Origin of the sequence: Pseudomonas sp. R28(2017) (assembly GCF_002112505.1) — a bacterium.
GTDB lineage: Bacteria > Pseudomonadota > Gammaproteobacteria > Pseudomonadales > Pseudomonadaceae > Aquipseudomonas.
This window is the reverse complement of the sequence record NZ_NEHW01000003.1, coordinates 509121-556492: the sequence shown is the minus strand read 5'-3', so window position 1 is coordinate 556492 and position 47372 is coordinate 509121. Positions and strand designations below refer to the sequence as shown.

Below are 47372 nucleotides of genomic sequence, written 5' to 3'. Positions count from 1 at the left end.
CCAGTTTGAAGGTGTATCGGGAAGGCAGACTTAGCGCCTGCCCACCCTGATATGTGCGTTGGTCGGGTGGAAGCGAAAGACAGTTGGCTCCTACGTTTGTTTCGGGCCAATCATTCCTAGGGGATTGGCGCGCGAACGCCTTGGCGACTTACTCGATATCGCGTCGTACAAACAAGGCGGTCGCGCGCACATGTCACAGGCGTTACTGGCCGAAAACAAACGTAGGAGCGAGCGCAGCTCGCGATGCGCCGCGCGGGCGGCGCTCGATCTCACAGGCGCCACAGTCATAAAGGCATGTGTCTGGTAGCCCCGGCCCCCTTTATTCTGCCAGGCACTTCACGAGCTTTACTCAACACGCTACGGAGACTCGGACCATCGAGGCCGCGCAGCGACCCGAATAGCACAAAAGGATTTAGGAGAATTCTGACAGCGCGCTCAGACGTTATGAACTGATATCCAGCGCGAAAGGAGAAGAACATCGGGAAGCTAATCCAGGAGACTTGCCATGCCTCAATTTGACCCTCCCTATCCAGGAGAATCACTGCGCGAAGATGTGATGCCCGAATTCGCCATGACAACTGCGCAGTTGGCGAAAATGCTCGATTATCCACAAGACCAACTGGCCGCCGTGCTCAGCGGCCATGCGCCAATCTCACTCGAACTGGCACAAAAACTCGAGGCTGCCGGCTTGGGCGCTGCCCGCCAATACCTGGCCGAGCAGGCCGCCCACGATAAGTGGAAAGCGCGTTAATCCGCATCCGAGTCAAACAACCGGGCCAACTCCACCCGCGCCTCTTTGGCCGTCTGCATCACCTTGGCCCGGTCATCGCGCACAAGCCCCTGGGCCTCCAGCACTTCCTCGTCGTGCTGGGCAAACCGCTCGATCCGGTCCGCTGCCTGCTCGTCGCTCAGGCCCAGCCCGACCAGCGCACGGCGGGTCATCTCCAGGCTGGAGTAGAACGTCTCGCGGATCGGTTCGGCGCCCACATCCGCCAGCTTGTGCACATGCTGGCGGTTACGCGCGCGGGCCAGCACCTTCAGGTGCGGGTACTGGCGTTTCACCCGTTCAGCGGTATGGATCGCGGCTTCAGGGTCGTCGATGGTGATGATGAAGTACTCCGCTTCACCCACTTTGGCCGCATGCAGCACCTCGGGGCGCAGCGGGTCGCCGTAGAACACCGGCACCTGTTCGAACATGCGCGTCATCTCGATGGTGTCCACCGAGGTCTCCAGGGCAATGAACGGGATTTTCTGCGCCCGCAGTATGCGCGCGACGATCTGGCCCATGCGGCCCATGCCGACGATCACCGCCCGCGGCGTGCCGGCATCGATGGTCTTGTACTGCTCGGGCACTTCCCGCGCCGGTTGCGGGCGCTTGAGGGCGCGGGCGCAGCCAAGCATCAGCAGCGGGGTAATGGCCATCGACAGGGTGATGGTCATCAGCAGCAGGTCATAGGTCTGGGTGTCGAACAGGCCCTGGTCCTTGCCCAACTTGAACACCACGAAGGCGAACTCGCCACCGGCTGCCAGCACCATGCCCAGGCGCAGTGCGCTGGCGTTGTTCAGGCCACCGGCCAGGCGGCCGACGCCGATCAGCAACGCCAGCTTCACCGCCACCAGCAGCAGGGTCAGGCCCAGCAGCACCAGTGGCATTTGCAGCAGCAGGCTCAGGTTGGCGCCCATGCCGACGCTGATGAAGAACAGCCCCAGCAGCAGGCCCTTGAACGGTTCGATCTGCGACTCAAGCTCGTGGCGGTATTCCGAGTCGGCCAGCAGCAGGCCGGCGAGGAAGGCGCCCAGGGCCATGGAAATGCCGGCTTCTTCCATCAGCCAGGCAGTGCCGATCACCACCAGCAGCGCGGTGGCGGTGGACACTTCCGGCAGGCCGGTGCGGGCCACGGTGCGGAACACCGGGCGTAGCAGGTAGCGGCCACCGATGATGACCACGGCGATGCTGGCGAACACCTTGAGGCCGTGTTGCAGGCTGTCGCCGTGGCTGGTGTCCGGGCCGCTGGCGGCCAGCAGCGGGACCAGGGCGATCAGCGGGATCGCGGCGATGTCCTGGAACAGCAGGATGGCGAACGCCAGGCGGCCATGGGGCGCGTTGAGCTGCTTGCTTTCGGCCAGGCTCTGCAGGCCGAGGGCGGTGGACGACAGCGCCAGGCCGAGGCCGAGCACGACGGCTGCCGGCAGCGACTGGCCGAAGCCGAACAGGGCGATGGCGCCGATCACCGCGCCGGTCAGCAGCACCTGGGCGGTGCCGACGCCGAACACCGATTTGCGCATCAGCCACAGGCGCTTGGGCGACAGCTCAAGGCCAATGATGAACAGCAGCAGGACCACGCCCAGTTCGGAGATGTGCGCGACGCTTTCGGTGTCGCGGATCAGGCCCAGGGCCTGCGGGCCGATGGCCACGCCCGCGAGCAGGTAACCGATCACAGCCCCCAGTTGCAGGCGCTTGGCCAGGGGGACGGCGACGACTGCGGCGAGCAGAAAGATCACCGCGGTTTGCAGAAGGCTGCCTTCGTGTGGCATTGGCTCGTACTCCATGAGCTGCCGGGGCAGCGTTTGAACAGTTTGGCGGACCATTCTGGAGGTTGGTCATGACACAGACAATCTGCTCCCGGGAAGAAACATTGTCCCGAATTGGTTGACAGGCTCACCCTCCGCCAAACTGCGCCCGATACTGCGCCGGTGTCATGCCGATCCGCTCGCAGAACACCTTCCTCATGTGCCGGTCACTGCCAAATCCGCAGCGGGCAGCGACCACCTTCAACGGCAGGTCGCCGCATTCAAGCAGCTTGCGCGCCTGGTCGATCCGCGCATTCTGCAGGTACTGCAACGGCGTGATGCCGACCTCGCGCTGAAAGGTCCGGGCAAAGTTGCGCCCGCTCATGGCCACCAGGTCGGCCATCTTCTGCACGGTAAACGCCTGGTCGATATGGTCGACGATATACGCCTGCACCCGGGCAATCGGCGAGCCGTCCCGCGGCACCGCCGCCAGCAATGGCCCGTAGGGCGTCTGCCCGCCCTGGCGGTGGCGCGCCACCAGCAGCACCTTGGCGACTTCCAGGGCCAGCGCCTTGCCGTGGTCTTCGGCGACGATGGCCAGCGCCAGGTCGATGCCCGCCGTGATGCCGCCGGAGGTGATCAGGTCGCGGTCCATCACGTAGATCTGCTCGGTCTCGACCTTGGCTTCGGGAAACGCCTGTGCCAGCCGCTCCACGTAGTTCCAGTGGGTGGTGCAGCGATAGCCACCGAGCAACCCGGCGCGCCCGAGCAGGAACACCCCGGTGCAGATTGCGCCGAAGCGCCTGGCGCCGCGTACGGCCTCGGGCAACCAGCGCTCCACTTGCGGCAAGGCGACGTCATAGGCACCTGGCCCGCCTGGCACCAGCAACAGGTCGACACTGCCCGGCAGTTCCACCAGGCTCAGGTCGGCCACGACCCGCAGGCCGCACGAGCCGCGAATCGGGCTCTGGTCTTCGGCCACCGTGAGCAGCCGGTAGTGTTCATCTTCAGGCAAGAAGCGGTTGGCAATGGCAAAGGCGTCCATCGGCCCAGTCACATCCAGCAACAGCACATCGTTGAACAGCACCATGGCCACGGTGCGTCGAGCGTGTTTTTCCTGCATACCTCTATCGCCTTGAATGCCGGCCGCCAGCAGCGGCCTGAAGCTGAATACGAAACGCATCTTAGGGTATCGGCCAAAAGGCCAGGGCCAGCAACGCACAATTAACAACAATTCAGGTTTGGCTCAGGACTTTGTCACGTGCCGACGGCGAGACTTTCTGCATTGAACAGGAGAGTCGCCATGCACCCTGGGACGCCCCATGAGGCACTGCCAACGCCCGGCGCACTGACGCCTGCGCGGCTGCGCCAAGCCAAGGAACTGATGCTGCGCAGCTCGCTGTCGATCATCGAGGTCTCTGCGCTGTGCAACCTCACCCGCAGCCATTTCTCCCGCGCCTTCAAGGTCAACACCGGCCTCTCGCCCCAGGCCTGGCGCCTGCTGGCACGCATGGAAAAGGCCAAGCGCCTGCTCGCCACCGAGGTACCGATCACCCACGTGAGCCTGGAGTGCGGCTTCTGCGACCAGGCCCATTTCACCCGTGCCTTCAGCCGCCTGGTCGGCCAGCCGCCCAAGGCCTGGCGCCAGGCGCAGGCCCATCCTTAAGCCGATTCTATCCGCCGGTATAACCCCTCGGGATAAGCCCTTGAATGAGCCCCGGCCCGTTTTCCCAACCCAAGGAGTCACCCCCATGAGCCAACCTGATTACAAGCGCCTGAACAAAGACGACGCCGTGGTGCTGCTGGTCGACCACCAGACCGGCCTGATCTCGCTGGTGCAGGACTTCTCGCCCAACGAGTTCAAGAACAACGTCCTTGCCCTGGGCGACCTGGCCAAGTTCTTCGGCCTGCCGACCATTCTCACCACCAGCTTCGAACAAGGCCCCAACGGCCCGCTGGTGCCAGAGCTCAAAGAGATGTTCCCGGACGCGCCGTACATCGCTCGCCCAGGCCAGATCAACGCCTGGGACAACGAAGACTTCGTCAAGGCGATCAAGGCCACCGGCCGCAAGCAGCTGATCATCGCCGGCGTGGTGACCGATGTGTGCGTGGCGTTCCCGACCCTGTCGGCGCTGGCTGAAGGCTTTGAAGTGTTCGTGGTGACCGATGCTTCGGGCACCTTCAACGAAACCGTGCAGCAGGCGGCGTGGGTGCGCATGACCCAGGCGGGAGCACAGATGATGAACTGGTTCTCGGTGGCCTGTGAGTTGCACCGTGACTGGCGCAACGACATCGAAGGGCTGGGTAACCTGCTGTCGCAGCGGATTCCCAACTACCGCAACCTGATGAACAGCTATGCGGCGCTAAGCGCTCGCTGAGGTAAACCCGTATTGGCCTCTTCGGCGCCCCGACTTGCCCGCGAAGAGGCCGGTACCGGCTATGAATTGCTCAAAGGCAGAGTGAAACGAATCCGGCACCCGCCATACTCCGACGCCAACGCCTGCAACCGCCCGCCATGGGCCTGGACCACCGAGCTGCATATTGCCAGCCCCATCCCCAGACCAGCGTCCTTGGTGGTATGGAACGCGTCAAACACCCGCTCCCGCTCATCCGCCGCAATGCCGGGCCCGTTGTCGTCCACGCAGATCTCGACCACATTCCCGGCAACGACAGACGCAATCCGCAACACGCCATCACTGCGATACCCCGTCAGCGCCTCCAGCGCATTGGTGATCAGGTTGAATACCAGTTGCTGCAGCTGCACCGGATCGGCCATCACGCACACCCCTGGCTGCAACTGCGTCTGCACATCGACCACGTACTTGGCGGCATCGGCCGAGGTCAGGCGCAGCACCTCGCGAATCAGCTCGTCGACCTTGACCGGCTTGAGCTGCATAGGCGACTGCTTGGCCAACGAGCGAAGTGCGCGGACGATGTTGGCAGCACGTTCGCTGTCATTGCGTATGTCTTCCAGCCCGGCAATCGCCTCTTTCAGGTTGGGTTCCGCGCGCTTGAGCCAACGCAGGCTGGCCGCGGCATTGGAGGCGATACCCAGCAGTGGCTGGCTGATCTCGTGGGCGATGGACGCCGACAACTCGTTCATCACCTGCAGGTGCGCACTGCGTGCAAGTTCGGCGCGCGATCGGCGCAGTTCCGCTTCCATCTGGGCACGGGCCTGGTTGTCTTCGGCCAGGCGCGTATAGAACTTGGCCGTCTGCAACGACACGGCGGCCTGGGAGGCGAGGATCTCCAGCATGGCCAGGCGCTGGCTGCCGAACAGGTTCGGCACCAGGCGGTTTTCCAGATACACCAGGCCGATCAGCACGCCCTGGATCACCAGCGGCAGGCACAGCACCGAGCGTGCGTTGCGCGCGTGCAGCTCCTGGCGGAAGGCCTCGGGGCAATCGCCCAGGGCGTCATTGAGCACCAACGGTTTCTTGGTGCGCATGGTGGCGTTGATGATCGACAGCGGCGCCTGGGTCATGAACTTCTGGCAGTTGTCCATGCTTACGTGCAGCCCGGCATCGTCGATGTAGGCGAGCGCAGCCATCTGGAACTCGGCACCACTGACGATCAGCAACGCACCGTGGTCGGCGCCGGAATGCTGGGTGAGGTGTCCCATCAGTGTCTCGATCAAGCCTTCGAGCAGCACTTCCTCGGACAACGCCCGGGCCGCCTCGATGCCGGCTTCCAGGTCCAGCCTGGCCTGTTGGGTGGAGCGCGAGGTCTCCTGGACGGATTGCGTGCGCAAGAACGGGTGCAAGGCCTCCAGCTGGTGCACCTTGCCGGTCGCCCCCCAGATATGAAAGCAGTCGCGGGCAATGCGCAGGTGCAGGTTGGCACCGGAGATCAGGCCGCTGGGGATGCACACCTCGGCCAGCTGTTCGTGGGCCAGGGCCTGCTCGTGGATGAAGCCGGCGGCGGTGGCGGCGATCTGCGCCTGGTCGAAGCAACGGATGGCCGCCAGGCCGTCGCCTTCGAGCTTGGCGATCACACCTTCGATCAGCAGCAGCTTGTTGCGGAACGTCACCGGATTGAAGCCGGCCCAGTGGCCGAAACGCTCGCGCAGGGCCTGCAGCTCGGCCAGTTTGTCAGCAAGGCTGCCGGGGGCTTCCGGGCTGCCGAGGGCAAGGCCGTGGAACAGGTGATAGTCCGCCAGGTTGATGTGCGCCGGTGCCGCCCAGGCGTTGTCGCCGGCGGCGCCAAGGCTGTGCATGGCTTGCGGGATATTGCCCAGGTAGAAGGCTGACATGCCGCTGAACAGGTGCCGGAAGAACAGCGTGGTGGGCGAGTTCACCGGCGCGGGCGAGGCCGTGCAGGGTACACCACTCAGGTTGGCCACGAATGCCTGCTGGGCCTGCAGTATCTGCTCGATATCGCTGTAGCCGTAATGGCGAACGGTAGCCAGGCCTTGTTCCACCTCTTCGGCCACTTCCGGCAGATAACGGCCCATGAACAGCGAGTCGGAAACCAGATGGTTGCAGGCATAGCAGGCCATGGCCTGGTCGCCGCTCAAGCGCGTCGACTCTACCGCCTCCAGCGCGGTGTGGCGGGCGAATTCGATGGGCGAGGTCCAGGCGCTGACCTGGTCAAGGGCCAGCAGGGCGCTGGTGAGGTCGGTCTCGAAGCCGTACCGCTCGATCAGCTTGAGCGCAGCCAGGCAGCAGGCATGGCCGTCGTGGTAGCTACCGAAGCGCTCGGCGATCATCACCCCGTACCACGCAAGGCCATAGGTGCTGCCAGGGGCCACGCCGTGCAGCAGCGACAGTTCCATGAGCTTGCCCAGGTGCAGGAAGCCGATATCGTCCTGCACGAAGAATGATGAGGACAGGGTGGCCAGCAGGCTGATCGCGACCGTCACTTGCTCCGAATCGGCACGAGGCAGCGACGCCAGGCAATGGCGGCCTTTCGCCTCGATCAGGGTCTGAATCTTGGCATGGCAGGCGTGAACCTGTTGCGGGTCGACACCGCGGGCCAGGTTGATACCCAGCAGTTCGAGGCCGGCGGCGGCGCTGCTGATGGCGGCCTGGTATTCGCCGCGCAATGTGTGCAAGCGCGCCTGCAGCCGGCAAACCCGCGCCTGGTCCAGCGCCGAGCCCGCGCGCTGGCGGCATGCCGTCAGCCACCCTTGGGCTTCGGCCATGCGCGACAGTTGCATGTCGCACTCGGCAGCCAGGCAGGCGTTGGCAAAGGCATGTGTGGCGTGGCTTTGTGCAGTGGCACCCAGGTGCAACAGCTGCTCGGACGTATGCAGGTAGTCCGCAGCCTGTTCGTAGGCGCCGCTGTCGCGCGAGCGCAACGCTGCGTCATGCAGAAGCTGCAGGAAAACTTCCTGCTCATCCGTTGCAAACCCGCGTGGGTTGGCGCGTTGCAGCTGGTTGGCGATCTCGAACACGGCCTCCTGCAAGTCGCTGCGCCAAGCCTGGAACATGGCTTTGGCAATGCTGGTATGCAGTTGGGCGCGATCACGCGCAGGGGTGAGTTCGTAGGCGGCTTCCATCACCCGGTCATGGGCGAAGCCCAGGCCTTTCTGGCCAGGTAGCAGGAAACCCGCTTCAACCATGGCCTTCAGTTGCTCGCCCGACAAAGGCGCAAGCAGGCGCCGCAGCAGGCGCTCATCGCACCGGCTGCCTGCCGCGCTGGCGATGCGCAGCACTTCGCGCTGGGGCATTGGCAGGCGGGCCAGGCGGTGGATCATCAGGTCGGCGACATTATCGGAATAGCGGTGCCGGGCCACGGCCTTCAGGCACCACGACCAGCGCATGGCCTGGGTATCGAAGGTAAACAGCCGGTCCTCGACCATGGCCCTGAGTATCTGGTTGATGAAGAACGGGTTGCCAGCGGTCTTGTCATGCACCAGTTCGGCAACCTGCGAAGCCTCGTCAGGGCTGACGTGGTAGCGCTCGCCGATAAGCTCGGTGACTGCGCCGACAGCCAGTGGACGCAGGTTCAGTGTGGTACTGCCCAGCGTTGCCGGCGTGGCAAGCGTCTTACTGGCGTTTTGCTTGTCATCGCGCCGGGCGAAGACGAGCAACAGGTTGCCGGGTTGAGAGGCGAGCAGCTGTGCCAGCAACTGCCGGCTGGCATCATCAGCCCACTGCAGGTCATCGAAAAACAACACCAGCGGGTGGCCCGGGCGGCTGAACACCTGCAGGAACGCGATGACCGCCTGCTGTTCCTTCTGCAGCGCAAGGCGGGTAGGTTTCTCCGGCATGTCGGGCAGGGGGCCGAGGACCAGTTGCAGGTCAGGCGCCAACTGGCCAAGTAGCCGCCCGTGGCATTTGAGGCGGCGCAGGATTTCGCGGCGCAAGGTGTCGAGAGCCTGGCGGTTCTTGGCCAGCAGCTGGGTGGTCAGCGAGCGGAGGATCTCGACCCATGGCGCATAAGGCACGGCCTGCTCCTGGCCGTTGCACGTGCCGATAGCCCAGTAGCCTTCGGCATTGGCCTTGAGCGACGCCTCGACCAGGCTCGATTTACCCATGCCGGCAGCGCCGTTGACGAACAGGACCTGAGGCTTGCTGTCTCGGCGCATGGCCTTGAGCAGCAAGGCGATGACCTTCTGCTCGGCGCTGCGTCCATACAGGCGCTCACGGCTGGGCGAAACGGGATCGGCGCACCCGGGCTCGAAGGCGGCGATGGGCTTGCCGGCGGCCCATTGCCGTTGGCAGTGGGCCAGGTCCACTGTCAGGGCTCGCGCACTCTGGTAGCGGGCGTCGGGCTCCTTGGCCAGCGCCTTGGCCAGGATCCCGCTCAGCGGCTGTGGTACCTGGCTGTCGACCTCGCAGGCAGCGCGGGGTTGAACGCCGGCATGCAGCTGGCGCCAGTGCTGGGTATCGCGCCCGGCCAGCGGGAGTTCGCCCAGCAGCAGCTGGTAGAGGATCGCGCCCAAGGCATAGATATCGCTGCGCCGGTCGCTGCTGCTGCCGTGGGGGCAGATCTGCTCCGGCGCCAGATAGGCCCAGTTGCCGAGCGCGCTGCCCTGAGCGCTGATCAGCTCTGGCGTGTCGGCCCGAAAACAGCCCAGGCGTACCCGATGGTTCGGTTGCAGGCACACATGCTGCGGTTGCAGCGCACCGTGCAGCACATTGTGTTCGTGGGCCAGGGCCAGGGCGTTGGCGGCGTTTACCGCGATGTCGAGGAATGGCCCTAGGCCGATCGGGCCCTGGGTAATCAGGTCGGCAATGGAGCGGCCGGTAGGGTACACCAGCAACGGCCCCTCGGCGGAGCGGACGAAGGCCGTCGGGATCACGGCCCATTGTGGGTCCAGTTGCAGGCGGTAGTCACGTTCCAGGCGCTGGCAGGCTGCAGGTGCCTCGACCGGGGCGCGCACGGCGATCCAGGCCTGGCGGGTGGCAGGGTCATGCAGGCGGAAGTAGCTGAGGTCGCCTTCCTGGCCCAGTTGCGTGATGTCGCAACGATTCAACCAGTCCTCGTCGATCGACTGATCAAAATCGATGGGCCTGTGGGCGAGGCGTTCATCGAGCATCTAGCACCCCCTGCTAACGACATCCAGACGCCCGAGTATACGCAGCGGGCCCAGCATGGATGCGGCTTGCAGCCGGCTTGGCAGGAACGGGCACGCTGTTGTCCGTTATCAATCCCTGGCGGCTGGCGGGCGCTTGTATAGTTTTGAGACCAACCTATCCCTCGGGATAATTGTCCGATCGCGTTCGCTGGCCTAGGCTGCCCGGGGCTGCGCAAACGCCCGCTCCCGCACGAGGAAACCATGATCCGAATAGGCAATGCCCAGGTGTCGCTGGAGCGGCGAGAAGCCTTTCTCGACGGCAAGCCGATCCCGTTGGGCGGGCGTGCGTTCGAGGTGCTGGCCACGCTGATCAGGGCCAAGGGCCGGGTGGTTGGCAAGGAAGAGCTGTTCAGCCAGGTGTGGGCCGGCACGGTGGTCGAGGACAACAACCTGCAGGTGCAGGTTTCGCTGCTGCGCAAGGCCTTCGGCGATCACGGGTTGATCCAGACCGTGGCGCGCCGGGGCTATCGCCTGGCTGCCGAAGTAAGCCTCGAGGTGCCTTGCCTGGCACTGGGCCAGTCGCCGTTGTGCGCCGGGTCCGATGGCGGCGAAACGGGCGACGAGAGTGCCAACGTGCCTGTGCTGGTGGTGGATGATGACCCATCGGTGCGCAAGGCACTGGGCCGTCTGTTGCGTTCGCAGGACATTCCACACCGTTTGTTCGCCAGTGCCGAGGAGCTGTTCGACGCACGCCTGGAAAGCCCCTGCGCCTGCCTGCTGCTGGACATGCACCTGCCCGAAACCAGCGGCCTTGAAGTGCAGGCTGCGTTGCGCCAGCTGGCGCTGCCCTGGCCCATCGTGTTCATGACCGGTTTCGGCACCATCCCCATGACGGTCCAGGCGATGCGCGCCGGTGCCGTGGAGTTTCTGACCAAGCCTTTCGACGAAGACCAGCTGCTGGCGCTGCTCGAACCGGTACGCGCCCGTGCCGTGGTCGAGGGGCGCAAATGGCAGCATGCGCGGCAGGTCGAGGAAAAGTACCAGCGCCTGACCCAGCGCGAGCGCCAGGTGTTCTCGCTGGTGGCGGGTGGCCTGTCGCACAAGCAGATCGCCAGGGAAATCGGCACCAGCGAGGTGACCACCAAGGTGCACAAGAAAAACATCATGAACAAGATGCAGTCCCGCTCGCTGCTGGAGCTGGTGGCCATGCACAACGTCATCGAGGCTCGGTCCGGCGCATGAGCAGAGCGGTGTGCATCGTCGATGACGATGCTTCGGTGCGCAAAAGCCTGGCCAACCTGCTGCGTTCGGCAGGGTTCGAGACCTTGGCGTTCGCGGCGGGGGACGTGTTTCTGGGCTCGGACCTGGTGCGTGAGGCGGGGTGCGTTTTGCTCGACCTGAGGATGCCGGGGGTGAGCGGGCTGGACGTGCAACGCGAGCTGGCGCGGCGGAATTGGCGCTTGCCGGTGATCTGCATGTCGGCGCACTGGGACGATGGCGCGGTGCAGGCGGCGCTGGGCAATGGCGCGTTGGCGTGCCTGGGCAAGCCGTTTTCCGAAGAGGCGTTGCTCAAGGTGGTCGAAGCGGCACTGGCGGTTTATTGAGCACACCTGAGCAATCATTTGCCGGGCAATCGGGCAATGCTGATCGGCTTGATAGAACCGCGAGACCTTTGCCATGCAACGCTTCAAGATCCTGTTCGACGCCCAATCACCGCTGCTGACTGCCACCGGCCTGCTGTTCATGCGGGTGATGGCAGCGCTGTTGCTGTTTTCCATCCACGGATTGCCCAAGCTGCTGGACTGGAGCGGGGAGTTGCAGCGCATCGAAGACCCATTTGGCCTGGGGGCGCCGCTGACCTTGGGCCTGGCGGTGTTTGCCGAGGTGGTGTGCCCGGTGTTGCTGCTGCTGGGCGTGGCCGCGCGGCTGGCCTGCCTGCCGGTGCTGGCGGTTTTGCTGGTGGCGCTGCTGGTGGTGCACCCGGACTGGTCGCTGGAGCAGGGGCAGTTTGCCTGGTTGCTGGTGGCGCTTTATGGCGGACTGGCGCTGACCGGGCCTGGGGTATATTCGGTCTCGGGGCTGATCGGTCGGGACAAGTTTTCCTGATGAATCTTGGGGTCGCAAAGCAGCCCCAAAGGTCTAGCTGCTCCCTGGCCGGTACTGCAAAGACTCGGCCAGATGGCCTTTGCTGATCGCCTGGCTGCCTTCCAGATCTGCCAATGTGCGTGCAACTTTCAGCAGCCGATGCGCTGCCCGCAAAGAAAGGCTCAGCCGCTCACAGGCAGTCTCCAGCCAAGCCTGGTCCGCCGCTGCCAGCTGACAATGGCTCCGCAACCCCTCCAGGTTCAGAAACGCATTGGCACACCCTTGCCGGCGCTGCTGCACCTCGCGGGCCTGGGCCACCTTGGTAGCCACAGCGGCACTGGTCTCGCCGCTTGGCTGGTTGTTCAGCGTGGTGGTCTCGCGGGCCACGGTCAGGTGCAAGTCGATGCGGTCGAGCAACGGGCCTGACAGCTTGTTGCGATACCGCGCGATCTGTTCGGTACTGCAGCGGCAACGGCCGGTGGGGTCGCCCAGGTAGCCGCACGGGCAGGGGTTCATCGCCGCCACCAGCTGGAAGCGCGCAGGGAATCGTACCTTGTCGCGTGCCCGCGCAATCACGATCTCGCCCGACTCCAGTGGCTCGCGCAGCACTTCCAGCACGCGCCTTTCAAACTCTGGCAGCTCGTCGAGAAACAGCACGCCATGGTGCGCAAGGGTAATTTCGCCAGGTTGCGGCCGGCTGCTGCCGCCTACCAGCGCCGGCCCCGAGGCCGAATGGTGCGGGTGGCGAAATGGCCGCTGCGGCCAGCTGCTCAGCGGTGTGTGGCCACTGACCGACTGGATCGCCGCCACCTCCAGCGCCTCGTGCTCGTCCAGTGGTGGCAGCAAGCCTGGGAGGCGGCTGGCGAGTAGCGTCTTGCCCGTGCCGGGTGGCCCGGTGAACAACAGGTTATGCGCCCCAGCCGCGGCCAGCAGCAGTGCCCGCTTGGCGGCGACCTGGCCCTGCACCTCGCTCAGGTCCGGGTAAGGCTGCTGCTGCAAGACCAGGCCATTGGCGGAAAAGGGCGGCAGCGGTACTTGCCCGTTAAGGTGCGCCACCAACTCCAGCAAGTGCCCCACGGCATACACCACAAGCCCGCCGGCCAGGCTCGCCTCTTCGGCATTTTCCCGCGGCACCACCAGGGCCCGGCCGGCCTCGCGTGCCGCCAGTGCAGCCGGCAACACGCCTTGCACGGGGCGCAACTTGCCTGACAGCGCCAGCTCACCCAGGCATTCCATTTCCGCCAAAGCGGGTAATGGCACCTGGCCGTCGGCGGCCAGGATGCCCAGGGCGATAGCCAGGTCATAACGCCCGCCGTCCTTGGGCAGGTCGGCGGGTGCCAGGTTCTGGGTAATGCGCCGCTGTGGGTAATTCAGCCCGGAATTGACGATGGCACTGCGTACACGGTCTTTACTCTCCTTGACCGTGGTCTCCGGCAGGCCGACCAGGGTGAGATGGGGCAGGCCGTTGGCCAGGTGGGTTTCGACGCTGACTGCAGGGGCCTGCACACCGACCTGGGCGCGGCTGTGGACGAGGGCGAGGGACATGGACGCTCCGTTGTCGCTGGATCTGGAGCCGCTTCCTGCGGCCTGTCGAAGCCTAGTGAGTTTCTGCGAGGTAGGCGCAAGAAAAATGCGACTTTGTTTTGCATACCAGGGCTTTTTCCTGTCGTTTCACACAATCTGACAAATACTGGATCCAATATCTTTGCGAAGAGCCCGGCTATGGCTTAGTGTTCAAGAGCTAAAGGTGTTGCCATTGGATGGCAGCGCAACCCTGAAATGGACTTAAGGTACTGCCCGTGCAAACGCTCATTCGCACCCGCCAGCAGATCCGGGAACGGGTGCAGGCCAATGAATTCACTGAGCTCAACCGCTTGTTCGATGCGCTCCAGGCGCAGTGGCGGCAGGCGCCCCCCGGTGAGTGCCCCGTCTACCTGGAGGCTGTCCAAGGCTACATGCTGGATTGCGACATGCAGGGCGGCAAGGCCCTGACGCAAACCCTCAAAACCTGGATCGATACCTGCCCCAAGGCTTATCACCCGCACGTGGTGATGGGTTTTCACTGCTTCAACCACGCCTGCCAGATCCATGGGCAGGTTGGCTCCGATGAGGTCTGCGAAGAACGCCGGCTGGCCGCCGACCAGGCCTGCGAGAAAGGCGCGGCGCATTTCCTGCGGGCCATGGAGTGCTGCGTGCAACCGGTTGCCGCCGTGATCGGCATGCTCCACATCAGCGCGTACCTGCGCGAGCCCGGCTGGTTGGTCGAATTGTTCGCTGGAAAGCTCGCGCGCTATCGGCCCAGCGCGCATGCCGATGTGGAAGTGCAGGAGGCTGCTGCGCCGCTGTTGGTCAGGTGCGGCCTGACCCCCTTGCAGGCGCTGCCGCAAACGTTGCCGGTAGGGTTGAGCGCGCGCTTGCATGAGCAAGGCGAAAATGCCCGGGATTACTGGCTGCGCCATGCGCTGGCGTGGTTCCCCGGCTGCTTCGAGGCGATCGAGGCCTATGCCACTTACCAGACTCCACGCTGGGGCGGCAGCGATGAGGCGATCGACGCACTGGTCAGCGGCCCACTATGCCAGGGTTGGTCCGAAGCACAGCGCAATGCGATTCGCTGGCTGGCCCTGGAAGGCACATTCTGGCTGCCGCATGCCCGGCAACTGCCACAAGTCGCGACCTGGCAAAAAACGTTTGCCCAGTGGGCCCGGCGCGAGCTCAGGCCCAGGGAGCGCGCTACGCTGCTGGCCCGGCGTGGCGCCCTGCGGCGCTATTCGATGCACGATTACGACGGTGCGATGCGTGATTTTGTCGACAGTGTCGCGCTGTACCCTGATCACGGCTTCGTTCCGGCCGTTGGCGAGCCTTTCCGTAGCCTTGTGTGCCTGGTGCTGTTCCACGAGGCGCAGGACCATTCGCAGGTATTGCGCACCGTCATCGAGCGGCTGTGCGATGACCGTCGACAGGCAGCGGCCTGCGCACTGCGGGCTGCGGGGCATCAGTTCGGGCTGTGGGGCTTTGGGCAATCTGTCGAGCAGGCAGGCACGTGGTTGCGATTGGCGGTCAGGCGTCAGTGCGGGCGCGAGGGGCAGGGCTTCGAGGTGCTCGAAGTGCCGCGCTTGCTCTGGGCTGCCAACCTGCATGAGGCCGCGCATTTCCTGTATGAGGCCTGTGCGGAGCTGAAACTGCCGGATGCCGCCATCGCGCTGTACGATCTGCATCGTGGCTGGCTCGACAACACTCCCGAGCAGTATCTGAGTGGCAAGGCGGCCGAGCACTGGCTGCTGCGCGCGGCGGAGTCTGGCCACCCGCAGGCCAAGTTCGACCTGGCCCGCCAGCGAATGAGCCTCCCTCAGGGGCTGGAAGACCGAAAGGCAGTACTGGCGGTCAAGCGGTGGCTGCTCGACGCGCAGAGCCATCCGCACCTGCATGCCAAGGCGCAATTGCAGCTAGGCATCCTGCTGCGCCAATACGGTGATGCGCAGGAGCGTGTCGAGGCGGTCGACTATCTGCTGGGGCTGGCCGAGCACCCGGATGCCTGGGTTGCCGCGCGTGCCTGTGCCGAACTGGGGCTGGCCTGGATGCAAGGCTGCGGCACGCGTAAACAGAGCCGTTTTGCGGCAATCGAGTGGGCCAATCGCGCCGTTGCGCTGCAGTCGAGCGATCCGCTCATCGAAGCAATACAGGCCGAGATCCGCAATTCGCACAGCCGGGTGAAAACCTTGTTCACAGTGTGCGGGGCGGCGTTGTTCCGTGGCGACTTGCATGCCAGCGAACTGCCGCCCAAGGCCACCGGCCAGCAGCGGGCTTCGGCCTGATCGAAGTCGGGGCCGCTTCGGCGGCCCCGGAGCTTTTATGGCTTGGCGCCGAGGATGATGTGCGACGCCTTGATCAGGGCGGTGGCTTTTACCCCGGGGGCCAGGCCAAGTTCCTGCACCGCTTCGCGGGTGACGATGGAGAACACCTCGGTGCCGCCCGCCAGCTTGAGCACCACTTCGGCGTTCACCGCACCGTCGCCTACGCGTACCACTTCACCTTCCAGGGCGTTGCGGGCAGACAGCTTGTAGCCGTCGGCATCGGTCATCAGCACCACCCAAGGTGCCTTGACCAGCGCCACGGCCTGTTTGCCGACATTGATGTTGAGGTTATGCAAGCTGGCCATGGTGACCACCGCCACCAGTTTCTCGCCGCCGGCGAGGGTCAGCTCGACCTCGGCATTGACTGCGCCGGGCTGCACGGCGCTGACGGTACCTTCGAAGACGTTGCGGGCACTGACTTTCATGGTGACGTACTCCTTATCGATTGTTTTATTCCTGCGCAGCTGGCGCCATCCGCGCTTCCAGCTCGGCGACTTGCTTCTCCAGGGCCTCAAGGCGGGCACGGGTGCGTGCCAGCACGACCATCTGGCTGTCGAATTCTTCACGGCTGACCAAGTCCAGTTTGCTGAAGGCGCCTTGCATCAGCACCTTGAACTGGCTTTCCAGTTCGGCGCGAGGCTGGGCGGTATCGCTGCTGAACAGGCGCGAGGCCTGGTCGCTCAGGGCGTCGAGAAGGGCTTTGGGCGCGAGCATGTCGGGCTGTCCACTGATACTGAGAAATGGCTCGCAGTGTAGCACGGGGCCAACCTGTGCCATTGCCTCAGCCCGCTGCACATTTTTCGAGCAGCGCTGCAGGCGGGCGCGCACCGAAGTTGTGCATGTTTACCATGCTGGCGACTGGCCAATCCCGACTGATTCACATAACTCGCTGTTTTCCGGTGGTTTAGCGGAACTGGCAAGGTTTCTGCAAAGACCTGTACGAGCCATGCACTGATGCAGTTCCTTGTGACCAGGCAGTGCGCACGCGGAGCCGGATGCCGACGACGCGTTACAAAGCCAACCGCTGCGCTTAGACTTGAGACGGGTTTGTTTTCCTGGGGCAAGTCCACCAAATCGGGAGAGAGTTTCATGAAGCTAGTCACAGCCATCATCAAGCCGTTCAAGCTGGACGACGTGCGCGAGTCGCTGTCGGAAATCGGCGTGCAGGGCATTACCGTCACCGAAGTCAAAGGTTTCGGCCGGCAGAAGGGCCACACCGAGCTGTATCGCGGCGCGGAGTACGTGGTCGACTTCCTGCCCAAAGTGAAGATCGACGTCGCCATCGACGACAAGGACCTTGATCGAGTGATCGAAGCCATCACCAAGGCGGCCAACACCGGCAAGATCGGTGACGGCAAGATCTTCGTGGTGAATCTGGAGCAGGCGATCCGCATCCGTACCGGCGAAACCGATACCGACGCGATCTAAGCGCCGAAAAAAGCCTCACCAAACCCAACGCCCCAGGAGAAAACAACATGACTCTGCGTAAGATCGCAGGGCTAGGAGCCCTATTGTCCCTCGTAATGCCCGGGCTTGCCCTGGCAGAGGAAGCAGCTGCCCCAGCGCTGAACTCCGGCGACACCGCCTGGATGCTCACCTCGACAGCGCTGGTGCTGTTCATGACCATTCCGGGTCTGGCCCTGTTCTACGGCGGCATGGTGCGTTCCAAGAACGTGCTGTCGGTGATGATGCAGTGCTTTGCCATCACTGGCCTGATCAGTATTCTCTGGGTCATTTACGGCTACAGCATGGCCTTCGATACCACCGGTATGGAAAAGGGCGTGCTCAACTTCAATTCCTTCGTCGGTGGGTTCTCCAAGGCGTTCCTGAGCGGTGTCACGCCTGCGAACCTGACCTCGGCCACCGCACTGTTCCCTGAAGCCGTGTTCATCACCTTCCAGATGACCTTCGCCATCATCACGCCGGCGCTGATCGTCGGTGCCTTTGCCGAACGCATGAAGTTCTCGGCGATGCTGGTGTTCATGGGCATCTGGTTCACCCTGGTCTACGCACCGATCGCCCACATGGTGTGGAGCGGTGACGGCGCGCTGATGTGGGACTGGGGCGTGCTCGACTTCGCTGGCGGCACCGTGGTGCACATCAACGCCGGTATCGCTGGCCTGGTCTGCTGCCTGGTCATGGGCAAGCGCAAAGGCTACCCGACCACCCCGATGGCCCCGCACAACCTGGGCTACACCCTGATGGGCGCGGCCATGCTGTGGATCGGCTGGTTCGGCTTCAACGCAGGCTCCGCCGCCGCCGCCAACGGCACTGCTGGCATGGCCATGCTGGTGACCCAGATCGCCACCGCCGCCGCTGCACTGGGCTGGATGTTCGCCGAGTGGATCTTCCACGGCAAGCCAAGTGCCCTGGGCATCGCCTCGGGTGTGGTCGCCGGCCTCGTCGCCATCACGCCGGCTGCCGGTACCGTGGGCCCGATGGGCGCCCTGGTGATCGGCCTGGCCTCCGGCGTGGTCTGCTACTTCTGCGCCACCACCCTCAAGCGCAAGCTGGGTTACGACGACTCCCTCGACGCCTTCGGCGTGCACGGTGTTGGCGGCATCATCGGCGCCATTCTTACCGGCGTGTTCGCGGCACCGGCCCTGGGCGGCTTCGGCGCGGTCACCGACATCGGTGCCCAGGTCTGGGTCCAGGCCAAGGGCGTGATCTTCACCGTGGCCTACACCGCCATCGTCACCTACGTGATCCTCAAGGTGCTGGATGTGGTGATGGGCCTGCGGGTCAACGAAGAAGAAGAGTCGGTCGGCCTCGACCTGGCTCAGCACAACGAACGCGGCTACAACCTGTAACCGCGACGCTGGAAAAACTTGCCCGGTTCGCCGGGCATTTTTTTGCCTGTTTTTTACGATTTCCCGCAGAGCAAACGGTTTATCACTCACGTTCGCGACGTAGGCCAAAAACTTACAAGTCATCGGGCGTTTATGGAGCTTTGCTTTTTCCACGGGCGCGCTAGAATGCGCGCCAAAGGGTGTTTGACGAGTAGTCCACACGCTTTACCAGCCTTTGCTAGGCTTGCCATTAGCGTGTGGCCAGCAGGGTTCAAGGATTTGTCAGGTCCTGCCAGGAGCAGGGCCTGCTGGGTGCCGCCTCCCATCAGGAGCGCCGACCCAAGGGCAGTGGCCTAACCCACGGCCAGTTGAATTTTCACTGGTGGCTGCCGGTCTACGGCTGCACTGGTCTATAACTAACCTGCTTTTCGCAAGTCATGAGGTAGAACATGAGCGACGACGATCTGGAAAATGATGACCTCGAAGTAGGCGACGAAGACGAGGCTGATGAGGGCCTCGAAGCGGCGGCTGACGATGGTGCGGAAGATGCTGGCGATGACGACAGCAGCCCGGCGCCGACTGCCAAGGGCAAATCCAAGGCGGCTGTCTCGGTAGACGAGATGCCGAGCATGGAAGCCAAGCAAAAGGAGCGTGATGCCCTGGCCAAGGCGATGGAAGAATTCCTTTCGCGCGGTGGCAAGGTGCAGGAAGTCGAGGCCAACGTGGTCGCCGACCCGCCCAAGAAGCCGGACAACAAGTACGGCAGCCGCCCTATCTGAGTGGCTGATCGCAAAAGAGCCCGCCGTCGCTGCGGGCTTTTTTGTGCCTGGGGGATTTGGGTTGCCTGTGCCGGCCTCTTCGCGGGCAAGCCCGCTCCCACAGGTTCACCACAGGCCTCAGGGCCTGCACGGTCCCTGTGGGAGCGGGCTTGCCCGCGAATGGGCCGCGCAGCGGCCCCTGTCAGCGCCAGCGCGCCAGGATGTCAGGCAGCTGGGACAGGCGCTGGATCTCTGCATCCGGCGCCCGCTCCCCGGTCCAGGCCTTGCCCTGCGGGTTGAACCACACCGCTCGCAACCCGGCCCGCTGGGCTCCGGCGATGTCATCGCCCGGGTGATCACCAATGTGCACCGCCGCACCGGCTTCAACCTCGCCAAGCCTGAGCGCTTCCATGAACGGCGCCGGGTCGGGCTTGCCGATGCCCAGGTCTTCCGCGCACAGGGCAAAGCGGAAGTAATCCGCCAGCCCCAGGCGGCGGACATCGGCGTTGCCGTTGGTGACCACGCCCAGGGTGTAGTGATGGCGCAGGATCTCCAGCACCGGTTGTACCTCGGGGAACACCTCGATCTGGTGGCGAGCATGCAGGAAGACTTCAAAGCCCTCGTTGGCCAGCTCCTGTGCCTGCTTCTCGCCGTAGCCGACTTCCTCCAGGGCGTGGAACAGCACACGCCGGCGCAGGGCGCTGATGCGGTGTTTCAAGCCCGGCTCGGCTTGCACCAGGCGTTCGCGGATGGCGAACAGGTGCTCCACCGGCACGCCGCCGAGAATGGGGGCGTTGGCTTCGAGCCAGTCGCGCAGCACGACCTCGGCGCTGGCAATCACGGGCGCGGTGTCCCACAGGGTGTCGTCGAGGTCGAAGGTGATCAGCTTGATGCTCATGAGTCTGTGCCTTTGCTGCGTTTGGCCCGAGGGTGGGCGCTGTCGTACACCGCGGCCAGGTGCTGGAAGTCCAGGTGGGTGTAGATCTGTGTGGTGCTGATGTCGGCATGGCCGAGCATTTCCTGCACCGCGCGCAGGTCCTGGGACGATTCCAGCACATGGCTGGCGAAGGAATGGCGAAGCATGTGCGGATGCAGGTGCTGGCCCAGCTCGCGCTCGCCGGCAGCCTTGACCCGCAGCTGGATGGCCCGCGGGCTCATGCGATTGCCCTGGCGGGTGATGAACACCGCGCTGTCACGCGGGCCGCCGATGCCGCGCAGCTTGAACCAGGCCTGCAGGGCCTCACGGGCCTTGCGACCGACTGGCAACACGCGGGTCTTGCTGCCCTTGCCGAGCACCTGCACCAGGCCGGCGGCCAGGTCGAGCTGCTCGAGGTCAAGGTTGTTCAGCTCGGACAGGCGCAGGCCGGAGGAATAGAACAGCTCGAGGATGGCCTGGTCGCGCCGGGCAATGAAGTCGTCGTCGACGCCGCCATCGAGCAGCTGCAGGGCGCGGTCGGTGTCCAGTACCTTGGGCAGCCGGCGTTCGCCCTTGGGCGCGCTCAGGCCGGTGGCCGGGTCGTGCTGGCACAGGCCTTCGCGGTTGAGGTAGCGGTACAGGCCGCGCACCGCCGACAGCAGCCGCGCCAGGCTGCGCGCGGACTGGCCATGATGGTGCAGGCGAGCGACCAGCTGGCGCAGCTGCTGGATCTGCAGCGCACCCCAGCCAGCGATGCCCTGGCTGTTGCAGTATTCGATGACCTTGTCGAGGTCGCGGCGGTAGGCCAGCAGGGTGTGTTCCGACACCTGGCGCTCGTTGCGCAGGTGTGCGCAATAAGCCTCCAGCTGGCGTTCCATCAGCGCACCGGACGCAGGGTCTGGGTCACGCGCGGCACCACGCGGCCGAGCACTTCGGCGATGTAGCCGAGGAACAAGGTACCGACGCTGCTCTTGTAGTGCTGCGGGTCGCGGCTGCCGATCGCCAGCACGCCATGCAACCCTTGGTATTCGAGAGCTGCAACCGCACTGGAGCCGACTTCCTGCTGCTGCTCCTTGCCGAACAGAAAGGCCAGTTCGTGCTCGCGCAGGTTGCCGCTGACGGTCTTGCCGCCGCCGAGCAGGCCGCCGATGGCCTGCTGGGCTTCGGCATTGCTCACCCAGCGGCCGACGGGCGCGGCGTTGTCGCCGAACAGGATCAGGCTGACGAAAGGCACCTGGAATTCCTGGCGCAGGCTGTCTTCGACGGCCATCACCACTTCTTCCAGGCTGCCGGCATCGAGCAGGTCGAGGATCAACCGGCGGGTCTTGTCGAACAGCCGGTCGTTGTCACGGGCCACGTCCATCAGTTGCGACAGGCGATGGCGCATCTCGATGTTGCGGTCGCGCAGCAGCTTGAGCTGGCGTTCCACCAGCGACACGCTGTCGCCGCGCTGGTGGGGGATGCGTTGCTCGATCAGCAGCTCGTCGTGCTCGGCGAAGAAGGTGGGGTGGGCGCGCAGGTAGGCGACCACCGCATCGGCATCGAGCTCATCGGGCTGCTGGGGTACTGGCTGATCGGTCATGGCGGTTACTCGCTTAGAGACGAACCTGTCCTTCGAAGACGCGTACGGCTGGGCCGGTCATCAACACGGGCTTGCCGGGGCCGGCCCATTCGATGTTCAGGCGGCCACCCGGCAGGTCGAGGGTCACCGGAGAGTCCATCCAGCCCTGGCTGATGGCAGCCACGGCTGCGGCGCAAGCGCCGGTGCCACAGGCCTGGGTCTCGCCGGCACCACGCTCCCACACCCGCAGGTTGGCGCGATGGCGGTCGATGACCTGGAGGAAACCGGCATTCACCCGCTGCGGAAAGCGCGGGTGGTTCTCGATTTTCGGGCCCAGCGCATGGACCGGCGCGGTGTGCACGTCATCGACGCGCAGCACGGCATGCGGGTTGCCCATGGACACGGCGGCAATCGAATGCACCTGGCCGTCCACTTCCAGTGGGTAGTTCAACGCCTGTTCGTCGGCAATGAAAGGGATGTCTGCCGGGACGAAGCGCGGCGGGCCCATGTCGACACACACCTGGCCGTCGTTCTGCACGTCCAGCTCGATGATGCCGCCCTTGGTCTCCACGCGGATGCGTTTCTTCGCGGTCAGGCGCTTGTCCAGCACGAAGCGGGCGAAGCAGCGCGCACCGTTGCCGCACTGCTCGACCTCGGAACCGTCGGCATTGAAGATCCGGTAGCGGAAGTCCACTTCCGGGTTGCTCGGCGCCTCGACGATCAGTAACTGGTCGAAGCCGATACCGGTGTGGCGGTCTCCCCATTGCTTGGCGTGCTTGGGCTGGATGTGTGCGTGCTGGCTGACCAGGTCGAGGACCATGAAGTCGTTGCCCAGCCCATGCATCTTGGTAAAGCGCAGCAGCATGGGGTCACTCCGGCAGCAGGCTTTCGCCAGCGTACAGTTCGGCGATGGTCTCGCGGCGGCGGACTTCGAAAGCCTGGTCGCCGTCGACCAGGATTTCCGCACAACGGCCACGGGTGTTGTAGTTCGAGCTCATGACAAAACCATAGGCGCCCGCCGACTGCACGGCCAGCAGGTCACCCTCGGCCAGGTTCAGGATGCGGTCCTTGGCGAGGAAGTCGCCGGTTTCGCAGATGGGGCCGACCAGGTCGTAGGCTCGGCCTTCGCCGGCACGAGGGGCAACGGCGCTGACACCCATCCAGGCCTGGTACAGGGCCGGGCGGATCAGGTCGTTCATCGCCGCGTCGATGATGGCGAAGTCCTTGTGCTCGGTGTGCTTGAGGTACTCCACGCGGGTCAGCAGGGCGCCGGCGTTGGCCACGATGTAGCGGCCAGGCTCGAACACCAGGGCCAGGTCACGGGTGCCGACGCGCTCGCGGATGGCCTTGATGTAGTCCGCCACCAGCGGCGGCTCTTCATCGCGATAGCGCACGCCAACGCCGCCGCCCAGGTCCAGGTGGCGCAGGTGGATGCCGCACTCGGCCAGGCGATCGACCAGGGCCAGCAGGCGGTCGAGGGCATCGAGGAACGGGTCGACGGTGGTCAGCTGCGAGCCGATGTGGCAGTCGACACCGACCACGTCCAGGTTCGGCAGTTGCGCGGCGCGCACGTAGATGGCTTCGGCGTCGGCGATGGCGATGCCGAACTTGTTCTCTTTGAGGCCGGTGGAGATGTACGGATGGGTACCGGCATCGACGTCCGGGTTCACGCGCAGCGAGATCGGGGCAATCTTGCCCATCTCGGCGGCCACCACTTGCAGGCGCTCGAGCTCGTCGGTGGATTCGACGTTGAAGCAGTGCACGCCGACTTCCAGGGCGCGGCGCATGTCTTCGCGGGTCTTGCCGACACCGGAAAACACCACGCGATCAGCGCGCCCGCCTGCGGCCAGCACGCGCTCCAGCTCACCGCCGGAGACGATGTCGAAGCCCGCGCCCAGGCGCGCCAGGACGTTCAGCACGCCGAGGTTGGAGTTGGCCTTGACGGCGAAGCAGACCAGGTGCTCGGTGCCTTGCAGGGCATCGGTGTAGCTGCGGTACTGGGCTTCGATGTGAGCGCGCGAGTACACGTAGGTCGGGGTGCCGAAACGTTCGGCGATGGCCGAGAGGGCCACGCCTTCCGCGAACAGTTCACCGTCGCGGTAGTTGAAAGCGTTCATCTGATTTCCTTACTGCGCTGGCGTCTGCTCGGGCTGGATTGGCTGCTCTTCTTGCGGCTGGACCGCAGGCGCGTGCTGGTGCTGGTGCGACTTTTTCGGGCCTTTGCCGTCCTTGCCGTCTTCTGGCAGGTACAGGGGGCCCTTCTGACCGCAGGCCGAAACAAGGCAGGCAACCGCGACCAGCGCCGCGAGCGAGGAAATCAGGCGCTTCATGGGTGAAATCCTTTGAAATATGCAGTATTGCGCCCGAGTATACCGAGCGACCGGCGGATTGCCTATGCAAGAGCCGGTCCGTCGGGCGGGCTATGCTTAGGGGCTCTTGCTGCCGGTAATGAAGCCAGTGCCGGGGAGCGGCTAAACCTTTGCATTCATGGCCCGGCGCCCGTATCTTGCCCGGCTTGCCCGTAAAGCAGCCAATTTCGAGGTTCCTGCAATGAGTTTGAGCGAAGCGCGTTTCCATGATCTGGTCGACGCGACCCAACAGGCCCTGGAAGACCTGTTCGACGAGAGCGGCCTGGACCTGGACATGGAAAACTCCGGCGGCGTGCTGACCGTCAAGTTCGAAGGTGGCGCCCAGCTGATCTTCAGCCGCCAGGAGCCGCTGCGCCAGCTGTGGCTGGCCGACCGTTCCGGCGGCTTTCACTTCGACTACGACGAAGAGAGCGGCAAGTGGGTGTGCGAGAAGAGCGAAGAGCTGCTGAATGAAATGCTCGAGCGCATCGTCTGGGAGCGGGCCGGCGAGAAGCTGGACTTCGACGAGATCTGACATGACCAGCCAGGCGCGGCCGCCCAAGCCGCTGTACAGCAACGTCAGCCCGGCGGTGCCGTCACCCTGCATCAGCGTCTGCCGGCTGGATGAGCAGCGGGTGTGCACCGGCTGCCACCGGCATGTCGAGCACATTCGCGAATGGCGCTTTGCCGACGACGAACGGCGCCGGCAGATCTGCCGCGAAGCCGAGGCCCTGCGCGCGCGGGCTTGAGTATTTGCCCGGCTGTGGTAGTGTCGGGTCAAGCGTCGGTGACGCAAAAGCATTCACAAACCCCGCCCTTGGGCGGGGTTTTGCTTTATCTGCCTGCAGGAAACCGCCTGTTCAAAGGAGTCTGACTGGATCATGAGCACCAAGCCTTCCCTCATCCTCACCCGATTGGACGTACAGCGTCTCGAGCGCCTGATCGACAGCCTCGACGACAGCACGCCGGGTGTGCTTGCCTTGCAGGAGGAGCTGGACCGTGCCGGTCAGGTGGTCGGCCACGAGGAAGTGCCCGCCGGTGTGGTGACTATGAACTCGCGCGTGCATTGCCGTGAGGAAGCCAGTGGCAAGGACTACCACCTGACCCTGGTGTACCCGAAGGATGCGGGGGGCGAGGGCAAGGTTTCGATCCTCGCACCGATCGGCTGTGCGCTGCTGGGCTTGTCGGTGGGTGAGCAGATCGATTGGCCGGCACCGGGGGGCAAGACCCTGAAACTGAAGCTGCTGGAAGTCGAATACCAGCCAGAAGCGGCTGGCGATTTCGACCTCTGAAATCCCCGGGGTCGCGAAGCGGCCCCAAAATCTTCAAGGCTCCAGAGTAGCCTGCAACTGCGCCAATCCATCATTCAGTGCCTGCTCAAGCTCACGCTTGTAGCGCAGGTACAGGCTGGTCGACCCCTGCTCATCCTCGAGCAGCTCGGACAGGTCCAGGTCAGTGATATAGCAGCGGTAGTGCCCGGCACTGCGGCGCTGGCCAAGGATCTGCCGGGCGACCACTTCATACAGCTGGTCGCCATGGTCCAGTTCGGAAAACTCCTGCTGGTCGCAATACAGCGTCACATGCACGTCATCCCCCGTACCGGCCTGCAGAATGGCCTGAACCTCGTAGTAAGGTTGGTCGAGGCCAGCGCTGGGTGCCGGGCGCGGCTCGATGCTGCGTGCCTTGCCCGGCCCGGAGGGCAGCAACTGGGCATAGTGGATGCCAAGTGAAGCCTGCTGCAGATGGTCGAGCGGAAGGCGGGCATCGTGGCGCACCACTACCGAACGCAGAAAACGCTGCAACGGCAGCAACAGGTGGTTCTCGTCGTGCAGCGGCAGACGCTGCTGCCACAGGGCGTTGTACTCATCCAGCACGTACAGGTCGGCCCAGCCGTCGAGCAGGCGGTAGAACACCTGGATGCAATTGCGCCGGCCGTGTTCCAGTACCAGGGGCAGGTCGTAGTCCTGCAGCGCGTTGCCATCCAGGTGCAACGGGCTGTAGTGGCTACGCTCTTCGCCCAGGTAATCCAGCACGGCGTCATGCCCGGCCAGGGTCGCCAGGCTGACCTGGCCGGGCGACAGCTCCAGCACATGGGTGTATTGCGCTACCTGCAGCAGGTAGCGGTGGTTCAGGCCCTGGTCGAGCAGCAGCTGCACCGTGTCGAAGATCTCCTCGACCCGCTGGCTGATGGCCTGGGCGCGGTTGTGGCAGAAGCAGCGCACCCGCACCTGCGGGCGGTGGCTGCGCTGGCCGAGGCTGTTGAGGAAGTCACGCAGGCAGCGCAGCAGCGCGTGTTCACCGTCGTAGCGCTGCACCAGCACTTCGTTCCAGCTGTTGAGGGTGATCTGGTCGACGGTCAGCACCAGGTTCTCGCGTACGCCGGCATAGCTCAACGAGTCGGTGCGCTCGGTGGTCATCAGAATGTTCAGGTCGCGGTGATGGCGCAGCGGGTCGACACCGACGTTGACCAGTAGCAGGATCTCATCGGCAACGCTTGGTTGCAGCAGGCGCTCTTCGCTGGCGCTGCCCAGTGGCAGCGGGATGCTCTGCTGCAGGCTGCCCAGCAGGTTGAACAGCTCGAATTCGCTGAGGTCGCTGTCGCCTGGGTGCAGGGCCAGGCGCGTGGTGTTGTCGATGACGCCATTGCGGTGGGCCCAGGTCAGCAGTTCGAGCAGTTCGCGGCAGCGCTTGATCGGGCTGAAATGCTCCCATTCGTGCACCCCCAGGCTGCCGTTGTACAGCCCCCAGTGATGGCTGCCAGGCTCCTTGCGGTTTGGCGACTGGACCAGCGTCAAGGTGTCTTCGGCGATGTCGGGGGCAATGCCCGGGTTGATCACTTCGATCTTGCCGGCGCGGCGTTCGAAGGCGGCGTACAGGCGCCGGCCAAGGACATTCAGGTCACGCTGGTCGGCGCGGCTGTTGGCGCCCTGGCGTTGCGCGAACTGGCCGAGAAAGCGATAGCTGTGGTTGAGCTCCGCTACCAGTTCACGGCGTTCGACGGCGACCTGGCGCACCCTCCACTGGCTGCGGCTGTCGAGCATGGCCAGCTGGCGTTCGTCCCAGCCCCACTCATCGGCCAGGCGCTGCAACAGCTGTCGCTGCCAGCCGTTGCTGCGGCTGCGGTCCAGGCCGCTCAGCTTCTTGTTGACCTTCAGGTACAGGCTGCGCCGGACCAGTTCGAGCCGCGCGGTTTCGCCGCGTTGCTGCAGGTAGCGCTCGATACGCCGGTACACCATCACATAGGGGTCGAGTTCGTCGAGGTTGAGCTGGTTGGCGAACACCGCCTGCTTGTAGTCCAGGCTCAGGCAGCGCACGGTCGGGTGTTCGCTGGCATAGACCTCGGTCAGCAGCAGCTTGAGCAGCGACTTGTACGGCGAATCGATGCCCTTGAACAGCTGCCACAGCCCGGCGCCGACGTATTCGCCGGGCGGGATATGCGCAAGGTTGCCAAGGTCGAGGGCGTCCTGGTTGCGGATGAAGCGCTTGGACAGCAGGGTCTGGGTATAGGCCTGATAGTTGTGCTCTTCATAGACCGGCACCAACCACCACAGCGGCGTGCGCCCGGCCAGCCAGATGGCGGTGCGGTAGAACTCGTCGAGCAGCAGGAAGTGCTGGGTGGTGCCGCAGTCGTCGGAGCTGAGCTGGCTGTCACGCTGGCCCTGGGCGAAGCTTTGCGGGTCGATCAGGAAGAAATGCGCCTCTGCCCCCTGGCTGGCCGCCCAGGCTTCCAGCAGCTGACATTTGCGCCGCAGTTCCTCGCGCTCGGCTTCGCTCAGGCCGGGAGCATGGCACACCCACAGGTCCATGTCGCTCTGCTCGGCCTGGGCCAGCGAGCCGAGGCTGCCCATCAGGAACAGGCCGTGGATCGGCCGTGGCGGGTTGCCGTGGCGCGCCTTGTAGGCGAACGAACGGGCCAGGCGCTGGGCATCGGCGACCTGTTCGGCATCCGGCTCGAACCCCGCCACCCCAGCCGGCGTGGCGCCGGAAACATAACCGGGCAACAGCGGATGGTTGACGTGGAACAGCAGCGGCAACAGGGTCAGGACCAGCTGCTGGCGGCTCGACAGGCCCTCCATTGCACGCTCGAGCCGGCACTGGTTGATGTGCAGGAAGCGCGCACGCAATGTCGCCAGCACCTTGCGGTCGATGCCTTCGTCCAGGTCAGGGCGGATTTCGTGGGGGTGGTTCATTGCGCACTCAGGGCGGGCCGGGGGAGCTGTGGGCGAGTTTAACCTGAGTGGGGCAGTCGGATAAGCGGAATATGGATTATTGGCGCCATTTTTCTATCACCTGTTCTGGCCCATTCGCGGGCAAGCCCGCTCCCACAGGTACCGCGCCGTACTTGAGGGCAGTGTAAATCCTGTGGGAGTGGGCTTGCCCGCGAAGAGGCCGGTGCAGGTTCAGGCGGGCTGTGGGGCTTTGAGGACATTCAACAGCAACTGCACGCTCTCCACCGCATCATGCCCCAGGCTGGTCAGGTAACCACCATCGGGCTGATCGGTCAGCTGCTTGTCGTGCAGGCGCTTGGCCGCGGCGACCAGAGCGGGAGAGGCGTTGGCGTGAATCTTGATCCCTTCCTGGCTGCTGTCCAGGTTGAACAGGGCGAGCACTTCCAGTTCGGCGATCAGTTCGGGGGTAAAGGACATGGCGACTCCTGACTTCCAGACGAGGATGGCGGCACCGCCAGCGGTGCCTGATCCAAGAGTGTAGTCGGGTTATTCGTCGTCGCCTTGATCCATCTCAGGTGGCAGCTCGGGCAGGGCGCGCAGGGCGGTCTCGTACCACTCGCCGTTGAACGCGCGGTCTTCCTGGAGCATGTTGTCGATCTCGAAGGCCAGCACGTGGGCCATGAGGTTGAGGATGTCTTCGCGCGCGTAGCCGACCAGGGTCAGCTTGTTGAAGGTGGCCTTGGCCGCTGGCGGCTCACCGCTTTCGATCTGGTTTTCGATGGCCTCGGTCAGTGTCGCCTCGGCGAAGGCTTCGTCGTCATTGTCGATTTCGTCGTGCTCGCTCATGGCGGTACTCCTGTGGTGGGATGCACAGTTTGCCATGCCCGCGCCGGCAATGCCCGGTCATCGACCGGGTGCATGACGCTGGTCAGGCAGCGGCGTACGGTCTATAACAGCCGGGCCATCCCCACACGGCCTGGAGGCTGTAACCCCATGCTCAAGCTTCACGGATTCTCGGTCAGCAACTACTACAACATGGTCAAGCTGGCCCTGCTGGAGAAAGGCCTGCCTTTCGAGGAAGTCACCTTCTATGGCGGGCAGGCGCCGCAGGCGCTGGAAGTCAGCCCGCGGGGCAAGGTGCCGGTGCTGGAAACCGAACACGGGTTCCTCAGCGAGACCAGCGTGATCCTCGACTACATCGAGCAGACCGGCGGTGGCAAGGCGCTGCTGCCGGCCGACCCGTTCGAACAGGCCAAGGTGCGCGAGCTGCTCAAGGAAATCGAGTTGTACATCGAATTGCCGGCGCGTACCTGCTATGCCGAGTCGTTCTTCGGTTCGGCCGTGGAGCCGTTGATCAAGGAGCGGGCGCGTAGCGAACTGCTGGCGGGCTTTGCCACGCTCAAACGCAATGGGCGCTTTGCGCCTTATGTGGCGGGCGAGGAGCTGACGCTGGCCGACCTGATGTTCTGTTTCTCGGTCGATCTGGCGTATGCAGTCGGCAAGAAGGTGCTGAACATCGACTTCCTGGCAGACTTCCCTGAGGCGAAGGCGTTGCTCGAGAAAATGCGCGAGAACCCGCACATGGCGAAAGTCGTGGCGGACAAGGAGGCGGCGATGCCGGCCTTCATGGAGATGATTCGCAGCGGCAAGCGCTGAATGACCGGGGGCTGCTTTGCAGCCCATTCGCGGGCGCGCCCGCTCCCACATGAATTGTGCATTGCCTGAGCCTTGCACCATACCTGTGGGAGCGGGCATGCCCGCGAACGAGGGCAAGGCCCTCGCAATCGGCCTTAGCGCGAAGCCAGCAGGGCCTTGCCACGAACCACGGCAGCACGCACCTGGGCCGGTGCCGTACCACCGATGTGGTTACGGGCATTCACCGAGCCTTCCAGGGTCAACACGGCAAACACGTCCTGCTCGATCTGGTCACTGAACTGGCGCAGCTCGTCCAGGCTCATCTCGGCCAGGTCCTTGCCGGTGTCGACGCCGTACTTCACGGCGTGGCCGACGATCTCGTGGCAGTCACGGAACGGCAGGCCGCGGCGCACCAGGTAGTCGGCGAGGTCGGTAGCGGTAGAGAAACCGCGCAGCGCCGCTTCGCGCATGATGGCGTGCTTGGGCTTGATCGCCGGGATCATGTCGGCGAAGGCGCGCAGCGAGTCGCGCAGGGTGTCGGCGGCGTCGAACAGCGGCTCTTTGTCTTCCTGGTTGTCCTTGTTGTAGGCCAGCGGCTGGCCTTTCATCAGGGTCAGCAAGCCGGTCAGGGCGCCGAACACACGGCCGCTCTTGCCACGCACCAGTTCCGGTACGTCCGGGTTCTTCTTCTGCGGCATGATCGAGCTGCCGGTGCAGAAGCGATCAGGCAGGTCGATGAACTGGAACTGGGCGCTGGTCCACAGCACCAGCTCTTCCGAGAAGCGCGACAGGTGCATCATCGCCACGCTGGCGGCAGCGCAGAATTCGATGGCGAAGTCACGGTCCGAGACGCAGTCCAGCGAGTTGCCGGCCACGGCCTCGAAGCCCAGCAGCTTGCAGGTCAGTTCACGGTCGATCGGGTAGGTGGTGCCGGCCAGCGCGGCGCTGCCCAGCGGCATGCGGTTGGCGCGCTTGCGGCAGTCGACCAGGCGCTCGTAGTCGCGGCTGAGCATTTCGAACCAGGCCAGCAGGTGGTGGCCGAAGGTGACCGGCTGGGCGGTCTGCAGGTGGGTGAAGCCGGGCATGATGGTTTCGGCTTCCCGCTCGGCCTGCTCCAGCAGGCCCTGCTGCAGGCGGGTGATCTCGGCCAGGATCAGGTCGATCTCGTCACGCAGCCACAGGCGGATGTCGGTGGCCACCTGGTCGTTGCGGCTACGGCCGGTGTGCAGCTTCTTGCCGGTGATGCCGATGCGGTCGGTCAGGCGTGCTTCGATGTTCATGTGCACGTCTTCGAGGTCGACGCGCCAGTCGAAGCTGCCAGCCTCGATTTCGCCCTGGATGGTTTTCAGGCCATCGATGATGGTGTCGCGCTCGGCATCGCTGAGCACGCCGACCTGCGCCAGCATGGTGGCGTGGGCGATCGAACCCATGATGTCGTGGCGGTACAGGCGCTTGTCGAAGTCGACCGAGGCGGTGAAACGGGCGACGAAGGCGTCGACGGGCTCACTGAAGCGGCCGCCCCAGGACTGATTGGTCTTGTCGGTGCTCATGGATTCACTCATTGCAGGCGTGAACGAAAAAGTGGCGCCGATAATAGCAGGGTTGGGCCGGCTGCCGCAGGGCGTCGGTCGACAGAAACCGCTGGAAAACATCCATAAAGGCAGGCCAGGACGATATTCAACGATTGAACGGCAGTGTTCCACGGACCGTCTACAGTTGGACAGAGGACTGGCAGCGTTTCTGCCGGCTCAGTGAATCTTTGGCCTTCGTATCGGTCTAGAGCGTGACCGCAGTGTCGCTCGACCTGCTCTTGTCTACGCTATACCTGTGCGAGACTCACTCAGGAATCCAGAGCAATTATGAATGTCCTGATCGTTGATGACGAACCCCAAGCCCGTGAACGCCTCACACGGCTGATTGCTGAACTGGAGGGGTACACCGTGCTGGAGCCCAGCGCCACCAACGGCGAGGAGGCCCTGGCACTGATCGAAAGCCTCAAGCCCGATGTGGTTCTGCTGGACATCGGCATGCCAGGCCTGGATGGCCTGCAGGTCGCCGCTCGCCTGTGCGAGCGCGAGGCGCCACCGTCGGTGGTGTTCTGTACCGGCGATGATGAATACGGTGCGGAGGCTTTCATGGACAGCACCCTCAGCCACGTGACCAAGCCGATCCAGCTCCAGGCCCTGCGCGATGCCTTGCGCAAGGCCGAGAAGCCCAACCGTGCCCAGCTGGCGGCGCTGACCCGCCCAGGCAGCGAAGGCGGCGGCCCGCGCAGCCATATCAGTGCGCGCACGCGCAAAGGGATCGAGCTGATTCCTTTGCCCCAGGTCATCTATTTCATCGCCGACCACAAGTACGTGACCTTGCGTCATGAAGCCGGGGAAGTGCTGCTCGACGAGCCGCTCAAGGCACTGGAAGACGAATTCGGCGAGCGCTTCGTGCGCATCCACCGCAATGCACTGGTTGCCCGCGAGCGTATCGAACGCCTGCAGCGCACGCCATTGGGGCACTTCCAGCTGTTCCTCAAGGGCCTTGACGGCGATGCCCTGACAGTAAGCCGACGGCATGTGGCGGGCGTGCGCAAGATGATGCAAACACTTTGAGAAGGGTCGCCGAACCCTTGTAGGAGCGGCCTTGCCGGGGCGCCGGACCGGTCGGAAAGGGCTGCTTGGCGGCCCCAGGATGGATGCTCCCACCCACAGACCCCGAGGCCGCCTTGCGGCCTTTTCGCGACGCAAGGCCGCTCCTACAGGCTCCGGTGATGCTGTTATCATCAGCGGCATTTCTCTGGATCGGGGCGTTACATGTCCACTCGCGAAATCCGCATTGCCACCCGTAAAAGTGCCTTGGCCCTGTGGCAGGCCGAATACGTCAAAGCCCGCCTCGAGCAGGCACACCCCGGTCTGCTGGTGACCCTGGTGCCCATGGTCAGCCGCGGCGACAAGCTGCTCGATGCGCCACTGGCGAAGATCGGCGGCAAGGGCCTGTTCGTCAAAGAGCTGGAAACAGCGCTGCTGGACAATGAAGCCGACATCGCCGTGCACTCGATGAAGGACGTACCCATGGACTTCCCCGAGGGCCTGGGGCTGTACTGCATCTGCGAGCGCGAAGACCCACGCGATGCCTTTGTCTCGAACCACTTCGCCAGCCTCGACGCCCTGCCGGCTGGCAGCATCGTCGGCACCTCCAGCCTGCGCCGTCAGGCCCAGCTGCTGGCACGCCGGCCGGACCTGAAAATCCACTTCCTGCGCGGCAACGTCAACACGCGCCTGGCCAAGCTCGATGCCGGTGAGTACGACGCCATCATCCTCGCTGCGGCGGGCCTTATCCGCCTGGGCTTCGAGGACCGCATCAGCGCTTCCATCAGCGTTGACGACAGCCTGCCCGCCGGCGGCCAGGGGGCGGTGGGTATCGAGTGCCGCAGCGCCGACAGCGAAATCCATGGGTTGCTGGCGCCGCTGCACCACGCCGATACCGCCGACCGCGTGGTGGCCGAGCGGGCGTTGAACAAGCGCCTCAACGGTGGCTGCCAGGTGCCGATTGCCTGCTATGCAGTGCTCGAAGGCGACCAGCTGTGGCTGCGTGGCCTGGTGGGCCAGCCAAGTGGCGGCACCCTGCTGGTGGCTGATGCCCGCGCGCCGCGGGAGGCTGCAGAAACCTTGGGCGTGCAGGTTGCCGAAGACCTGCTGGGCCAGGGCGCCGAAGCCATTCTCAAGGAAGTCTACGGCGAGGCCGGGCATCCGTGAGCCCTTGGCGCCTGTTGCTGACCCGGCCTGAAGAGGACTGCGCGGCACTGGCGCAGAGCCTGGCCACTGCCGGTGTGGCCAGCAGTTGCCTGCCACTGCTGGCCATCGAGCCTGTCGCTCTGGCTGACGAACAGCGTCAACAGCTGGACGGGCTGGCGCAGTACCAGGCGATCATCGTGGTCAGCAAGCCGGCGGCCCGGCTGCTGCTCGAGCAGCTGCAGCGTGCTGGCCTGCAAGCGCCGCCCGCAGGCTGGTTCACAGTGGGTGAGGCGACGGCAGCAGTGCTGCAGTGCGCGGGCCTTCAGGTGACATTCCCCACGCAGGGTGACGACAGCGAAGCCTTGCTCGCGCTGGCGCCCCTGCGTCAGGCTGTTGCCGCGCCTCAGGCACGGGTACTGATCGTTCGCGGCGTCGGAGGTCGCGAACTGCTGGCCGAGCGTCTTGCAGAGCAAGGTGCTAGTGTCGAATATCTGGAACTGTATCGTCGCTGCCTGCCGGAGTACCCGGCGGGCACGCTGATGCGCCGCATAGAAGCGGAACGCCTCAATGGCCTGGTGGTCAGCAGTGGGCAGGGTCTTGAACATTTGCAGCAGATGGCCGCCGCCGACTGGCCGCGGGTGGCCCGCCTGCCGTTGTTCGTGCCAAGCCCTCGGGTCGCCGAACAGGCCCGGGCCGCCGGGGCCCAACAGGTTGTGGATTGCCGTGGCGCGAGTGCCACGGCCTTGCTGGCAGCCGTGCAGCGCAGTGCTGCACCTGCCTCTCAAGGCGCTTCGCACTAGCGCGGGGCGCCCCCATGCAAAGGATGGATACGTGAGCGAAACTGTCTTGTCCAACAATGATCAGCCGTCGGCGCAGGAGCCGGCGCAACCCGTCACCGACAAGCCCGTAAAGCGTTCTGGCAGTGGTCTGGCCGTGCTGGCGCTGTTGCTGGGTGCGGCCGGGGTTGCCGTAGGTGGTTGGGGTGTCTGGCAGGTGCGGCAGCTGCAAGGCAGTGAAGTGAACCAGGGCCAGCACCTCGAAGCCCTCAACCAGCGCGCCGCTGCACTGCAGCAGCGTGAACAGCAGATCAGTGCGCAACTGGCCAGCCTGCCGGCGGCCAGCGAGCTGGAAGACCGCCGCCGCCTGGTGGTGCAACTGCAAGGCGACCAGCAGCGTCTGAGCCAGCGCCTGGAAACGGTACTCGGCGAGAGCCGCAAGGAGTGGCGCCTGGCCGAGGCCGAACACCTGTTGCGCCTGGCCACCCTGCGCTTGTCGGCGCTGCAGGACATCACCAGCGCCAAGGCGCTGGTCGAGGGTGCCGACGAAATTCTCCGCGAGCAGAGCGACCCGGGCGCCTTTGCCGCCCGTGAGCAACTGGCGCGCAGCCTGGCCACACTCAACAGCACCCAGCAGCCGGACCGCACCGGCCTGTTCCTCAAGCTCGCCGCCCAGCGTGACCTGGTGCAGCAACTCAGCGCCCAGTCGCCCGAATTCGCCAGCAACGCCGATGCGCTTGGCGCGTTGACGGCCGACGGTGATGGGGCCAGTCGCCTGTCGCAGTGGTGGGCAGAAATCTCCAAGTATTTCCAGATCGACTTCAATGCCGACGACAATGTGCGGCCGTTGCTGGCTGGTCAGCAGCTCAACCAGCTGCGCCTGGCCCTGAGCCTGACCATCGAGCAGGCGCAGTGGGCTGCGCTCAATGGCGAGGCCAAGGTCTACAACCAGGCCCTGGATGATGCACGCAGTGTGCTGCTGGCCAACTTCAACGCCGACAACCCGCAAAGCAAGGCGATGCTCGACAGCCTCAATGCGCTGGCTGAGCAGCCTGTCTCGGTCGTGACGCCCGACCTGAGCGAAAGCCTGGCGGCAGTGCAGGCCTACATCCAGCGCCGCCATCTGCCAGCCGAGGCTGAAGGGGGCAAACCATGAAGCGTGTCTACCTGCTGGCCGTACTGGCGATCGTGATTGCCGCAGCGCTGGGCATTGCGGTGGCCAAGCACAGTGGCTATGTACTGATCGCCTACGGCGGTTTCCGTTACCAGTCCGGATTATGGGCGGCGCTCGCGGCGCTGGCTGGCGTGGTGGTATTGCTGTTGCTGCTGCGTTACCTGGTCGGCCTGGTGCTGGCTTCCAGTGGCGTGGTCAACCCGTGGTCGCGGCGCAACCGCAGCCGGCGCGTGCGGATCGCCATCGAACAGGGCCAGCTGGACCTGGCCGAGGGCCGCTGGGCCAGTGCCCAGCGCCACCTGCATCGTGCGGCCGAGGCTGAACGCCAGCCCCTGCTGTATTACCTCGGCGCCGCCCGCGCCGCCAATGAACAGGGGCGCAAGGAAGACAGCGACAACCTGCTCGAGCGTGCCTTGGAGCGCCAGCCCCAGGCCGAACTGGCCATTGCCCTGACCCATGCGCAATTGCAGATGGACCGCGGCGAACGCGATGCGGCGCTGGAGACCCTGCTGGCCATGCAGGAGCGCCACCCCCATAACACTCAGGTGCTGCGCCTGTTGCAGCGCCTGCACCTGGAGCGTGGCGACTGGCCGGCGCTGATTCGCCTGCTGCCGGACCTGCGCAAGGGCAAGGTGTTGCCGGCCGACGAGCTGGCCGCGCTGGAAAAGCGTGCCTGGGGCCAGAACCTTGGCCTGGCGATCACCCGTGGCGAGGATTCGCAAAGCGCCCGTCAGGCCCTTGAGCGCGCCTGGCAGCAACTGACCGCAGCCCAGCGCCAGGAGCCGCAGCTGGTGCTGGCCTATGCCGAACAGCTGCGCCAGGTCGGTGCCCAGGGCGAAGCCGAACAGGTGCTGCGCACTGCGCTCAAGCGTGAATACGAAAGCCACCTGGCCCGCCTGTATGGCCTGGTACGCGGTGATGACCCGGCGCGTCAGCTGCAAACCGCCGAAGGCTGGCTGAAGGCCCATCCAGAAGACCCGAGCCTGTTGCTCACCCTGGGTCGCCTGAGCCTGCAGAACCGCCTGTGGGGCAAGGCGCGCGACTACCTCGAAAGCAGCCTGCGCATGGAGCGCAACCCGGAAGCCTGTGCCGAACTGGCACGCCTGCTCGCCAGCCTCGGCGAAACCGAACGCAGCAACCAGCTGTTCGAGGAAGGCCTGGGCCTGCTCGATGAACGCCTTCTGGCATTGCCGTTGCCTGAGGGCGTGCGCGCCTGAACGACCCATGAGCCCGCGCCGGTGTGCGGGCTCATGGGGCTGGTAACTTATTCTGCGTTCAAAGTTAGTTCTGCATTCTGTTCTTAAGAAGTTTCCTACAGCTTTGATGGTAACTTCCCTTGCAATACAGCGACTTGTCATTCCTGTAGCGCCTTGAAACAACCCCGGCCTTTCCTCTAACGTTCCAGGCCACTTCCATTTCCCGGGAGCTGTCTGCCCATGTCGCTGGCCAGTTTGCGCACGTTTTTCATTCCGGCATGCCTCGCCTCGCTGGCAGTGCTGGGCGCGTCCTTCTATTTCGAAAGTGCCCTTGGGCTTGTGCCTTGCCCATTATGTTTCAGCCAGCGGGTACTGCTGGGTGTGTATGCGCTGGTGTGCCTGTGTATGGTGCTGCATGCGCCTGGTATTGCCGGGGCCCGGCGTTACGCACGAACGGCGCTGCTGAGTGCGGCCGGCGGTGCCTTGCTGGCGGCGCGGCATGTGTGGTTACAGGGCGCGAGTGATGCCAGCCACCTGTGCCCGTTGCCGATCGGGCGCATGTTCGAACTGTCGTGGCGCGAAGCTGCGCGGCAGCTGTTGCTCGGCGGGCCCGATTGCAGCTCGCTGACCTGGAGCTTTATCGACCTGACCTTGCCGGAATGGAGCCTGCTGGCGTTTCTGCTGCTGGCGGCGCTGCCCTTGAGCTGGCTGCTGGCGTATCGTTTCCGCTCGCTTGGCAATCCTTGACCTGGGGCATGCCGGTGGCCGATAGCGCGACCAATGGTGGTGCATCGGGGTATTAAACACTTGTATGAACTTTGTCTGCTGCGTACCTTGATGCTAAGCACGCGCGGGAATAATCTCCCAGCACGCATACCGAAAACACAACTGCTCGATGCCGTCCTGCTGATGTCACCTTTGTGCTGCACGGTCGTGGTGCGAGGTGCAGCGGCATCTACCCAGAAGGGAAGAGATCGCCATGCTCGATAGTTGTCAGAACGCCCAGGAACGCTGGGGTGGGGTTCACAAGCTGATCGACCGTTGGCTCGAGGAGCGAGAGGAGCTGGTCCAGGCTTTTCGCACCTTGCGCGACGCCAAGCCAGCCTTTGCCGACAAGGACAAGAACCGCGACTTCTGCGCGGTGCTGGTCGACTATGTGTCGGCCTGGCACTTCGAAGTCAGTGAGCAACTGGTCACCGAGGCCAAGGCGTTCGGGGATCAGAAGGCGCTGAAACTGGCCGAAGAGATCAACCCGCGAATCAACGACATTACCCAGATCGCACTGGCTTTCAATGACCACTGCGAGAAGGGCGAATGCAAGGACACCGAGCGCTTCGCCGAGAAGCTGGGCAAGTTGGGCGGCCTGTTGCACGAACGCTTCGAGCTCGAAGACTGCCTGATCGAGGTGCTGCATAACGCGCACAAGGAAGAGGGCGCGGTCGAAGCCTGAAGGTCGGCGTCAGTCGCCGACCGCCAGCAACTCGATATCGAACACCAGCGGTGTGTAGGGCGCGATCAGGTCACCTGCGCCCTCGGCACCGTAGGCCTGTGCCGAGGGAATCACCAGGCGCCAGGTCGAACCCGCCTTCATGTGGGGCAGCGCCACCTGCCACCCTTCGATCACCGAGTCCAGGCTGAACCACTGCGGTTGCTGGTTCTGGTCGAACACCGAGCCATCCGGCAACCTGCCGACATAGCGCACCTGCACCTTGCCGCCGGCTTTGGGCTGCGTGCCATTACCCGCTTTCAGCTCACTGTACAGCACGCCTTCTGGCAGCTCGTGCACGCCGGCGCGGGCCCGCTCGTTGGCCATGAAGCGGGTTTCCACGGCTTGCAGCTTGGTCACTTCGGCTTGTTCGGCGGCGCTGCTGGCCTGCTCTTCGTGCTGTTGCAGAATGGCTTCCATGCGTGCCTTGTCGAGCTTCAGTGGTTGGCCCTGATAGGACTGGCGCAGGCCTTCGACCAGCGCATCCAGTTGCAGGCCGGGCACTTCCTGGCGCAGGCGCTCACCCAGGCTGGCGCCGAGGCTGTAGGCCAGGTCGTGATCATCGGCAGGTGCGGTATCGGTGGCGGCCAGGGCGAATGGCGCCATCAGGTAAAGGCCGAAAACAAGATAACGCGGCATGGGTAACTCCTGCTCGATGAGCAGGGAAGTATGCCAGCGTTGTTGCCTGGACATGTGTAAATATCAGCAACGTTTTGTTAAGCAACTACACTTGCACGGAGCTGCAAGATAACAACTTTGCCCAGGCATGCAACGCGGCGCCATCAATACTGTCAACATGCCCTAGCGGCGGTAGCAGCAGAAGCATAGTATGAGCCGCAATCTCGTCAGCCAGGAGGTAAACCATGTCGGCTAAAAAGAAGCCAGTAAATACGCCGTTACACCTGCTCCAGCAACTTTCGGGCAGCCTGCTCGAACACTTGGAAGAGGCCTGCTCGCAAGCGCTGGCTGATGCGGAGAAATTGCTGGCCAAGTTGGAAAAGCAGCGCGGCAAAGCCCAGGAAAAACTGCACAACGGTCGCCTGAAGTTGCAGGATGCGGCCAAGGCAGGCAAGGCCAAGGCACAGAACAAGGCGCAAAAGGCTATTGGTGAACTTGAAGGATTGCTCGATTCGCTCAAGGAACGTCAGACCCAGACGCGTACTTATATTCAGCAACTCAAGCGTGATGCCCAGGAAAGCCTGAAGCTGGCTCAAGGTGTCGGCAAGGTGCGTGAGGCTGCTGGCAAGGCACTCGACCAGCGTGTCGTGGCTGCCAAGGCCGTGAAACCTGCTGCTGCCAAGGCACCGGCCCGCAGCGCCGCCAAGCCTGCTGCCACCAAGGCGCCGGCCAAACCGGCCGCAACCAAGGCCCCGGCCCGCGCTGCCGCTGCCAAGCCAGCCGCGAAAGCTGCTGCAGCCAAACCAGCCGCGAAACCCGCTGCTGCCAAGGCGCCTGCCAAACCAGCGGCCGCCAAGCCAGCAGCAGCCAAAGCCCCGGCCAGAACCGCCGCTGCCAAACCTGCCGCCAAGTCAGCCGCGAAACCTGCAGCTGCCAAGGCGCCTGCCAAACCTGCAGCAGCCAAAGCCCCGGCCAGAGCCGCCGCCAAGCCTGCCGCCAAGCCTGCCGCCAAGCCTGCCGCCAAGCCAGCCGCCAAGCCAGCCGCGAAGCCTGCAGCTGCCAAGGCGCCTGCCAAACCAGCGGCAGCCAAGCCAGCAGCAGCTAAAGCCCCGGCCAAAACCGCTGCAGCCAAACCCGCCGCCAAGCCAGCGGCGAAACCTGCTGCTGCCAAGGCGCCAGCCAAACCAGCGACTGCCAGGCCTGCCGCAAAACCAGCAGCGAAGGCCCCGGCAAAACCCGTCGCAGCCAAACCTGCCGAAGCCAAACCGGCTACACCCGCCGCCAGTGCGCCTGCGACCAACTCGGCCGCTCCCGCCGCCCCCTCGGCACCCGCCAGCACCCCAGTTCAGGCGCCGTCTTCGGCTTCCTGAAGCGCTGCGGCCGCGACGCGCAAGCTAACCAGCGCGTCGTGGCCACGGGCCTGGGCCGGTGCCAGTCGGTCCAGCCAATCGTCCGTGGGCTCATGCGAGCCTCCGGGCCATTGCTGCGCACAGGTTTGCAGCCGTTGCAGCAACGTCTTCTCCGCTTGTAGCTCCAGACCTTTCAGCTGTTCGCGCAACGCCGCCAGGTGTGGATCGTGCTGCGCGGGCGTGCGCCATTGCTGGCGCAGGCGACGTAACGGCGCCACCACATCGTGTTGCCAGGAGCCGGCAATCGCATGCAGGGCCTGGGCGCGCTCGTCACTGAAGGTGACTGCACGCGCCTGCAGCCAGGTCGCGCACAGCAGCAGGCAGACGTCGCCCTCCATTGCCTGCACCTCCAGGCAAGCCGTTTCGACACCCGGGCGGGCATAGAGCGCCAGGGCGTGATTCCACAGGTCGGTGTACATGATTCCACTCACGCTGTGGGCCGAGGAAGCTGGTAGACTCCGCGACCACTATGATCAGACTATCCAACCTCACTTTACAGCGTGGTCCGCAGCGCTTGCTAGAAGGCGCCGAGATGACCCTGCACGCCGGTCACAAGGCCGGCCTGATCGGTGCCAACGGCGCCGGAAAATCCAGCCTGTTCGCCTTGCTGCGCGGTGAGCTGTCGCCCGATGCCGGCGATTGCCAGCTGCCCGGTGACTGGCGCATCGCCCACATGCGCCAGGAAGTCGATACCCTCGACCGCCTGGCCGTGGACTATGTGCTCGACGGTGACGCTCGCCTGCGCAAGGTCCAGGCCGAGCTGGCCGTGGCCGAGCAGGCCCACGATGGCACCGCCCTGGCGCGCCTGCACAGTGAGCTGGAAGTGGCCGATGGCTACACCGCCGATGCCCGCGCCCGTAAATTGCTGGCTGGCCTGGGGTTCACCAACGAGCAGATGGACCGCCGCGTCGGCGACTTCTCCGGTGGCTGGCGGATGCGCCTGAACCTGGCCCAGGCGCTGATGTGCCCGTCCGACCTGCTGCTGCTCGACGAGCCGACCAACCACCTCGACCTCGACGCGATCCTGTGGCTGGAAGACTGGCTCAAGGGTTACCCGGGCACGCTGTTGCTGATTTCCCACGACCGCGATTTCCTCGATGCCGTGGTCGACCATGTGCTGCACGTCGAGCAGCGCAAGCTCAACCTGTACAAGGGTGGTTACACCGCCTTCGAGCGCACCCGTGCCGAGCGCCTGGCGCAGCAGCAGCAGGCCTACGAGAAGCAGCAGGCGCAGCGCGCGCACATGGAAAAGTACATCGCCCGCTTCAAGGCCCAGGCCACCAAGGCCCGTCAGGCGCAGAGCCGGATCAAGGCCCTGGAGCGCATGGAAGAGCTGTCTGCGGCCCATGTCGATTCACCGTTCGACTTCGTCTTCCGCGAATCGCAGAAGATTTCCAGCCCGCTGCTGAGCCTGTCCGAAGGGCGCCTGGGCTATGGCGACAAGGCGATCCTCGACAAGGTCAAGCTGCAGCTGGTGCCGGGTGCACGCATCGGCCTGCTCGGCCCCAACGGCGCCGGCAAGTCGACCCTGATCAAGAACCTCGCTGGTGAGCTTGAGCCGCTGTCGGGCCGCCTGGTACGTGGCGAGAACCTCGCCGTCGGCTACTTCGCCCAGCACCAGCTCGACTCGCTGGACGACAAGGCCAGCCCGCTCTTGCACCTGCAGCGCATCGCGCCGACCGAGCGTGAGCAGACCCTGCGCGATTTCCTGGGCGGTTTCGATTTCCACGGTGACCGTGTCGACGAGCCGGTGGTGAACTTCTCCGGTGGCGAGAAGGCCCGCCTGGCTCTGGCGCTGATCGCCTGGGAGCGGCCGAACCTGCTGCTGCTCGACGAACCCACCAACCACCTCGACCTGGAAATGCGCCTGGCGCTGACCATGGCCCTGCAGGAGTTTGCCGGTGCCGTGGTGGTGGTTTCCCACGACCGTCACCTGCTCAAGAGCACCACCGACGACTTCCTGCTGGTGGCCGATGGCAAGGTCGAGCCTTTCGATGGCGACCTCGACGACTACAGCCGCTGGCTGGTCGAGTACCGCCAGCGCAGTGCGCCAACCAGCAATGCGCCGGCCAACCCGGACAAGACCGACAAGAAGGCCCAGCGCCAGGCTGCAGCGGCCCTGCGCCAGCAGTTGGCACCGCACAAGAAGGCGGCCGACAAGCTGGAGAGCGAGCTCAACCAGGTGCATGCGCAGCTGGCCGAGGTCGAGACCGCGCTGGGTGATGGTGGTGTGTACGAAGCGGCGCGCAAGGATGAGTTGCGCGATCTGCTGGCGCGGCAGACCAAGTTGAAGCAGCGCGAGGGTGAGTTGGAAGAGGCCTGGATGGAAGCCTTGGAAACCCTTGAAAGCATGCAGGCTGAGCTTGAGGCGTTGTCCTGATCGCTTGCTGTTGCCTGCACTGACCTCTTCGCGGGCAAGCCCGCTCCCACAGGGGCCAGTGCAGGCGACGGAAATCCCGCAAAATTTACTGGTTATTTTTTCGCCAACCCCTTAGCTTAATGTTTTGCAACAATTGTTGAGCGAGGTGTGTGATGTCGATGGAAGTGTGGTTGGGCTTCTTTGCCGCGTGCTGGGTGATCAGCCTGTCGCCGGGTGCCGGGGCGATTGCCTCGATGTCCAGCGGGCTGCAGTACGGTTTCTGGCGGGGATACTGGAATGCCCTGGGCCTGCAACTGGGCCTGATCGTGCAGATCGCCATCATCGCTGCCGGTGTCGGCGCCATCCTGGCCGCTTCCGCCACCGCCTTCCAGGTCATCAAGTGGTTCGGTGTGGCCTATCTGGTCTACCTGGCCTACAAGCAATGGCGTGCCCTGCCGATGGACATGGCCGACGAGTCCGGCGTGCGCCCGATCGGCAAACCGTTGAGCCTGGTGTTCCGCGGTTTCCTGGTCAACGTCAGCAACCCCAAGGCACTGGTGTTCATGCTCGCCGTGCTGCCGCAGTTCCTCAACCCGCATGCGCCGCTGCTGCCGCAGTACATCGCGATCACCGTGACCATGATCAGCGTCGACATGCTGGTGATGGCGGGTTACACCGGGCTGGCTTCGCGGGTGCTGCGCCTGCTGCGCACGCCCAAGCAGCAGAAGCGCCTGAACCGTACCTTTGCCGGGTTGTTCATCGGCGCGGCCACCTTCCTCGCCACCCTGCGTCGGGCGCCTATCTGATCGCAAGCCGGGGCTGCCCTGCAGCCCCGGTCATTTCTGCTTGTCCACCAACCCCTTGAGCAAGTCGACCGGCAACGGAAAGACAATGGTCGAACTCTTGTCCCCGGCAATCGCCCCCAATGTCTGCATGTAACGCAACTGCATGGCCCCCGGCTCCTTGCTGAGCATCTGCGCGGCCTGCATCAGCTTTTCCGACGCCTGCAATTCACCTTCGGCGTGAATCACCTTGGCCCGCCGCTCGCGTTCGGCTTCTGCCTGGCGGGCGATGGCGCGGACCATCGATTCGTTGAGGTCGACATGCTTGATCTCGACGTTGGCCACCTTGATGCCCCAGGCGTCGGTCTGGGCGTCCAGCACCTGGCGGATGTCCAGGTTCAACTGTTCGCGCTCGGCCAGCAGCTCGTCCAGCTCGTGTTTGCCCAGCACTGCACGCAAGGTGGTCTGCGCCAGCTGGCTGGTGGCGACGAGGAAGTCCTCGACCTGGATGATCGCCTTCTGCGGGTCGAGCACGCGGAAATACACCACCGCATTGACCTTCACCGACACGTTGTCGCGGGTGATCACATCCTGTGGCGGCACATCCAGCACCACGGTGCGCAGGTCGACCCGGACCATCTGCTGGATCACCGGAATCAGCAGGATCAGCCCCGGGCCCTTGACCTGCCAGAAGCGCCCCAGCTGGAACACCACGCCGCGCTCGTACTCGCGCAGGATGCGAAATGCCGACAGCAACAGCATCGCCAGCACGATCAGCACCGCGCCAAAACCCACTTGCATGAACATCATCCGTCTCCTTGCGCCGCCGGCGCGGCGGCGCTCACTTCCAGCATCACGCCATGGCGCGCCGTGACCCGAACGTTCTGCCCGGGTTGCAGTGGCGTTGTGCACTGGACTTGCCATTGTTCGCCCTGGGCCTGTACCGAACCACAGAACGGGTTGTCCGCCAGCACCTGGGTGACCGTCACCAGGCTGCCGACCAGGCCGGCGTCACCGCTGACCAGAGCCCGCCGCCGCGCCTTGATGGCCATGCCCAGCACACCGCCGATCAACAGCGCCGAGAGCACGGCGAGCGTGCCGATCAGCGTTAGCGGGATACCAAAGCCCGGTGCGTCGGTGTCGATCAGGATCACGGCGCCGACCACGAAGGCCACGATACCGCCGAACCCGACCACGCCGAAGCTGGGCAGAAACGCCTCGGCGATCATGAAGGCGATGCCGAGCAGGATCAGCGCCACGCCGGCGAAGCTCACCGGCAGCAACTGCAGGGCGTACAGCGCCAGCAACAGGCAGATGCCGCCGACCACGCCGCCCAGCGCCGAGCCGGGGTTCATGAACTCGAACAGCAGGCCGTACACCCCGATCATGATCAGGATCAGCGCCACGCTGGGGTTGGTAATGACGGCCAGCAGGCGCGTGCGCCAGTCCGGCAGGTGCTCGATCAGGGCTGCGTCCCGTGCTTGCAGCAGCCGCGGTTGGCCGGCGGCGACCAAGGTCTTGCCGTCGAGTTGGCGCAGCAGGTCGGGCAGGTCGTTGGCGACCTGGTCGATCACTTTCAGGCGCAGCGCTTCGCTGGCAGGCAAGCTGACTGCCTCACGCACTGCCTGTTCCGCCCAGTCGGCATTGCGCCCGCGTAGTTGGGCCAGGCCTCGGATGTACGCGGTGGCATCGTTGACCTGTTTGCGCGCCAGGGTCTGTTCCTCGTCGCTCGGCTTGGCCTTGTCGCCCTTTGGTGTACCGGGCAGGCCACCGATCTGCACGGGCGTGGCGGCGCCGAGGTTGGTCCCCGGGGCCATGGCGGCGACGTGGCTGGCATACAGGATATAGGTGCCGGCGCTGGCGGCACGGGCGCCGCTGGGGGCAACGAAACTGACGACCGGCACCGGGCTGGCGAGGATCGCCTTGATCATCTGGCGCATGGCGCTGTCCAGGCCGCCGGGGGTATCCAGGCGCAGTACCACCAACTGGGCACCCTGGGCATTGGCCTGTTCGAGGTTGCGCAGCAGGTAGTCGGCACTGGCCGGGCCGATGGCGTCATCGATGCCCAGTACCCAGACGTTGCCGGGCGCCGCCTGGCCGCCCTGGGCAAGGCCGAGCAGCAGCAACAGCAGCAGGCAGCGGCAACATCGAGTGATCACCTGTCGTCACCTCGTGGACCTCTCTGCTTGAAGTTTAGCCATGCCTGCCAGCCCAAGGCCTAAAATTGGAAATTGGGGGCGAAACCGGAGGTGCATCATGCGTATGGCCAAGACCCTGCAGCAGCGCCTGGACCAGGCCAACTGCGATTACGACATCATTCCCCACCCACACTCGGCCACCAGCCTGGAATCGGCGCGTACGGCCGGGGTACCGGCAGAGCGGGTCGCCAAGTCGGTCATGCTCGACGACCGCCATGGCAACTACATCATGGCCGTGCTACCGGCCAACCGGCACATGGACATGAGCAAGGTGCGCATGTCCGGCGCCTGGCAACTGACCCGCGAAAGCGCCTTGCCGATGCTGTTCGGCGATTGCGAGCGGGGTGCCATCCCGGCGATGGGTGACGCCTATCAGATCAAGATGCTGCTCGATTCGAGTCTTACCCGCCAAGGCGATGTCTACCTGGAGGCGGGTGACCACGATCACCTGATCCACATGAGCATGGAGCAGTACCTCAAACTGGTACCGCAAGCCGAAGTACGCGAGCTGTGCTGATGTTCTCAAGCCAATGCCGGGCCGGCGTCGTGGACGGCCAGCCCGGCACACAGGAGGAACCATGGACGCACCGATCCATCCATTCGCCGAGCTGTTCAAGCAACTGGGCCTGCCCGACGATGCGCAGAGCATCGACCAGTTCATCACCAGCCACTCACCGTTGAAGAACGAGACCAAGCTGGTGGATGCACCGTTCTGGACCGACTCCCAACGCGCCTTCCTGAAGGAAAGCATCATTGAAGATGCCGATTGGGCGGTGCCTTTCGATCAACTCAACGAAGCGCTACGCCGCCCCCGAAAATAAAGTGCCGAGCGGCACCTGACGAGTGATTGGCCGTTGCTATGCTCAGGGAAAACAAGAGGGGATAGCGTGATGAAAGATCCCTACGCACCAGGTTTCTGGTGCTCCGTGACGATCCTGGGCACCCTGACGGCCGGTTACTTTTACGGCATCCGCCACACCCAGCAGATGAACCAGGCGATACAGTTTCTCTACGCTGCCGCCGCCGTCACTGGCGCGGTCGCGCTGGTGGCGCTGACCTGGATTGCCTGGCAGCAGTTGCGCCTGAACAAGCGTGAAGTGATCCAGGGGCGAACATTGCTGACCATCTGGAACACCAAGGTCGCGCTACGCCGCGTCGAGACAGTGTTCGATCGCTATTTCTGGGGCAGCTACTGGCATTCCGGTCGTACCTTCGAAGAGGTGATGGGCGAGCTCAAGGGCACCCCCCTGGAGCAGAGCCTGGATGCCTTGAAGCGCCAGTGCCGGGCGCTCGACCGGGAAATCCACGACCATCACCATCACTGGCTGGCCAATGCCCGCGACCTGTCCAGCGTGGCCACGGCCATGGCCCGCGAGCGTTATCAACTGGACCTGTGCGAGCCGTCGAGCAACGGCCACGGCAATACCGCCGTGCTCAACCGTGACCTGGAGGTATTGGTGTACACCTGGTCGGCGCGCCTGCGCAGCTTCGACCATCAGCTGGACGAGCTGGAGCGCGCCTACCACTGAGGCGCCATCATTCGCCGCGGATGTACTGCTCC

Annotated in this window: 48 protein-coding genes (1 of these 48 only partly in view); 27 read left to right on the top strand and 21 right to left on the bottom strand. The window is 64.5% G+C overall.

What is annotated here, in order from left to right; translation table 11 throughout:
* Positions 1–505: 505 nt before the first annotated feature.
* Positions 506–751 (top strand): HigA family addiction module antitoxin, encoded by a 246-nt coding sequence (locus CAF78_RS08020; protein WP_085678391.1) that lies wholly within the window; start codon positions 506–508, stop codon positions 749–751.
* Here CAF78_RS08020 and CAF78_RS08015 read toward each other — a convergent pair.
* A complete protein-coding gene (locus CAF78_RS08015; protein WP_085678394.1) occupies positions 748–2535 on the bottom strand; it encodes a monovalent cation:proton antiporter-2 (CPA2) family protein in 1788 nt (595 codons plus the stop codon). The two genes, CAF78_RS08020 and CAF78_RS08015, sit on opposite strands and share 4 nt — an antisense overlap.
* Positions 2536–2659: 124 nt before the next feature.
* Positions 2660–3634: a GlxA family transcriptional regulator gene (locus CAF78_RS08010; RefSeq protein ID WP_085678397.1), complete on the bottom strand. Its 975-nt coding sequence runs from the start codon at positions 3632–3634 to the stop codon at positions 2660–2662.
* A gap of 180 nt (positions 3635–3814) precedes the next feature.
* Between CAF78_RS08010 and CAF78_RS08005 the strand changes: the two genes are divergently transcribed.
* Positions 3815–4177 (top strand): AraC family transcriptional regulator, encoded by a 363-nt coding sequence (locus CAF78_RS08005; RefSeq protein ID WP_085678400.1) that lies wholly within the window; start codon positions 3815–3817, stop codon positions 4175–4177.
* 85 nt (positions 4178–4262) lie between these two features.
* The gene (gene ycaC, locus CAF78_RS08000) at positions 4263–4889 is read left to right on the top strand and encodes an isochorismate family cysteine hydrolase YcaC (protein ID WP_004375560.1); all 627 of its coding nucleotides are present in this window, start codon (positions 4263–4265) and stop codon (positions 4887–4889) included.
* A gap of 59 nt (positions 4890–4948) precedes the next feature.
* Here ycaC and CAF78_RS07995 read toward each other — a convergent pair whose 3' ends face one another.
* The gene (locus CAF78_RS07995; RefSeq protein ID WP_085678402.1) at positions 4949–9997 is read right to left on the bottom strand and encodes an ATP-binding sensor histidine kinase; all 5049 of its coding nucleotides are present in this window, start codon (positions 9995–9997) and stop codon (positions 4949–4951) included.
* 240 nt (positions 9998–10237) lie between these two features.
* Here CAF78_RS07995 and CAF78_RS07990 point away from each other — a divergent pair, with 240 nt between their 5' ends.
* From CAF78_RS07990 to CAF78_RS07980, 3 genes are all read left to right on the top strand, one after another.
* Complete coding sequence (locus tag CAF78_RS07990; RefSeq protein WP_085678405.1) at positions 10238–11218, top strand: response regulator; 981 nt, start codon at positions 10238–10240, stop codon at positions 11216–11218.
* Positions 11215–11580, top strand: a complete 366-nt coding sequence (locus tag CAF78_RS07985) for a response regulator transcription factor (RefSeq protein ID WP_176247326.1) — start codon at positions 11215–11217, stop codon at positions 11578–11580. Before CAF78_RS07990 ends, CAF78_RS07985 begins: the two co-directional genes overlap by 4 nt.
* A 73-nt stretch (positions 11581–11653) precedes the next feature.
* Complete coding sequence (locus CAF78_RS07980) at positions 11654–12082, top strand: DoxX family protein (RefSeq protein WP_085678411.1); 429 nt, start codon at positions 11654–11656, stop codon at positions 12080–12082.
* A 33-nt stretch (positions 12083–12115) separates the two neighbouring features.
* On the opposite strand, the gene CAF78_RS07975 is transcribed toward CAF78_RS07980, so the two are convergent.
* Positions 12116–13606, bottom strand: coding sequence for a YifB family Mg chelatase-like AAA ATPase (locus tag CAF78_RS07975; RefSeq protein WP_085678414.1), 1491 nt, complete (start codon positions 13604–13606; stop codon positions 12116–12118).
* Positions 13607–13860: 254 nt separating this feature from the next.
* On the opposite strand from CAF78_RS07975, the gene CAF78_RS07970 reads away from it, so the two are divergent.
* Entirely contained in the window at positions 13861–15873 is a 2013-nt protein-coding gene (locus CAF78_RS07970) for a DUF4034 domain-containing protein (protein ID WP_085678417.1), read from the top strand.
* 35 nt (positions 15874–15908) lie between these two features.
* On the opposite strand, the gene CAF78_RS07965 is transcribed toward CAF78_RS07970, so the two are convergent.
* Both CAF78_RS07965 and CAF78_RS07960 read right to left on the bottom strand, forming a co-directional pair.
* Positions 15909–16337, bottom strand: a complete 429-nt coding sequence (locus CAF78_RS07965) for a molybdopterin-binding protein (protein WP_085678420.1) — start codon at positions 16335–16337, stop codon at positions 15909–15911.
* A gap of 25 nt (positions 16338–16362) precedes the next feature.
* Positions 16363–16626 (bottom strand): accessory factor UbiK family protein, encoded by a 264-nt coding sequence (locus tag CAF78_RS07960; RefSeq protein ID WP_008091866.1) that lies wholly within the window; start codon positions 16624–16626, stop codon positions 16363–16365.
* Positions 16627–17001: 375 nt separating this feature from the next.
* On the opposite strand from CAF78_RS07960, the gene glnK reads away from it, so the two are divergent.
* The 3 genes from glnK to sutA all read left to right on the top strand — a co-directional run bounded on the left by glnK (position 17002) and on the right by sutA (position 19480).
* Positions 17002–17340: a P-II family nitrogen regulator gene (gene glnK / locus CAF78_RS07955; protein ID WP_002555808.1), complete on the top strand. Its 339-nt coding sequence runs from the start codon at positions 17002–17004 to the stop codon at positions 17338–17340.
* Positions 17341–17387: 47 nt separating this feature from the next.
* Positions 17388–18722: an ammonium transporter gene (locus tag CAF78_RS07950; RefSeq protein ID WP_085678423.1), complete on the top strand. Its 1335-nt coding sequence runs from the start codon at positions 17388–17390 to the stop codon at positions 18720–18722.
* Between the two features lie 428 nt (positions 18723–19150).
* The gene (gene sutA, locus CAF78_RS07945) at positions 19151–19480 is read left to right on the top strand and encodes a transcriptional regulator SutA (protein ID WP_056794110.1); all 330 of its coding nucleotides are present in this window, start codon (positions 19151–19153) and stop codon (positions 19478–19480) included.
* 181 nt (positions 19481–19661) lie between these two features.
* Here sutA and CAF78_RS07940 read toward each other — a convergent pair whose 3' ends face one another.
* Genes CAF78_RS07940 through CAF78_RS07915 form a run of 6 tightly spaced genes read right to left on the bottom strand, consistent with a single transcriptional unit; the run spans position 19662 to position 24266 of the window.
* A complete protein-coding gene (locus CAF78_RS07940) occupies positions 19662–20357 on the bottom strand; it encodes an HAD family hydrolase (protein WP_085678426.1) in 696 nt (231 codons plus the stop codon).
* Positions 20354–21253, bottom strand: a complete 900-nt coding sequence (gene xerC, locus CAF78_RS07935) for a tyrosine recombinase XerC (protein WP_085678429.1) — start codon at positions 21251–21253, stop codon at positions 20354–20356. The genes CAF78_RS07940 and xerC overlap by 4 nt, the downstream gene beginning before the upstream one ends.
* Complete coding sequence (locus tag CAF78_RS07930; protein ID WP_085678432.1) at positions 21253–21957, bottom strand: DUF484 family protein; 705 nt, start codon at positions 21955–21957, stop codon at positions 21253–21255. Before CAF78_RS07930 ends, xerC begins: the two co-directional genes overlap by 1 nt.
* A gap of 13 nt (positions 21958–21970) precedes the next feature.
* Positions 21971–22801 carry a diaminopimelate epimerase gene (gene dapF / locus CAF78_RS07925; protein WP_085678435.1) on the bottom strand — a complete coding sequence of 277 codons (831 nt, stop codon included), beginning with the start codon at positions 22799–22801 and terminating at the stop codon, positions 21971–21973.
* A 4-nt stretch (positions 22802–22805) separates the two neighbouring features.
* On the bottom strand, positions 22806–24053 hold the full coding sequence (gene lysA, locus CAF78_RS07920) for a diaminopimelate decarboxylase (protein ID WP_085678438.1): 1248 nt from the start codon (positions 24051–24053) through the stop codon (positions 22806–22808).
* A gap of 9 nt (positions 24054–24062) precedes the next feature.
* A complete protein-coding gene (locus CAF78_RS07915) occupies positions 24063–24266 on the bottom strand; it encodes a lipoprotein (RefSeq protein WP_033695922.1) in 204 nt (67 codons plus the stop codon).
* 220 nt (positions 24267–24486) lie between these two features.
* On the opposite strand from CAF78_RS07915, the gene cyaY reads away from it, so the two are divergent.
* The 3 genes from cyaY (at position 24487) to rnk (ending at position 25576) form a co-directional block, all read left to right on the top strand.
* Complete coding sequence (gene cyaY / locus CAF78_RS07910) at positions 24487–24819, top strand: iron donor protein CyaY (RefSeq protein ID WP_054886458.1); 333 nt, start codon at positions 24487–24489, stop codon at positions 24817–24819.
* 1 nt (position 24820) lies between these two features.
* On the top strand, positions 24821–25033 hold the full coding sequence (locus tag CAF78_RS07905) for a DUF1289 domain-containing protein (protein WP_085678443.1): 213 nt from the start codon (positions 24821–24823) through the stop codon (positions 25031–25033).
* Positions 25034–25165: 132 nt separating this feature from the next.
* Entirely contained in the window at positions 25166–25576 is a 411-nt protein-coding gene (gene rnk / locus CAF78_RS07900; RefSeq protein WP_085678446.1) for a nucleoside diphosphate kinase regulator, read from the top strand.
* A gap of 33 nt (positions 25577–25609) precedes the next feature.
* On the opposite strand, the gene CAF78_RS07895 is transcribed toward rnk, so the two are convergent.
* From CAF78_RS07895 to CAF78_RS07885, 3 genes are all read right to left on the bottom strand, one after another.
* A complete protein-coding gene (locus tag CAF78_RS07895) occupies positions 25610–28474 on the bottom strand; it encodes a class I adenylate cyclase (RefSeq protein WP_085678449.1) in 2865 nt (954 codons plus the stop codon).
* Between the two features lie 210 nt (positions 28475–28684).
* Positions 28685–28930: a TIGR02647 family protein gene (locus CAF78_RS07890; RefSeq protein WP_060507621.1), complete on the bottom strand. Its 246-nt coding sequence runs from the start codon at positions 28928–28930 to the stop codon at positions 28685–28687.
* Positions 28931–28999: 69 nt separating this feature from the next.
* A complete protein-coding gene (locus tag CAF78_RS07885; protein WP_085678452.1) occupies positions 29000–29299 on the bottom strand; it encodes a hypothetical protein in 300 nt (99 codons plus the stop codon).
* A 147-nt stretch (positions 29300–29446) separates the two neighbouring features.
* Here CAF78_RS07885 and CAF78_RS07880 point away from each other — a divergent pair, with 147 nt between their 5' ends.
* Complete coding sequence (locus CAF78_RS07880; protein ID WP_085678457.1) at positions 29447–30109, top strand: glutathione S-transferase; 663 nt, start codon at positions 29447–29449, stop codon at positions 30107–30109.
* Positions 30110–30243: 134 nt separating this feature from the next.
* Here CAF78_RS07880 and argH read toward each other — a convergent pair whose 3' ends face one another.
* Positions 30244–31638: an argininosuccinate lyase gene (argH, locus tag CAF78_RS07875; RefSeq protein ID WP_085678460.1), complete on the bottom strand. Its 1395-nt coding sequence runs from the start codon at positions 31636–31638 to the stop codon at positions 30244–30246.
* 309 nt (positions 31639–31947) lie between these two features.
* Here argH and CAF78_RS07870 point away from each other — a divergent pair, with 309 nt between their 5' ends.
* From CAF78_RS07870 to rsd, 7 genes are all read left to right on the top strand, one after another.
* Positions 31948–32691, top strand: coding sequence for a LytTR family DNA-binding domain-containing protein (locus CAF78_RS07870; RefSeq protein WP_085678463.1), 744 nt, complete (start codon positions 31948–31950; stop codon positions 32689–32691).
* 201 nt (positions 32692–32892) lie between these two features.
* A complete protein-coding gene (hemC, locus tag CAF78_RS07865; RefSeq protein WP_085678466.1) occupies positions 32893–33834 on the top strand; it encodes a hydroxymethylbilane synthase in 942 nt (313 codons plus the stop codon).
* Positions 33831–34613, top strand: a complete 783-nt coding sequence (locus CAF78_RS07860; RefSeq protein ID WP_085678469.1) for a uroporphyrinogen-III synthase — start codon at positions 33831–33833, stop codon at positions 34611–34613. Before hemC ends, CAF78_RS07860 begins: the two co-directional genes overlap by 4 nt.
* 31 nt (positions 34614–34644) lie before the next feature.
* Positions 34645–35745 carry a uroporphyrinogen-III C-methyltransferase gene (locus tag CAF78_RS07855; RefSeq protein ID WP_085678472.1) on the top strand — a complete coding sequence of 367 codons (1101 nt, stop codon included), beginning with the start codon at positions 34645–34647 and terminating at the stop codon, positions 35743–35745.
* Positions 35742–36980: a heme biosynthesis HemY N-terminal domain-containing protein gene (locus tag CAF78_RS07850; RefSeq protein WP_085678475.1), complete on the top strand. Its 1239-nt coding sequence runs from the start codon at positions 35742–35744 to the stop codon at positions 36978–36980. The genes CAF78_RS07855 and CAF78_RS07850 overlap by 4 nt, the downstream gene beginning before the upstream one ends.
* 219 nt (positions 36981–37199) lie before the next feature.
* A complete protein-coding gene (locus tag CAF78_RS07845) occupies positions 37200–37706 on the top strand; it encodes a disulfide bond formation protein B (protein WP_085678477.1) in 507 nt (168 codons plus the stop codon).
* Between the two features lie 232 nt (positions 37707–37938).
* Entirely contained in the window at positions 37939–38409 is a 471-nt protein-coding gene (gene rsd, locus CAF78_RS07840) for a sigma D regulator (RefSeq protein ID WP_085678480.1), read from the top strand.
* A 9-nt stretch (positions 38410–38418) separates the two neighbouring features.
* Here rsd and CAF78_RS07835 read toward each other — a convergent pair whose 3' ends face one another.
* Positions 38419–39084 carry an FKBP-type peptidyl-prolyl cis-trans isomerase gene (locus tag CAF78_RS07835; RefSeq protein ID WP_085678483.1) on the bottom strand — a complete coding sequence of 222 codons (666 nt, stop codon included), beginning with the start codon at positions 39082–39084 and terminating at the stop codon, positions 38419–38421.
* Between the two features lie 224 nt (positions 39085–39308).
* Here CAF78_RS07835 and CAF78_RS07830 point away from each other — a divergent pair, with 224 nt between their 5' ends.
* Positions 39309–40433, top strand: a complete 1125-nt coding sequence (locus CAF78_RS07830; protein WP_085678486.1) for an AlgP family protein — start codon at positions 39309–39311, stop codon at positions 40431–40433.
* On the opposite strand, the gene CAF78_RS07825 is transcribed toward CAF78_RS07830, so the two are convergent.
* A complete protein-coding gene (locus CAF78_RS07825; RefSeq protein WP_085678489.1) occupies positions 40409–40891 on the bottom strand; it encodes a TIGR02444 family protein in 483 nt (160 codons plus the stop codon). The two genes, CAF78_RS07830 and CAF78_RS07825, sit on opposite strands and share 25 nt — an antisense overlap.
* 50 nt (positions 40892–40941) lie before the next feature.
* Here CAF78_RS07825 and CAF78_RS07820 point away from each other — a divergent pair, with 50 nt between their 5' ends.
* Positions 40942–42852, top strand: coding sequence for an ATP-binding cassette domain-containing protein (locus tag CAF78_RS07820; RefSeq protein ID WP_085678492.1), 1911 nt, complete (start codon positions 40942–40944; stop codon positions 42850–42852).
* Between the two features lie 152 nt (positions 42853–43004).
* The gene (locus CAF78_RS07815) at positions 43005–43637 is read left to right on the top strand and encodes a LysE family transporter (protein ID WP_079230387.1); all 633 of its coding nucleotides are present in this window, start codon (positions 43005–43007) and stop codon (positions 43635–43637) included.
* A gap of 30 nt (positions 43638–43667) precedes the next feature.
* Here the strand turns inward: CAF78_RS07815 and CAF78_RS07810 are convergent, their stop codons facing one another.
* Both CAF78_RS07810 and CAF78_RS07805 read right to left on the bottom strand, forming a co-directional pair.
* Positions 43668–44420, bottom strand: coding sequence for a slipin family protein (locus CAF78_RS07810; RefSeq protein WP_085678495.1), 753 nt, complete (start codon positions 44418–44420; stop codon positions 43668–43670).
* The gene (locus tag CAF78_RS07805) at positions 44420–45772 is read right to left on the bottom strand and encodes a nodulation protein NfeD (protein WP_085678498.1); all 1353 of its coding nucleotides are present in this window, start codon (positions 45770–45772) and stop codon (positions 44420–44422) included. Before CAF78_RS07805 ends, CAF78_RS07810 begins: the two co-directional genes overlap by 1 nt.
* 97 nt (positions 45773–45869) lie before the next feature.
* On the opposite strand from CAF78_RS07805, the gene CAF78_RS07800 reads away from it, so the two are divergent.
* The 3 genes from CAF78_RS07800 (at position 45870) to CAF78_RS07790 (ending at position 47340) form a co-directional block, all read left to right on the top strand.
* Positions 45870–46328, top strand: a complete 459-nt coding sequence (locus tag CAF78_RS07800; RefSeq protein ID WP_027916942.1) for an aminoacyl-tRNA deacylase — start codon at positions 45870–45872, stop codon at positions 46326–46328.
* A 61-nt stretch (positions 46329–46389) separates the two neighbouring features.
* Positions 46390–46632, top strand: coding sequence for a DUF2789 domain-containing protein (locus CAF78_RS07795; RefSeq protein WP_085678501.1), 243 nt, complete (start codon positions 46390–46392; stop codon positions 46630–46632).
* A gap of 69 nt (positions 46633–46701) precedes the next feature.
* Complete coding sequence (locus CAF78_RS07790; protein WP_085678504.1) at positions 46702–47340, top strand: NADH:ubiquinone oxidoreductase subunit N; 639 nt, start codon at positions 46702–46704, stop codon at positions 47338–47340.
* A 7-nt stretch (positions 47341–47347) separates the two neighbouring features.
* On the opposite strand, the gene CAF78_RS07785 is transcribed toward CAF78_RS07790, so the two are convergent.
* On the bottom strand, positions 47348–47372 hold the 3' portion of the coding sequence (locus CAF78_RS07785; protein ID WP_085678506.1) for a CBS domain-containing protein. The gene runs 413 nt beyond the window's last position; only the last 25 of its 438 coding nucleotides appear in the window; its start codon lies off the right edge, out of view; it ends in the stop codon at positions 47348–47350.

Bases quoted from the DNA above. Each gene is read 5' to 3' on its own strand.
- CAF78_RS07850 (WP_085678475.1), top strand. From the start codon at position 35,742: ATGAAGCGTGTCTACCTGCTGGCCGTACTGGCGATCGTGATTGCCGCA.
- ycaC (WP_004375560.1), top strand. From the start codon at position 4,263: ATGAGCCAACCTGATTACAAGCGCCTGAACAAAGACGACGCCGTGGTG.
- CAF78_RS07950 (WP_085678423.1), top strand. From the start codon at position 17,388: ATGACTCTGCGTAAGATCGCAGGGCTAGGAGCCCTATTGTCCCTCGTA.
- CAF78_RS07815 (WP_079230387.1), top strand. From the start codon at position 43,005: ATGTCGATGGAAGTGTGGTTGGGCTTCTTTGCCGCGTGCTGGGTGATC.
- CAF78_RS07890 (WP_060507621.1), bottom strand. From the start codon at position 28,930: ATGTCCTTTACCCCCGAACTGATCGCCGAACTGGAAGTGCTCGCCCTG.
- CAF78_RS08020 (WP_085678391.1), top strand. From the start codon at position 506: ATGCCTCAATTTGACCCTCCCTATCCAGGAGAATCACTGCGCGAAGAT.
- argH (WP_085678460.1), bottom strand. From the start codon at position 31,638: ATGAGCACCGACAAGACCAATCAGTCCTGGGGCGGCCGCTTCAGTGAG.
- CAF78_RS07810 (WP_085678495.1), bottom strand. From the start codon at position 44,420: ATGTTCATGCAAGTGGGTTTTGGCGCGGTGCTGATCGTGCTGGCGATG.
- xerC (WP_085678429.1), bottom strand. From the start codon at position 21,253: ATGGAACGCCAGCTGGAGGCTTATTGCGCACACCTGCGCAACGAGCGC.
- CAF78_RS07800 (WP_027916942.1), top strand. From the start codon at position 45,870: ATGCGTATGGCCAAGACCCTGCAGCAGCGCCTGGACCAGGCCAACTGC.
- CAF78_RS08015 (WP_085678394.1), bottom strand. From the start codon at position 2,535: ATGCCACACGAAGGCAGCCTTCTGCAAACCGCGGTGATCTTTCTGCTC.
- CAF78_RS07795 (WP_085678501.1), top strand. From the start codon at position 46,390: ATGGACGCACCGATCCATCCATTCGCCGAGCTGTTCAAGCAACTGGGC.
- rnk (WP_085678446.1), top strand. From the start codon at position 25,166: ATGAGCACCAAGCCTTCCCTCATCCTCACCCGATTGGACGTACAGCGT.
- CAF78_RS07790 (WP_085678504.1), top strand. From the start codon at position 46,702: ATGAAAGATCCCTACGCACCAGGTTTCTGGTGCTCCGTGACGATCCTG.
- CAF78_RS07845 (WP_085678477.1), top strand. From the start codon at position 37,200: ATGTCGCTGGCCAGTTTGCGCACGTTTTTCATTCCGGCATGCCTCGCC.
- CAF78_RS07820 (WP_085678492.1), top strand. From the start codon at position 40,942: ATGATCAGACTATCCAACCTCACTTTACAGCGTGGTCCGCAGCGCTTG.
- CAF78_RS07930 (WP_085678432.1), bottom strand. From the start codon at position 21,957: ATGACCGATCAGCCAGTACCCCAGCAGCCCGATGAGCTCGATGCCGAT.
- CAF78_RS07870 (WP_085678463.1), top strand. From the start codon at position 31,948: ATGAATGTCCTGATCGTTGATGACGAACCCCAAGCCCGTGAACGCCTC.
- CAF78_RS07960 (WP_008091866.1), bottom strand. From the start codon at position 16,626: ATGCTCGCGCCCAAAGCCCTTCTCGACGCCCTGAGCGACCAGGCCTCG.
- dapF (WP_085678435.1), bottom strand. From the start codon at position 22,801: ATGCTGCTGCGCTTTACCAAGATGCATGGGCTGGGCAACGACTTCATG.
- CAF78_RS08010 (WP_085678397.1), bottom strand. From the start codon at position 3,634: ATGCAGGAAAAACACGCTCGACGCACCGTGGCCATGGTGCTGTTCAAC.
- CAF78_RS07995 (WP_085678402.1), bottom strand. From the start codon at position 9,997: ATGCTCGATGAACGCCTCGCCCACAGGCCCATCGATTTTGATCAGTCG.
- glnK (WP_002555808.1), top strand. From the start codon at position 17,002: ATGAAGCTAGTCACAGCCATCATCAAGCCGTTCAAGCTGGACGACGTG.
- CAF78_RS07985 (WP_176247326.1), top strand. From the start codon at position 11,215: ATGAGCAGAGCGGTGTGCATCGTCGATGACGATGCTTCGGTGCGCAAA.
- CAF78_RS07830 (WP_085678486.1), top strand. From the start codon at position 39,309: ATGTCGGCTAAAAAGAAGCCAGTAAATACGCCGTTACACCTGCTCCAG.
- lysA (WP_085678438.1), bottom strand. From the start codon at position 24,053: ATGAACGCTTTCAACTACCGCGACGGTGAACTGTTCGCGGAAGGCGTG.
- CAF78_RS07975 (WP_085678414.1), bottom strand. From the start codon at position 13,606: ATGTCCCTCGCCCTCGTCCACAGCCGCGCCCAGGTCGGTGTGCAGGCC.
- sutA (WP_056794110.1), top strand. From the start codon at position 19,151: ATGAGCGACGACGATCTGGAAAATGATGACCTCGAAGTAGGCGACGAA.
- CAF78_RS07880 (WP_085678457.1), top strand. From the start codon at position 29,447: ATGCTCAAGCTTCACGGATTCTCGGTCAGCAACTACTACAACATGGTC.
- CAF78_RS07990 (WP_085678405.1), top strand. From the start codon at position 10,238: ATGATCCGAATAGGCAATGCCCAGGTGTCGCTGGAGCGGCGAGAAGCC.
- CAF78_RS07895 (WP_085678449.1), bottom strand. From the start codon at position 28,474: ATGAACCACCCCCACGAAATCCGCCCTGACCTGGACGAAGGCATCGAC.
- hemC (WP_085678466.1), top strand. From the start codon at position 32,893: ATGTCCACTCGCGAAATCCGCATTGCCACCCGTAAAAGTGCCTTGGCC.
- CAF78_RS07965 (WP_085678420.1), bottom strand. From the start codon at position 16,337: ATGAAAGTCAGTGCCCGCAACGTCTTCGAAGGTACCGTCAGCGCCGTG.
- CAF78_RS08005 (WP_085678400.1), top strand. From the start codon at position 3,815: ATGCACCCTGGGACGCCCCATGAGGCACTGCCAACGCCCGGCGCACTG.
- CAF78_RS07940 (WP_085678426.1), bottom strand. From the start codon at position 20,357: ATGAGCATCAAGCTGATCACCTTCGACCTCGACGACACCCTGTGGGAC.
- CAF78_RS07825 (WP_085678489.1), bottom strand. From the start codon at position 40,891: ATGTACACCGACCTGTGGAATCACGCCCTGGCGCTCTATGCCCGCCCG.
- rsd (WP_085678480.1), top strand. From the start codon at position 37,939: ATGCTCGATAGTTGTCAGAACGCCCAGGAACGCTGGGGTGGGGTTCAC.
- CAF78_RS07980 (WP_085678411.1), top strand. From the start codon at position 11,654: ATGCAACGCTTCAAGATCCTGTTCGACGCCCAATCACCGCTGCTGACT.
- CAF78_RS07885 (WP_085678452.1), bottom strand. From the start codon at position 29,299: ATGAGCGAGCACGACGAAATCGACAATGACGACGAAGCCTTCGCCGAG.
- CAF78_RS07835 (WP_085678483.1), bottom strand. From the start codon at position 39,084: ATGCCGCGTTATCTTGTTTTCGGCCTTTACCTGATGGCGCCATTCGCC.
- CAF78_RS07905 (WP_085678443.1), top strand. From the start codon at position 24,821: ATGACCAGCCAGGCGCGGCCGCCCAAGCCGCTGTACAGCAACGTCAGC.
- cyaY (WP_054886458.1), top strand. From the start codon at position 24,487: ATGAGTTTGAGCGAAGCGCGTTTCCATGATCTGGTCGACGCGACCCAA.
- CAF78_RS07915 (WP_033695922.1), bottom strand. From the start codon at position 24,266: ATGAAGCGCCTGATTTCCTCGCTCGCGGCGCTGGTCGCGGTTGCCTGC.